Annotated in this window: 40 protein-coding genes, 3 tRNA genes and 1 pseudogene (1 of these 44 only partly in view); 29 read left to right on the forward strand and 15 right to left on the reverse strand. The window is 42.8% G+C overall.

Annotated features, from left to right (window positions below; all coding sequences use genetic code 11):
• The 12 genes from D0T50_RS10115 to D0T50_RS10170 all read left to right on the forward strand — a co-directional run.
• Positions 1-474, forward strand: a 474-nt coding sequence (locus D0T50_RS10115) for a fibrobacter succinogenes major paralogous domain-containing protein (RefSeq protein WP_203558222.1), incomplete at its 5' end; no start/stop codon positions are given.
• Positions 475-1076: 602 nt separating this feature from the next.
• Complete coding sequence (locus D0T50_RS10120; protein WP_163223416.1) at positions 1077-1661, forward strand: FKBP-type peptidyl-prolyl cis-trans isomerase; 585 nt, start codon at positions 1077-1079, stop codon at positions 1659-1661.
• Between the two features lie 22 nt (positions 1662-1683).
• Positions 1684-2559, forward strand: a complete 876-nt coding sequence (locus D0T50_RS10125) for an FKBP-type peptidyl-prolyl cis-trans isomerase (RefSeq protein WP_163223417.1) — start codon at positions 1684-1686, stop codon at positions 2557-2559.
• A gap of 153 nt (positions 2560-2712) precedes the next feature.
• Positions 2713-3171 carry an Lrp/AsnC family transcriptional regulator gene (locus D0T50_RS10130; RefSeq protein WP_163223418.1) on the forward strand — a complete coding sequence of 153 codons (459 nt, stop codon included), beginning with the start codon at positions 2713-2715 and terminating at the stop codon, positions 3169-3171.
• A gap of 12 nt (positions 3172-3183) precedes the next feature.
• Entirely contained in the window at positions 3184-3495 is a 312-nt protein-coding gene (locus D0T50_RS10135; protein ID WP_163223419.1) for a DUF4491 family protein, read from the forward strand.
• Positions 3496-3554: 59 nt separating this feature from the next.
• Positions 3555-3628 (forward strand) — tRNA-Ile (locus D0T50_RS10140).
• Positions 3629-3693: 65 nt separating this feature from the next.
• Complete coding sequence (locus tag D0T50_RS10145; RefSeq protein ID WP_163223420.1) at positions 3694-4863, forward strand: class I SAM-dependent methyltransferase; 1170 nt, start codon at positions 3694-3696, stop codon at positions 4861-4863.
• Positions 4864-4885: 22 nt separating this feature from the next.
• Entirely contained in the window at positions 4886-5839 is a 954-nt protein-coding gene (locus tag D0T50_RS10150) for a calcium/sodium antiporter (protein ID WP_163223421.1), read from the forward strand.
• A gap of 94 nt (positions 5840-5933) precedes the next feature.
• Positions 5934-7070, forward strand: a complete 1137-nt coding sequence (locus D0T50_RS10155) for an N-acetyltransferase (RefSeq protein WP_163223422.1) — start codon at positions 5934-5936, stop codon at positions 7068-7070.
• An 11-nt stretch (positions 7071-7081) separates the two neighbouring features.
• Complete coding sequence (locus D0T50_RS10160; protein ID WP_163223423.1) at positions 7082-8944, forward strand: DNA topoisomerase IV subunit B; 1863 nt, start codon at positions 7082-7084, stop codon at positions 8942-8944.
• A complete protein-coding gene (coaD, locus tag D0T50_RS10165) occupies positions 8941-9393 on the forward strand; it encodes a pantetheine-phosphate adenylyltransferase (protein ID WP_163223424.1) in 453 nt (150 codons plus the stop codon). Before D0T50_RS10160 ends, coaD begins: the two co-directional genes overlap by 4 nt.
• 76 nt (positions 9394-9469) lie before the next feature.
• Complete coding sequence (locus D0T50_RS10170) at positions 9470-11035, forward strand: S41 family peptidase (RefSeq protein ID WP_239058250.1); 1566 nt, start codon at positions 9470-9472, stop codon at positions 11033-11035.
• Positions 11036-11039: 4 nt separating this feature from the next.
• Here D0T50_RS10170 and D0T50_RS10175 read toward each other — a convergent pair whose 3' ends face one another.
• Positions 11040-11672: a phosphatase PAP2 family protein gene (locus tag D0T50_RS10175; protein WP_163223426.1), complete on the reverse strand. Its 633-nt coding sequence runs from the start codon at positions 11670-11672 to the stop codon at positions 11040-11042.
• A 102-nt stretch (positions 11673-11774) separates the two neighbouring features.
• Between D0T50_RS10175 and D0T50_RS10180 the strand changes: the two genes are divergently transcribed.
• From D0T50_RS10180 to D0T50_RS10240, 13 genes and pseudogenes are all read left to right on the forward strand, one after another.
• On the forward strand, positions 11775-12635 hold the full coding sequence (locus D0T50_RS10180) for a helix-turn-helix transcriptional regulator (protein ID WP_163223427.1): 861 nt from the start codon (positions 11775-11777) through the stop codon (positions 12633-12635).
• 525 nt (positions 12636-13160) lie between these two features.
• Complete coding sequence (locus tag D0T50_RS10185) at positions 13161-15338, forward strand: glycoside hydrolase family 97 protein (protein ID WP_163223428.1); 2178 nt, start codon at positions 13161-13163, stop codon at positions 15336-15338.
• A 116-nt stretch (positions 15339-15454) separates the two neighbouring features.
• Positions 15455-18443: pseudogene (locus D0T50_RS10190) on the forward strand (SusC/RagA family TonB-linked outer membrane protein).
• A gap of 26 nt (positions 18444-18469) precedes the next feature.
• Positions 18470-20035, forward strand: coding sequence for a RagB/SusD family nutrient uptake outer membrane protein (locus D0T50_RS10195; protein WP_163223429.1), 1566 nt, complete (start codon positions 18470-18472; stop codon positions 20033-20035).
• 35 nt (positions 20036-20070) lie between these two features.
• Positions 20071-21234 (forward strand): SusF/SusE family outer membrane protein, encoded by a 1164-nt coding sequence (locus tag D0T50_RS10200; RefSeq protein ID WP_163223430.1) that lies wholly within the window; start codon positions 20071-20073, stop codon positions 21232-21234.
• Positions 21235-21264: 30 nt separating this feature from the next.
• Positions 21265-23040: a DUF5115 domain-containing protein gene (locus D0T50_RS10205; RefSeq protein ID WP_163223431.1), complete on the forward strand. Its 1776-nt coding sequence runs from the start codon at positions 21265-21267 to the stop codon at positions 23038-23040.
• 75 nt (positions 23041-23115) lie between these two features.
• On the forward strand, positions 23116-25860 hold the full coding sequence (locus tag D0T50_RS10210; RefSeq protein ID WP_163223432.1) for an alpha-amylase family glycosyl hydrolase: 2745 nt from the start codon (positions 23116-23118) through the stop codon (positions 25858-25860).
• Between the two features lie 119 nt (positions 25861-25979).
• Positions 25980-26555 carry a helix-turn-helix domain-containing protein gene (locus tag D0T50_RS10215; protein ID WP_163223433.1) on the forward strand — a complete coding sequence of 192 codons (576 nt, stop codon included), beginning with the start codon at positions 25980-25982 and terminating at the stop codon, positions 26553-26555.
• A gap of 44 nt (positions 26556-26599) precedes the next feature.
• Entirely contained in the window at positions 26600-28249 is a 1650-nt protein-coding gene (locus tag D0T50_RS10220; RefSeq protein WP_163223434.1) for an AMP-binding protein, read from the forward strand.
• Positions 28250-28716: 467 nt separating this feature from the next.
• Positions 28717-28944 (forward strand): hypothetical protein, encoded by a 228-nt coding sequence (locus D0T50_RS10225; protein WP_163223435.1) that lies wholly within the window; start codon positions 28717-28719, stop codon positions 28942-28944.
• Between the two features lie 635 nt (positions 28945-29579).
• Entirely contained in the window at positions 29580-30179 is a 600-nt protein-coding gene (locus tag D0T50_RS10230) for a porin family protein (protein WP_163223436.1), read from the forward strand.
• Positions 30180-30244: 65 nt separating this feature from the next.
• Positions 30245-32707: a primosomal protein N' gene (gene priA / locus D0T50_RS10235; RefSeq protein WP_163223475.1), complete on the forward strand. Its 2463-nt coding sequence runs from the start codon at positions 30245-30247 to the stop codon at positions 32705-32707.
• Between the two features lies 1 nt (position 32708).
• Positions 32709-33176: a low molecular weight protein-tyrosine-phosphatase gene (locus D0T50_RS10240; protein ID WP_163223437.1), complete on the forward strand. Its 468-nt coding sequence runs from the start codon at positions 32709-32711 to the stop codon at positions 33174-33176.
• Here the strand turns inward: D0T50_RS10240 and D0T50_RS10245 are convergent.
• Positions 33156-35213, reverse strand: coding sequence for an HD family phosphohydrolase (locus D0T50_RS10245; protein WP_163223438.1), 2058 nt, complete (start codon positions 35211-35213; stop codon positions 33156-33158). The two genes, D0T50_RS10240 and D0T50_RS10245, sit on opposite strands and share 21 nt — an antisense overlap.
• A gap of 97 nt (positions 35214-35310) precedes the next feature.
• Between D0T50_RS10245 and gltX the strand changes: the two genes are divergently transcribed.
• Positions 35311-36825 carry a glutamate--tRNA ligase gene (gene gltX, locus D0T50_RS10250; RefSeq protein WP_163223439.1) on the forward strand — a complete coding sequence of 505 codons (1515 nt, stop codon included), beginning with the start codon at positions 35311-35313 and terminating at the stop codon, positions 36823-36825.
• Between the two features lie 59 nt (positions 36826-36884).
• Here gltX and topA read toward each other — a convergent pair whose 3' ends face one another.
• The 4 genes from topA to D0T50_RS10270 all read right to left on the reverse strand — a co-directional run bounded on the left by topA (position 36885) and on the right by D0T50_RS10270 (position 44703).
• The gene (gene topA / locus D0T50_RS10255; RefSeq protein WP_163223440.1) at positions 36885-39236 is read right to left on the reverse strand and encodes a type I DNA topoisomerase; all 2352 of its coding nucleotides are present in this window, start codon (positions 39234-39236) and stop codon (positions 36885-36887) included.
• A gap of 163 nt (positions 39237-39399) precedes the next feature.
• The gene (locus D0T50_RS10260; RefSeq protein ID WP_239058249.1) at positions 39400-41049 is read right to left on the reverse strand and encodes a TonB-dependent receptor; all 1650 of its coding nucleotides are present in this window, start codon (positions 41047-41049) and stop codon (positions 39400-39402) included.
• Positions 41046-44063, reverse strand: coding sequence for a tetratricopeptide repeat protein (locus D0T50_RS10265; RefSeq protein ID WP_163223441.1), 3018 nt, complete (start codon positions 44061-44063; stop codon positions 41046-41048). Before D0T50_RS10265 ends, D0T50_RS10260 begins: the two co-directional genes overlap by 4 nt.
• A 103-nt stretch (positions 44064-44166) precedes the next feature.
• Positions 44167-44703, reverse strand: coding sequence for an NUDIX domain-containing protein (locus D0T50_RS10270; protein WP_163223442.1), 537 nt, complete (start codon positions 44701-44703; stop codon positions 44167-44169).
• 59 nt (positions 44704-44762) lie between these two features.
• Between D0T50_RS10270 and D0T50_RS10275 the strand changes: the two genes are divergently transcribed.
• On the forward strand, positions 44763-45455 hold the full coding sequence (locus tag D0T50_RS10275; RefSeq protein ID WP_163223443.1) for a ComF family protein: 693 nt from the start codon (positions 44763-44765) through the stop codon (positions 45453-45455).
• Positions 45456-45464: 9 nt separating this feature from the next.
• Here the strand turns inward: D0T50_RS10275 and D0T50_RS10280 are convergent, their stop codons facing one another.
• The 5 genes from D0T50_RS10280 to D0T50_RS10300 form a co-directional block, all read right to left on the reverse strand.
• Positions 45465-46967 carry a hypothetical protein gene (locus tag D0T50_RS10280; protein WP_163223444.1) on the reverse strand — a complete coding sequence of 501 codons (1503 nt, stop codon included), beginning with the start codon at positions 46965-46967 and terminating at the stop codon, positions 45465-45467.
• A gap of 700 nt (positions 46968-47667) precedes the next feature.
• Complete coding sequence (locus D0T50_RS10285) at positions 47668-49914, reverse strand: glycoside hydrolase family 3 C-terminal domain-containing protein (RefSeq protein WP_163223445.1); 2247 nt, start codon at positions 49912-49914, stop codon at positions 47668-47670.
• 5 nt (positions 49915-49919) lie between these two features.
• Positions 49920-51167, reverse strand: a complete 1248-nt coding sequence (locus D0T50_RS10290) for a glycoside hydrolase family 5 protein (RefSeq protein ID WP_163223446.1) — start codon at positions 51165-51167, stop codon at positions 49920-49922.
• A 352-nt stretch (positions 51168-51519) separates the two neighbouring features.
• Positions 51520-51593 (reverse strand) — tRNA-Asn (locus D0T50_RS10295).
• Positions 51594-51612: 19 nt separating this feature from the next.
• Positions 51613-51686, reverse strand: a tRNA-Asn gene (locus tag D0T50_RS10300).
• Positions 51687-51760: 74 nt separating this feature from the next.
• Between D0T50_RS10300 and D0T50_RS10305 the strand changes: the two genes are divergently transcribed.
• Both D0T50_RS10305 and D0T50_RS10310 read left to right on the forward strand, forming a co-directional pair.
• Complete coding sequence (locus D0T50_RS10305; RefSeq protein WP_163223447.1) at positions 51761-52750, forward strand: adenosine kinase; 990 nt, start codon at positions 51761-51763, stop codon at positions 52748-52750.
• A gap of 46 nt (positions 52751-52796) precedes the next feature.
• Complete coding sequence (locus D0T50_RS10310) at positions 52797-54473, forward strand: S41 family peptidase (RefSeq protein ID WP_163223448.1); 1677 nt, start codon at positions 52797-52799, stop codon at positions 54471-54473.
• Positions 54474-54543: 70 nt separating this feature from the next.
• Here the strand turns inward: D0T50_RS10310 and D0T50_RS10315 are convergent, their stop codons facing one another.
• The 4 genes in view from D0T50_RS10315 to D0T50_RS10330 are tightly spaced (at most 30 nt apart) and all read right to left on the reverse strand, a layout consistent with a single transcriptional unit that may run on beyond the window.
• Positions 54544-56379: a 4-hydroxy-3-methylbut-2-en-1-yl diphosphate synthase gene (locus tag D0T50_RS10315; RefSeq protein ID WP_163223449.1), complete on the reverse strand. Its 1836-nt coding sequence runs from the start codon at positions 56377-56379 to the stop codon at positions 54544-54546.
• Positions 56379-56885, reverse strand: coding sequence for a 5-(carboxyamino)imidazole ribonucleotide mutase (gene purE / locus D0T50_RS10320; RefSeq protein WP_163223450.1), 507 nt, complete (start codon positions 56883-56885; stop codon positions 56379-56381). The genes D0T50_RS10315 and purE overlap by 1 nt, the downstream gene beginning before the upstream one ends.
• Positions 56886-56888: 3 nt before the next feature.
• Complete coding sequence (gcvH, locus tag D0T50_RS10325; protein WP_163223451.1) at positions 56889-57269, reverse strand: glycine cleavage system protein GcvH; 381 nt, start codon at positions 57267-57269, stop codon at positions 56889-56891.
• Positions 57270-57299: 30 nt separating this feature from the next.
• Positions 57300-57671: the 3' portion of a hypothetical protein gene (locus D0T50_RS10330; RefSeq protein ID WP_163223452.1), read on the reverse strand. The gene runs 288 nt beyond the window's last position; only the last 372 of its 660 coding nucleotides appear in the window; the start codon falls outside the window, past its right edge — the gene reads right to left on this strand; the stop codon is at positions 57300-57302.

Genomic DNA, 57671 nt, shown 5'->3' on the forward strand with positions numbered 1-57671 from the left:
TACAACTGGTATGCCGTAACAGACAAGCGTGGGCTTGCTCCTAATGGGTGGAGAGTTCCAACAGCAAAGGATATTATTATACTGCTAGATTCCATTGGAGCCGATTGGCGTGGAATAAGTAAACTAGCAAGCAAAGGCTGGGTTGCAATGGGTGGAAAGGATGTATATGGGTTTAAAGCAGAACCAACAGGTATGCGATATGCTAATGGTAGCACAATAATAACCAATGACAGCTTGATTTATAACCCCCGAACTCACTTCTTGGGGTTTGGTAGTGGCGTAGGTTATTGGACAACAAGCCTGTTTAAGTGGGACCTAAATACAGTATGTGGTTTTCTTTTATCGTATTCTTATATGGTCGGACTTAACAAAGAAGATGGTTTGTATGTGAGATGCATTTTAGAAGATTTCAATGAATCAAAAACTGCGTCTCACGATGATAAAGAATACAAGAGTAGGTTTATAGATCCTTGAACAGGTTCGCACAAATTTATCCAAAAGGGCGCAGATTTATCCAAATACTAAGCAAATTCTCACCATGTTGAGAATTTATTCTCAACATGATTTTGACTTGTGAAGACACACTTAAATTAGTCGTGTTTTTGATTGGGCAACAAAGCCATAGCGAAATTAATTCTGCCATAGTCTGACCGACCACGAGCCATAGTCTGACGCACCATCTGCCTATGGCTGACGGGTCATGAGCCTATGGTTGACGGGTCATGAGCCATAGGCTGACAATCAATGAAACTATGGCTGACAACACACACTTTTAAGCAATCTCCTTTTTCGACTGGTTTTCACCTCGTTTCTGACTGTTTTCTTGGTACAAAAACAGTCGGAAAATTGCCTGTGAAGACGCTGTGAAGGATAAAACAAGGGGTCTTCACACGTAACTTACTCACTAGCATTTACTTACAGCGATATGTGAATGTGAAGACCTATTTTGTAAAACATCCTTAGCCTATCTGCGTCGAAACTCTCCCGAACCCATTTGTTATTAAAAAGAAAACCTCTATTTTTGCAGCTTATATAGTATAAACGACTAAAGCAATTTAGTATAGAAACAAAAAACAATGGATAAATTCAGTTATGCAATTGGTCTTGGGATTGGTCAAAATTTGTTAGGAATGGGTGCCAGAGGTATTGTGGTAGAAGATTTTGCGCAAGCAATCAGTGACGTTATCAACGGTAGCAAAACAGCTATTTCTCACCATGAGGCGCGCGAGATAGTAAATGAGTTTTTTGCTGATCTTGAGCAAAAGATGAGCGCAGGAAATATTCAGGAAGGAAAAGAGTTTCTGGAAGAAAATGGTAAGCGTCCCGAAGTAAAAACATTGGCAAGCGGGCTACAATACGAAGTTATCCGCGAAGGAAGTGGCAAAAAACCCAAAGCAACCGATCAGGTAAGATGCCACTATGAAGGAACATTGATAAATGGAACTATTTTTGATAGCTCTGTGCAACGCGGACAGCCAGCTGTGTTTGGTGTGAATCAAGTTATTCAAGGTTGGGTAGAAGCATTGCAACTGATGACAGAAGGCTCTAAATGGAGATTATTCATCCCGTCGGATTTGGCTTATGGAGCACAAGGTGCCGGCGAAACAATAGCACCACACACTACATTGATTTTTGAAGTAGAACTTTTAGAAGTATTATAATTAATCATTCTTTTTATTAAAAATGAAAAAGGTAAGTTTATTTGTAGCAGTGGTTGCAATGGCCTGCCTTGTGTCGTGTACTGCAAGAGGACCAAGGACCAAATTTGAAACCACGATTGACACACTCTCTTATTTTAAAGGAGTGGCACAGAGTGAAGGGTTTATAGGTTATCTGATTGGTGACCTTCAGGTAGACACGGCATATATGAGCGAATTCATTAAAGGATTCAAAGATGGTGCCGCCAGCAGTAGCGATAAAGAATATGCGTATATTATGGGGCAACAAATAGGTCAGAATGCCGCTAGAAACTGGCTCAACGCAATGAACAGACAGACGTTTGAGGGAGATACTGCTTTGACGCTCAATAAAAACAATCTGCTCGCAGGTTTCCTTGCCTCACTCGAAGGAAAGGCAAATATGGAGATGTTCAAAGTGCAGATGCAGGTAGCTATTCTGACTGGTCGTGCCCTTAAACAAGCTGCCGAAGAAAGATATGGCGGTAATAGAAAAGCCGGCGAAGAATTTCTGGAAGCAAATAAAACCAAAGCAGGTGTTGTGACTACCGAAAGCGGGTTACAATATCAGATACTTGAAGAGGGTAAGGGAGAATTACCAACGGACGACACTAAAAAAGTGAAGCTACACTACAAAGGTACATTAATAGATGGTACTGAGTTTGATAGCTCTTTCAAGAATGGTAAAACCGAACCGGGTTCGTTTTATATTCGTAACGTTATTCCGGGTTGGAAAGAAGCCCTGAAGCTAATGCCTGTAGGTTCTAAATGGAAGTTGTTTGTACCACAAGAACTTGCTTATAAAGAGCAAATGCGTTCAGACGTTATCAAGCCTTTCTCTACACTCATCTTTGAAATGGAAATTGTAGGTTACGAAAATTGATAAGCCAACAAATAGTTAATTGACCGTAGCATTGACACTTTGAACTCAATGTTACGGTCAATTTCTTTTTTAACGTTTTTTCTTCGTGCAAAACAAGAAAAATTAAAATAAAGATATATATTTGCTTACTATTTGATAAAAAGAATTATTATCATGGAAAAAATTGACAACCTCGACAGACAGATTTTAGAGATTATTACCCAAAATGCTCGTATTCCTTTTAAGGATGTAGCCTCGGACTGTGGCGTTTCACGCGCGGCAATTCACCAACGTGTTCAACGTTTGATGGATATGGGCGTAATTGTGGGTTCGGGATATGATGTAAATCCAAAGTCATTGGGCTACAAAACCTGTACATACGTAGGTATCAAATTAGAGAAAGGCTCTATGTATAAAAACGTAGTGGCAGAGCTTGAGAAGATTCCGGAAATCGTAGAGTGTCATTTCACAACAGGTCCATACACAATGCTTACAAAGGTTTACGCCCGCGACAACGAGCATTTAATGGAGCTTTTGAACAATAAAATGCAAGAAATTTCGGGTGTAACAGCAACGGAAACGCTCATATCGCTGGAGCAAAGCATTAAAAAAGAAATTCCAATAAGACTTTAGCGCTAATAGCGGATGGAATTCTTGAATGAATATCACCTGTCTGGACTTGTAATAGGTATTTGTACATTCATTATCATTGGTTTTTTTCACCCGGTTGTGGTTAAAGCCGAGTATTATTGGGGTACAAAATGCTGGTGGATTTTCTTAATCTTAGGCATTGCTGGTGTAGCAGGGTCATTGTACGTGGCAGATATTTTGATTTCCTCTTTGCTCGGTGTTTTTGCTTTCTCCTCTTTTTGGACTATAAAGGAGGTTTTTGAGCAAGAAGAACGCGTAAAAAAAGGGTGGTTTCCAAAAAATCCTAAACGCCATTATAAGTTTTGAAATAAACTTCTTGCATAATTCGGGTTGAAGTATTATCTTTGTACCCACAAAAGAATAATGGGCTTTTAGCTCAGTTGGTTAGAGCAACAGACTCATAATCTGGAGGTCCTAGGTTCAAGCCCTAGATGGCCCACCTCAATAAAAGCCGCTATGTAGAAGTACGTAGCGGCTTTTAATTTATTTTCTCATTTATTGTAAATGGAACTTTCCGACGAAACCAAAGCATTTATCATTGCGCATCAACATGATGACGTACGGAAACTTGCGCTTAAAGCGCGGAATTTCCCGTTGGTAAATATGTCGCAGGCTATTACACAAATAGCCGGAAAGCAAGTCATTGCCAAGAAGATTCCTTCCTGGAGCAAGGTTGATGAGTTGTTGTTTCCACCACATCTTCCGTTGGAACAGTGCTCGTCGGAAGCAACGGCAAGGTATAAAGCCTCTTTGATTGAAGGAAATACATTGGTAGATTTAACAGGTGGCTTTGGTGTTGATTGTGCGTTTCTGTCAGCCAATTTCGCACAAATATATTATGTAGAAAGGCAGAAAGAGTTAGCGGAACTGGTACAACAAAATTTCCGTACGCTGGGGTTGAATCATATAACAATAGTAAATCAAGACAGCGTAGCTTTTCTGGATCAGATGCTACCTGCTGATTGTATATATATAGATCCGGCTCGTCGCGATACTCACGGAGGAAAAATAGTCGGCGTTGCCGATTGTGAACCCGATGTCGGTGCATTAGAGCATGCACTGTTAGCCAAAGCAAAGAGAGTACTTATTAAGCTTTCGCCAATGCTCGATATCGCGGCAGCATTGCAAACGCTGTCGCATACAGTTGCTGTGCATGTTGTGTCGGTTCAAAATGAATGTAAGGAGTTATTGTTGTTATTGGAACAAGAGCCATGCGAAAACGAATCGGTAACCTGTGTCAACATAACCAAAGAGGGTAGGCAGACGTTTGCTTTTACCTACAAAGAAGAGCGGGAGGCTACCTGCGCCTATGCTTCCGATGTAAAAGAATATCTTTATGAACCCACTGCCTCTATTTTGAAAGCAGGAGCCTTCAAAACTGTAGCTTGTCGTTTTAATCTTGAAAAACTCCATCCAAGTAGTCACTTATATACATCAAACAAATTGATAAAAGATTTTCCGGGGAGGGTGTTTCTTGTTATTTCCGTGTCGTCGGTAAAAGAGAAGTCGTTATCCGAACTAAAGAAAGCCAATATAGCTACGCGCAATTTCCCACTTACCACCAACGAGTTGCGTAAAAAGTTGAAGCTAACGGAGGGTGGAGATCATTATATTTTCGGAACAACACTGAACAGTCAAAAGAGAGTGATTGTTGTATGCGAGAAAGTAAATTGAACAACTAAAGAAAAGGATAATAATGAATATCATTTTATTAATAGGCGGTTTGTTGTTGATTCTATTAGGAGCCAACGGGCTAACCGATGGTGGATCGGCAATTGCCAAAAAGTTTGACATTCCCGATATTGTTATCGGACTTACGATTGTTGCCTTTGGAACGTCCGCGCCCGAGCTTGCGGTAAGTGTTTCTTCTGCTTTGAAAGGAAGTTCGGACATCGCCATCGGTAATGTAGTAGGGAGCAACATCTTCAATACGTTGATGATTGTAGGGGTTACTGCTATTGTAGCGCCTATTGTCATTACTAAGAATACACTCAAAAAAGAAATTCCACTTGCGATACTATCTTCCATTGTGTTGCTTATTTGTGCCAACGATATAATCCTCAACAAAGGAGCAGAGAACACTATATCAAGAGGAGATGGATTAATCTTGCTCTGTTTCTTCGCTATATTCATTGGTTATACCTTTGCCATAGCCTCGGGTGGCAACCAAAACGGTGAAGGAGAAATAAAGCAAATGCCCTTATGGAAGTCTGTTTCGTATATTATTGGCGGCTTGGCAGGGTTAATTCTTGGCGGACAATGGTTTGTTGATGGTGCTTGCGGTATTGCCCGGAATTTTGGTGTGAGCGAATCTATTATTGGACTTACGTTGGTGGCAGGAGGAACTTCCTTACCTGAGTTGGCAACATCCATTACTGCAGCACTGAAGAAGAATCCCGAGATGGCCATTGGTAATGCTATTGGCAGTAACCTGTTTAACGTGTTTTTTGTGTTGGGGGCAAGTGCCACCATTACGCCAATGAGCGTTGGAAACATTACTAACTTCGATTTAATCATGTTGATTGCTTCGGGTGTATTGCTCTGGTTCTTTGGACTTTTCTTCAAGAAACGCACCATTACACGCATCGAAGGTATTGTGCTTGTTCTGTTTTACATCGCTTATACACTTATGTTGATATATATGATTTAATCCAGCCTTTTTAATCTTTACCTTTTTCCGAAAGGTGAGAAAGGAAATTCAAGATAAACATTTATATTTGCAGTTAATATATACATTATCAGATATGTCCATTACAATCGAAAGGGTTTCGACAAAGAAACAACTAAAGAGCTTTATCCGATTTAATTACGAGTTATACAAAGAAAACGCATACTCTGTGCCCGATTTATATGCAGATATGCTCAATACATACTCCAAAGATAAGAATCCTGCATTTGATTTCTGCGAAGCCGAATATTTCTTAGCCTATAAAGACGGGAAATTGGTGGGGCGTGTTGCGGCTATTATCAACAAGCGTGCCAATGAAATCTGGGAGAAAAAGAATGTGCGTTTTGGTTGGATTGACTTTGTTGACGACATTGAGGTATCTGCCGCACTATTGAATGCGGTTGAAGAATGGGGCAAATCAAAAGGGATGGAAGAAGTTCAAGGCCCGATGGGATTCACCGATCTTGATGCCGAAGGGATGCTGATAGACGGTTTTGACCAATTGAGCACCATGTCTACAACCTATAATTTCCCTTACTATCCGCAGCATTTGGAGAAGCTTGGTTTTGAAAAGGATGCTGATTGGGTGGAATATAAAATTTATATTCCCGATGCTATTCCTGACAAGCACCAGCGTATCTCTAAACTTATCCAACAAAAATATAATCTACAAATAAAGAAATATACCTCGGGCAAGAAGATTGCACAAGAGTACGGACAGGCTATTTTCGATTTGATGAATGAAGCTTATCAGGTACTTTATGGGTTTTCGCCCCTGACGCAGAAACAGATAGAGCTGTATATCAAAACTTATCTTCCTGTGTTAGACCTCCGAATGGTAACACTCGTTACCGATGCCGAAGGAAAACTGGTTGCCGTGGGTGTATCCATGCCCTCTATGGCAGAAGCATTACAAAAAGCGAAAGGAAAATTATTGCCGTTTGGTTGGTATTACCTACTTAAGGCACTCTATATGAAAAAGCGCTCGAAAGTATTAGATTTGCTAATTGTGGCAGTGAAGCCCGAGTATCAGAACAAAGGTGTGAACGCGCTGCTCTTCTCCGATTTGATTCCTGTATATCAACAGTTGGGATTTGAATATGCTGAAAGCAACCCCGAACTGGAAATAAACGAGAAGGTACAAGCCCAATGGGAATACTTCAAAACAGAGCAGCACAAACGCCGTCGCGCCTTCACAAAAAGAATAGATTAACCCCCTTGAATATGGAAGAAAAAACACAGGAAGTAATTTACAACGAGGACAACATCAAAACCCTCGACTGGAAAGAACATATCCGTCGCCGTCCCGGTATGTACATTGGTAAATTGGGCGATGGCACGTATGCCGATGATGGTATCTATGTGCTACTCAAAGAGGTAATGGATAACTCTATTGATGAGTACATGATGGGATTCGGGAAAATAATAGAGGTTACTGTGTTGGATGGAAAAGTAACTGTAAGAGACCACGGACGTGGCGTTCCTTTAGGAAAGCTTGTCGATGTAGCTTCAAAGATGAATACGGGTGGTAAGTACGATTCGAAAGCTTTCAAAAAATCGGTAGGACTGAACGGAGTAGGTATCAAAGCGGTTAACGCGCTCTCTTCTTATTTTCATATTGCCAGCTTTCGCGATGGCGAAATGAAAAGTGCCACATTTGAATGTGGCGAGTTGGTTAATGAAACCGATATTGTCCCTGCCGATGCCGAAGGAACAAGCGGAACCTACATCGAGTTTATACCCGATGATACAATCTTTAAAGACTATAAATACCTCACCGAACATATCGAACCATTGTTGAAGAATTATGTATTCCTCAACTCCGGACTGGTGATTGTACTCAACGGAAAACGTTTTCATTCGCGCAACGGATTAGTGGATTTGCTCAACGAAAACATGACTACCGACGCACTTTATCCTATTATTCATCTGAAAGGCGAAGACATTGAAATGGTGCTGACCCATACTCACCAATATGGCGAGGAGTACTACTCGTTTGTTAACGGGCAACACACTACACAGGGAGGTACACACCTCACAGCATTTCGCGAAGCGGTAAGCCGTACTATTAAGGAGTACTATGCCAAGAATTTTGAATATGCTGATATCCGTAGTGGTATGGTTGGTGCTATTAGTATTAAGGTAGAGGAGCCTGTCTTTGAATCGCAAACCAAAACCAAGTTAGGATCTAAAGATATGGGGCCGGAAGGGCCTTCGGTAGCTAAGTTTATCGGCGATTTTGTGAAAAAAGAACTGGACAATTTCTTGCACATCAATCACGAAACCTCCGAAATCATGTTGCAGAAGGTGCAAGAGTCTGAGAAAGAACGCAAAGCCATTGCAGGCGTAACCAAGTTAGCGCGCGAACGTGCTAAAAAGGCAAATCTGCATAATCGTAAGCTGCGCGATTGTCGCATACACCTGAATGATGCCAAAGGAGATAAACAAGAAGAGTCCTGTATCTTTATTACTGAGGGCGACTCGGCAAGTGGTTCTATCACTAAAAGTCGTGATGTAACGACACAAGCTGTGTTTAGCTTGCGTGGTAAGCCACTGAATTCGTTTGGACTTACCAAGAAGGTGGTTTATGAAAATGAAGAATTTAACCTGTTGCAAGCTGCGCTGAATATTGAAGATGGCATTGAAGGGCTACGATATAATAAGGTAATTGCTGCAACCGATGCGGATGTGGATGGTATGCACATTCGCCTGTTGTTAATCACGTTCTTTTTGCAATTCTTTCCCGATTTAATAAAGAAGGGACATGTGTATATATTGCAAACACCCTTATTCCGTGTACGCAACAAAAAGAAAACCATCTATTGTTACACCGAAGAAGAGCGGTTGAGCGCGATAAAAGAATTAGGGCCTAACCCGGAGATAACCCGCTTTAAGGGATTGGGAGAGATTTCTCCTGATGAATTCAAGCATTTTATTGGCAAAGATATGCGTTTGGAGCAAGTGAAATTGCGCAAGAATGATTCGGTAAAAGAGATGCTGGAGTTCTATATGGGAAAGAATACGATGGATCGTCAAAACTTTATTATAGATAATTTGGTTATAGAAACAGACCTCGATAAGTTATGAGAAGAGCCTTATTCCCCGGAACATTCGACCCTTTTACGATAGGGCACTACTCGATAGTACGTCGTGCGTTGACTTTTATCGATGAAGTTGTTGTTGCTATCGGCATCAACGAAAATAAGCAATCTTATTTTCCGGTGGCTAAACGGTTAGAGATGATAGAAAATCTGTATGCCAATGAGCCACGTGTTCGAGTGGTGGCATACGATTCTTTGACGGTAGATTTTGCCAAAGAGATAGATGTGCAACTAATTATACGTGGAATTCGTACGGTAAAAGACTTTGAGTACGAAGAAACCATTGCCGATATCAACAGAAGACTCTCTGGAATTGAGACTATCCTATTGTTTACCGAACCCGAACTTAGCTGCATAAGCTCTACTATTGTAAGAGAATTACTTACTTACAACAAAGATATAAGCCAATTTCTTCCTGAGGGAATGAAGTTATAATAGATATAACATGAATAAGAAAATACTTACCTTTTCTCTTTTTTCAAAAATCGTACTGCTTTTTTGCATCTCTTTAATGGGGGGTAGCCTGCAATCACAGAACTTTGGGAGTGTAGCCTCGCGTAAACTTCAGTTGGCAGAGTTTGCCATTACTAATTTATATGTTGATAGCGTAAATCAGAGCAAACTGGTAGAAGAGGCTATTATCAAAATGTTGGCGCAGCTCGACCCGCACTCTACCTATTCCAATCCTGAGGAAGTGAAGAAAATGTCTGAACCGCTTACGGGTAATTTCGAAGGTATTGGTGTGCAATTCAATATGATTGAAGATACACTGCTGGTGGTGCAGCCTGTAACCAATGGTCCTTCCGAGAAAGTAGGTATCTTAACCGGCGACCGTATTGTTGCTGTAAACGATAGTGCCATTGCTGGTGTAAAAATGAGCACTGAAGATATCATGAAGCGTCTGCGAGGCCCCAAAAACACAAAAGTAAATCTTACTATTATACGTAGAGGAATCAATGAACCGTTACTCTTTACTGTTACGCGCGATAAAATTCCTATTTACAGCATGGATGCCAGCTATATGATTCGACCAAAGGTTGGATATATACGCATGAATCGTTTTAGCGCAACTTCTGCCGAGGAGTTTTCAACGGCACTCAAGGAGTTGCAAAAGAAAGGGATGAAAGACTTAATTCTTGACCTGCAAGGTAACGGTGGTGGTTACTTAAATGCATCTATCGACATGGCTAATGAATTCCTTCCACAGAAATCTTTGATTGTATATACCGAAGGTAGACGAGAACAACGTAGCGAATTCTTTGCGAAAGGAACCGGAAGTTTCAGAAAAGGGAAACTCATTGTCCTGGTAGATGAGTATTCTGCCTCGGCAAGTGAAATTGTGAGTGGTGCCGTGCAAGACTGGGATAGAGGAGTGATTGTAGGTCGCCGCACATTTGGCAAAGGATTGGTGCAACGTCCTATTGACTTGCCCGATGGCTCGATGATTCGTCTTACCGTAGCTCGTTACTATACCCCTGCGGGAAGAAGTATACAAAAACCATACGAAACATCGGAAGATGCCGAAGAGAATATAAAGAACTACAATCGCGACCTGATAGAACGCTACAATCATGGTGAAATGACCAGTGCGGATAGTATTCACTTCCCCGATTCATTAAAATATAAAACGAAGAACAAAGAGCGTATCGTTTATGGGGGAGGAGGTATTATGCCCGATTATTTTGTTCCTATTGATACTACCGGATATTCCAACTATCATGTGCAAATGGCAGCTAAAGGCGTAATCATCCAAACAACCATGAAGTATATAGAAGATCATCGCGCAGAGCTTCTGAATAAATATAAAAACTTCAGCTCGTTTAACGACAAGTTTGTGGTGGGCGACGAACTGCTATCGGTCATGATTGCCAAAGCAACCGATACCGGTATTGAGTTCAACGAAGAAGAGTACAACAGATCACTTCCGCTTATTAAAATTCAGTTGAAGGCGTTGGTAGCGCGCAACTTATGGGATATGAATGAGTATTTCCAGATATGGAATGAGCGGAATGAAAGCGTGCAACAGGCTTTAAGACTGTTCAGCAATGGCGAATATGAGAAGCTATTGAAAGAATAAAGAATCAATACCAGGCAACAATATTATTCGTGGCTGTTTTCTTTTGGGGAAACAGCCATGTTTGCATCCAGTGGTTAATGTAGATATTTACTACTGCGCATCCGGCTCCTACAACTGCTCCGGCAATCACATCCGAAGGATAATGTACCCCATCATTCAAACGTGCAATTCCTACCGCACACGCCCAAGTGGCAGAGGGAGCAATGACATACCATTTAGGATATTTAATGCTCAATGAAGTAGCCAGCGAAAACGCCATAGCCGTATGTGCCGAAGGAAAAGAAGAACTTGATGGACGGTGGCGTGGGTCTATCTTATCGGGATATTTTTCGAAAGGACGTTCCCTGTCAATCATATATTTCATGCTATACGTTAGCACAATAGCTTCAAAAACACTACTGCCCACATATAGGGCATTCTTTAACAATGGTTCATTTTTTACAATTCCACCATAAATAGCCATAACCGCAGGAACACCGATGGCGACATAAGGGGTTGTGGATGAAAGAACCTTGCTGGAATTGCGTATAAAGCCGTTATCCCAATTGTTAATCTTCTTCAACGTATTGATATCCCAATTTTGGGAAGAGACGAAAATTGTTGGCAGAAAACAGAGAATGAAGAGTATCTTTTGCATATTTTGACCTAAAATTGTCTTACTTGCACAAAGATATAGGAAAATAGGCAAGTTTTCGCAAAAAACTTATATCTTTGCTATTAAAATTCAACTATCGCATCAATGGCAAAAGATGAACGTTGCAGAAGATTGACAGATTGCTCACAGTGTCCAAAAGCGGCGGAGGGAATGTTGGTTCATTATAAAGAGCTGAAAGGGTTTCATTCCCCACCCGATAAATGTACACAGAACTGCATGCTTTTTATGATAAAAGGCGAGCTCTTGATTAATAGCGAAGAGTATCCCGGTATGATTTTACGTAACGGGCAATTTGTACTTCAGGCTATTGGTTCTAAAGTAGAGCTTTTAGCATTAACACCTGTCGAATACGTTATATATTGGTTTAATGAGTTGCCGCAAATTTGCGACATAAGATACCAAAAGGTTTTGGAAATATCCGAGCCACCACTTACGTATACTCCACTCGTAGCACTTCCATGTATTACGAATTTCTTGAATCAGATGACCGACTATCTCGAAGATCAGATTCCATGTGGTAAATTTATAGAACTAAAGTGCCAGGAGCTGATATACCTGCTTACTTGTTATTATCCGCTTCCGCAGCTTAGTATATTCTTCTATCCTATTAGTAGATATACCGAGAGTTTCCATTATTTCGTCATGCAAAATTATGACAAAGTTAAGACTGTGGAAGATTTTGCGCATTTGGGTGGATATGCCACAACTACATTCCGCAGGTTGTTCCGAAATATGTATGGAGAACCGGTTTACGAATGGATTTTGAATAAGAAACGTGAAGGAATCCTACACGATTTGCAACATACCAAGGACAGAGTAACAGCAATCAGCCAACGTTATGGGTTTGATTCATTGTCGCACTTTGCACATTTCTGCAAATCCTCTTTTGGCGATTCGCCACGCGCGTTGCGCAACCGCGCTGCTAAAGGAGAAATTATCACTTAAAAAAGAGCTACAATTTTCTTATACTTCTTGCCCCGAAAGCCATAAGCATTCGGGGCATTTGCTTATAGCATCCGCACTGATTGCTTATGGTATTCACCTCGGATGCTTATAGTATCCGCACCGATTGCTTATGGAACTCATCACTTAATTCTATTAATGCAATGCTTTATCGCGATAACTTCAGGAGTTATAGTTATAACTTATCCTTATCCGAGTGAATAAGCATTGCATTCACCCTTTCAATGTTAATAATCAATTGTTTAATCAAAAAAATGAAGGGTGAAGGATAACTGCTTTTATTCTATTGTGTGGTGATTGTTTTTTATACATACCCATAAAAGCAAACCTGATTTTACCTCTTTGCAGTCTACTATTTACTCCTGTATAAAATCAATGAACTATTTGTTATTCAATGACTTATCTGTTTTAACAATCTACTTTTCATCTATTTCCATTTGACTTCGCCTCAAAAACAGTCTTAATTTGCCTACATTAATTTAATATCGAAAAACAAATGTAAGGATTATGAAGAAACTAATAACCTTGTTCTTTTTAATGAGTTGTTTCTCCGTAGGGATGAATGCACAGAAGCTTACTTCGCCAAATGAAAATTTCCGGATGAATTTTTATCTGAATGCAGAAGGAGCTCCCACGTACGAACTCTTTTATAAGGAGAAACCTGTGATTAAACCCAGCAAACTTGGACTGGAACTGAAGAAAGAAGATGCTGATGCGGCAGTAGACTTTGAGTTTAACAAACGAACAGACATTGAAAGTCTGGACAGGAAGACAAATCTGTACAACGGTTTCGTGATTGAAACGACCAAAACAAGCACCTTCGATGAAACGTGGGAGCCGGTATGGGGAGAAGAAAGCCACATACGCAACCACTACAACGAACTAAGCGTTACGCTCAACCAGCCGATGAACGAACGAAGCATAACGATTATCTTTCGTTTGTTCGACGATGGTTTAGCATTTCGCTATGACTTTCCACAACAAAAAAATCTTAATTACTTCGTTGTAAAAGAGGAGCGTTCGCAGTTTGCCATGGCAGGCAATCATACCGCACATTGGCTAGCGGGCGATTACGACACGCAAGAGTATGACTATACCACTTCGCGCTTGTCTGAAATTCGTGGATTGATGAAACAAGCTGTAACACCCAATTCCTCGCAGACTCCTTTTTCTATGACAGGTGTGCAAACAGCATTGATGATGAAGTCGGATGACGGACTCTACATCAATTTGCACGAAGCCGCATTGGTAGAATACGCCTGTATGCATCTGAACCTCGATGATAAGAACCTCATCTTTGAATCGTGGCTTACCCCCGATGCACGTGGCGATAAAGGTTATCTGCAGACACCTTGTGTTTCGCCATGGCGTACAGTTATTGTGAGCGATGATGCCCGTGATATTCTGGCTTCGCGCATGACACTCAACTTGAATGAACCTTGCAAGATTGAAGACACCTCGTGGATTAAGCCTGTGAAGTACATTGCTGTGTGGTGGGATATGATTACCAACAAGGGAAGTTGGGCATATACGGACGAAGTTAGCAGCGTGAAACTTGGTATTACCGATTATACCAAGACAAAACCCAACGGCAAACACTCTGCGAATACAGCCAATGTAAAAAGGTATATTGACTTTGCTTCTGCTCATGGATTCGACGCGGTGTTGGTAGAAGGTTGGAATCAGGGTTGGGAAGACTGGTTTGGTCATAGCAAAGATTATGTTTTTGACTTTGTGACTCCTTATCCCGACTTCGATGTGAAAGAGATAAACACTTATGCCAAGAGTAAAGGTGTGAAGATGATGATGCACCACGAAACCTCTGCATCGGTGCGCAATTATGAACGCCACATGGACAAGGCCTATCAATTTATGGTCGACAATGGTTACAACTCTGTGAAGAGTGGTTATGTGGGTGATATTATTCCTCGTGGCGAGCACCACTACGGACAGTGGATGGTAAACCATTACAAATATGCTGTTGAAAAAGCAGCCGAGTATAAAATTATGGTCAATGCACACGAAGCAGTACGTCCCACCGGGCTTTGCCGTACCTACCCTAACCTGATTGGAAATGAATCGGCACGTGGCACAGAATACGAATCGTTTGGTGGCAACAATGTAGATCATACCACCATACTTCCGTTCACTCGCCTTATTGGTGGACCAATGGATTATACCCCCGGTATCTTTGAACCGCATATTAGTAAAATGAACCCTAACAACGGTTCGCAAGCACGTACCACCCTGGCGCGCCAGTTGGCACTGTATGTTACTATGTACAGTCCGCTACAAATGGCAGCAGATATTCCCGAACATTACGAGATGTTTATGGATGCGTTCCAATTTATTAAAGATGTAGCATTGGATTGGGAAAAATCGGTTTACCTCGAATCCGAACCGGGCGACTACCTTACCATTGCCCGCAAAGCAAAAGGTTCTGGCGATTGGTTTGTAGGTTGTAGTGCCGATGAAAACGGACATACTTCCAAACTGGTATTTGACTTTTTGGAACCGGGTAAAAAGTACGAAGCTACAATTTATGCCGATGCCAAAGACGCCCATTGGCAGAACAATCCGCAAGCGTACACCGTTTCTAAAAAAAGGATAACGAGCAAAAGTAAGCTGACAATCAGCGCTGTAAGTGGCGGTGGCTATGCTATTTCCATCAAAGAGATACAATAAAAAATTAGAATAGGATTAGATTAAATTAGTTTTCGAGTAGTAGTTTTTAGGTAAAAAGATTGTAGGATAACACACTGATTAAAAACATAATATTGCTAACTTTAATTTTTAAATGCATGAAGCAAGTTAATCTTAATATCTATCAAACAATCCTGCTATTGATGCTGGGAATGTTCCTATCATTAGATGCCTATGCTCAAAACATCACTATGAGCGGGATTGTAAAAGATTCCTATGGTGATGTTGTTATTGGCGCTAATGTAGTTGTAAAAGGTACCACAAACGGTACTATAACCGACCTTAACGGGAACTTTACGCTGCAAGTTCCTGAAGACGCAACTATTTTAGTAACGTTCATTGGTTACAAACCGGTAGAGTTGAAAGCTGCCCCAAATGTTACCGTGACGTTGCAAGATGATACCATTCTGCTGCAAGAAGCTGTGATTATAGGTTACGGCGTGGTAAAGAAGAGTGACGCTACCGGTTCGGTAACAGCCATGAAACCCGATGAAATGAGTAAAGGTATTACCACAAGCGCCCAGGATATGATGATGGGTAAGCTTGCCGGCGTAAGCGTTATCAGTGGTGGCGGAACACCCGGTGGAGCGGCAACGATTCGTATTCGTGGTGGATCTTCACTGAACGCATCAAACGATCCTTTGATTGTAGTAGATGGGCTGACACTCGACAATGACGGTGTTAAAGGTATGTCAAACGGACTGGCAATGATTAACCCCAACGACATTGAAAGCATGACCGTACTCAAAGATGCTTCGGCAACAGCCATCTACGGTTCGCGCGCTTCCAATGGGGTAATCATTATTACAACGAAAAAAGGCACGGCAGGTGCAAGTGCTAAAGTTGCCTATAACGGACATCTGTCAATAGGAACAATTCGTTCTAAACTCGATGTAATGAACGGTGATGAATACCGCGAATATGTAACCGCACTATACGGAGCCGATAATCTACCTTATCAATTGGGAACAGCGAATACCGATTGGCAAGATGAAATATACCAGACGGCTGTAAGCCACGAACACAATGTTACCGTTTCGGGTGGTTTGAAGAATATGCCTTATCGTCTTTCATTGGGCTATACCAGTCAGGAAGGGGTGGTTAAAACATCCGAGTTCGACCGCTATACGGCTTCGCTAAATCTATCACCTTCGTTCTTTAATGATTATCTCAAGTTCAATATCAGCGCGAAAGGGATGTATGCAAAGAACCGTTATGCCGACAATGGCGCTATTGGTGCTGCGACAACAATGGATCCTACCCGTCCGGTACACGATTATTCGACTCCTGTTTTTGGTGGATACTACCAATGGGGTGTTAGCTCAAGTTATAAAGACAACGCTTGGTTGTTAAGTCCTAATTCACTTGCTCCGCAAAACCCGGTTGCCACGTTGGACTTAAGGAATGACAAAGCAAAATCAAGCAGTTTCATCGGAAATATTGAGGTAGATTATAAACTTCACTTCTTCCCCGACCTGCGCATACATGCCAACTTAGGTGGAGATTACTCCGAAGGAAGACAAACTACTATCGTTTCTCCTTATTCATACGGCAACCATTATTATGGATGGGATGGTGTAACCGAAGAATGGAAATATAACTTGTATGGTAATGCATATCTGCAATACATGAAGAACTTCGATATCCAAACTATCGATGTAATGGCAGGTGCCGAACAACAACACTTTCACCGTACATGGCACAATTGGGGACAGGGAACAAGCCCTGCTACACAAGCAGCACACAACAAGAATGATGTGCGAGGTGGTCGCCACAGTTCGTTGGTTTCTTATTTTGGACGTGTGAATTACAGTTTACTTGATAAGTATCTGCTCACAGCTACTATGCGTTGGGACGGAACATCACGTTTCTCGGATGCCGATGGCAATCGTTGGGGAACATTCCCTTCGGTAGGTGCAGGTTGGAAAATCAAGGAAGAAGCATTCTTGCGCAATGTAGATGTACTATCCGAATTAAAATTACGTGTAGGGTGGGGTATTACCGGTCAGCAAAATATTGGTAGCGACGACTTCCCGTATATGGCACAGTACGTTGACAATGTGATTGGTGGTTACTATCAATTTGGCGACGAATTTGTTTCTACTTCTCGTCCCAACGCTTACAACAGTAACCTGAAGTGGGAAGAAACGACTACCTATAACGTAGGTTTGGACTTTGGATTCTTAAACAACCGCATCAACGGTTCGGTAGATTACTACTTCCGCAAAACAAAAGACTTGTTGAGTACCGTAAGAATTCCTGCCGGAACAAACTTCAACACCATGCTTCTTCAGTCAAGGATTGGAGCTTACAGTAAGTGCTAAACCTATCGTAAAGAAGGATTTTATGTGGCAAGTAGATTACAACATTGCTTACAATAAAAACAAAATTACCAAACTAACGGCTGCCGATAGTGACGACTATTATGTAACCACCGGTGGCATCAATCCGGGTACGGGCTCTACCATACAAGCTCACAAGGTAGGTTATGCAGCCTCTTCGTTCTATGTATACCAACAAGTGTATGACGAGAATGGCAAACCAATAGAGAATTTGTTCGTAGACCGCAATGGCGATGGTCAAATCAATGATTCAGACCGTTATATCTATAAAAAACCGGCAGCGGATGTACTAATGGGATTCACTTCCAAGATGACCTACAAAGAGTGGGACTTCAGTTTTGCACTACGTGCCAGCCTCAACAATTATGTGTATAATGATGTACTTGCCGACCGTGCCGATGTTAGTTCAAATGCCATGTGGTCAACTTCCGGATTCTATACGAATCGTCCGGTAGATGCAATTAAACTGGGTTTCCAAGGAGTTGGCGATTACTATATGTCCGACTATTTTGTGCAGAACGCCTCATTCTTGCGTTGTGACAATATCACACTGGGTTACTCCTTCAAATCGCTTTTGAAGTCGCCTGCTTACAACGGTATTAACGGACGTCTGTATTTCACTGTTCAGAATCCGTTTGTAATTACTAAATATGACGGGCTCGACCCCGAAGTTAGTGGCGGTATTGATAACAACGTCTATCCACGCCCAAGAACATACTTGCTTGGATTAAGTCTTCAATTCTAATTGTTCAACCCCAAACGAATCTATTTATGAATAAGATATATATAAAATCATTTATTCCCGCGGCATTGATGGTGCTGATTGTTGGAATGACATCGTGTGTAAATGAGCTGAACATAAAACCGATTGACCCTACTGTCGATTTGGAATTCTCTCAGAGTGAAGTGTTCGCTAAGATATACGCTACTATGGGGCTTACAGGACAAGAAGGCCCTGCCGGTAATGGCGACGTAGCAGGTATCGACGAAGGAACATCAGCTTTCTATCGTTTGATATTTACTGCTAATGAGTATCCTACCGATGAAGTAATTTGCGGTTGGAATGACCCCGGTATCCCCGAATTGTATCAGATGAACTGGGGTTCTTCGCACGGGCAGTTGGAAGGATTGTACGGTCGCTTGAACTATGACGTGACTTTGTGTAACCACTTCCTCGAAAAAACAGAAGGTATGGAAGATGAAGCTACCACCAGACAACGTGCCGAAGTGCGTTTTATCCGTGCGTTAAATCTCTATTACCTGATGGATTTGTTCGGAAACATTCCTTTCTCGGAAGTTGTATCTACAGATCCTCCACAACAAATAAAACGTGCCGATCTGTTTAATTACCTCGAAACCGAGCTGGGAGCTATTGTCGATGATATGTATGATGCTCGTCAAGCTCCATTCGGAAGAGCGGATAAAGTGGCGGCATGGTTCCTTTTATCGCGTATATACCTTAATGCAGAAGTTTATACCGGAACTGCTCGTTGGACAGATGCAGCCGATTACGCGAAAAAAGTAATTGGCTCAAGCTATGAGCTTTGTCCCGATTACGCTCAGCTCTTCATGGCCGATAACGACAAGAACAGCAAAGCGATGCAGGAAATTATCCTTCCTATCCGTCAGGATGGCGATAAAATTCGTTCGTATGGTGGGTCATTGTTTGTTATTGCTGCTACACACACCGAAGGAATGACTCCTTGGGGTACATCCGAAGGCTGGGGAGGAGTTCGTGCCCGTCGTGCCTTAATCAATAAATTCTTCCCTAACGGAAACGCACCGATGGATGCTACGGAAGCCGAAATGGTAGTTGCTGCCAGTGACGACCGCGCTTTATTCTATGCAGGCGAGGACCGTACACTGGATATTACTAAACCGGGAACTTTCAAAGAAGGTCTTTCTATCGCTAAGTGGACTAATGTTCGTTCGGATGGTGGCGCAACCAGCCATACACAATGGACAGATACCGACGTACCTTTCTTCCGCTTAGGTGAAGCCTATCTGACGTATGCAGAAGCATTATTGCGTAGTGGTGGTTCGGCAACCGAAGCACTTGAGGCTGTTAATACATTGCGCGACCGTGCAAACGCTAACAGACTCGCTATTCTTACATTAGAAAATCTGCTGGACGAACGTTCGCGCGAATTGTATGCCGAAGGAAATAGACGTACAGACCTGGTGCGCTACGGATACTTTACTTCCAGTTCATACTTATGGGATTGGAAAGGCGGAGTAGCCGCTGGCACGGGAGTGAATACAAACTACAACCTTTATCCTATTCCGGTTTCCGACTTAGTAGTGAACAGTAACCTTGTTCAGAATCCGGGCTATTGATAAACGTATTAATAACACTTAGAGAACAGAATAATATGAAAAAGATACATATAATAATGTCAATGGTGCTTTGTCTGGTGTTTATCACGGCTTGTGAGTCAGACAATGACAGCAACCCAACTTTGACGGATCCAACCGAATTTGTCTTGAATGTGCCGGCATATGCTTCTACTGTTTATGATTTGAAACATTCAAAAACAATTGAGTTGACCTGCACACAGCCCAACTATGGATTTCCACTTGCAGTAAATTACTCTGTGCAAATTTCATTAACGGGAGAATTTAACGAAGCCTCGGGCGATGATGTCGCGGCTACCTACAAAACATTGGCAACAATGTACAATTCGGCTCGCATGGATGTACACGCGCTCGAAATAGCCACTGCAATTGTTGAGTTATCAGGTGCCGAAGACGAAGAAGATTTCAATGCAGCGTATGCCGACCCTGTTAAAGTATATGTCCGACTGAATGCAGCTTTGACAAACGGTATGAAGCCAATTTTGTCGAATATTATCGAACTTCCTCATGTACAGGCGTACTATGCGCTTAGTCCGTTGGAAATGCCAACCGATATGTACATAATAGGAAGTATCAATGGTTGGAACTGGAACAACGCTTACGATATGGTTCCGGTTTACGGCACGCAAGGTAAGTTCTGGAGAGTTGTTTATTTGGATGCCGATGCCGAAATTAAGTTCAACAGTGCGCAAGACTGGGACGGCGGAGATTTTGGTTACGCCAATACCATCTTCCCCGATAAGACATACGCGGGAATTGAAGATAAAGATGGCAATATAAAGATAACAAATGGTGGTTGGTACATTGTTGTAGTAACAGTTACCGAGCAAGCTCGTAAATTTGTTTATACGGTAGATTTCTTTGAACCTAATGTGTATCTGTGCGGAACTGCTTCCGGTGGTACTTGGGGTGTAGGAACCACCAACATATTTACCGTACCGGCTACGGGCGATGGCGAGTTTGTTTCACCTGCCTTTACAGGTGCTCCTTCGGGCGATAATGATGATGGTATACGCGCTTGTGTTGTTCTGGAAGGACACGAATGGTGGCACACTGAATTCATGGTGTTTGATGGTGTAATAGAGTATCGTGGAACCGGAGGTGACCAAGATCGCGTAGCGGGTTCTATCGGCGAACATCTTTACTTTAACTTTACCGCAGGCACAGGTAGTATTAAATAGTACATAGGCAATTAGTATTAACTTAGTAATATGAATACAATGAAAAAAATATCATTATATATCCTCTCCCTTCTTGCCGCAGTAGTATTTACAGCGTGTGATGAAGACTTCAAAGATTGGGCTGATCCCCAATCCAATGAGGCAGAGCCTGCCGTAAGCATCTCTTTTCAGGCTACTGCAACGAGTAACACTATTGACTTGGCTACCGCAGCCGAGTCAATAGAGATAGCCACGCAAACATCGTTGGCCATTGAAGAAGGAAATACAGTAGACTACGAGGTGTATCTGGACAAAGATGCCGAATTTGGCAGTAAAACAATTTATACCCTTACAGCAGATGGTAGTACGTTGTTTATGGCACAAGCAGATTTGCAAGAGGCGGTTACCGCTCTCTTTGGAAAACGCCCCGAAGCGCGTGATGTGAATATTCGTATTGATGCGTATGTAAAGACACCTGCCGGACAAGCTTCGTTGGCTCGCTCCAACACCATGGTTATTAAAGCCATACCACAAGCACCGGTCATTGAGTCGGCATACTACCTGATTGGCGATATGAACAAGTGGGCGATTGGCGACTTGGAAGATTACAAATTTACCCATAGCGGAAAGGATGTTTATGACGATCCGGTCTTTACAAGAGTAATCTTCCTGGAAGAGCCTGCTTATTTCAAGATTGTTCCCGAGTCAAGCAAAGTAGCGGCTTCGTGGGACGGTGTATTAGGAAATCCTATTGATGGTAATGATGCCGTAGAGGGTGATTTGATTATTGCCGATGCGCAAGCTATGCAAATTCTGGAATCGGGATTATACCGCATCACACTCAACATGATGGAGTACACGTATAAGATTGATCGTTTGGGCGATAACTTACCCGAATCGGCTTACTACATGATAGGTACAATGTCTGGCTGGGATGGTTCTGATGCTTCTACTTTGCTTCAATTTGAACACAGTGGCAAAGATGTGGTAGAAGATCCATACTTTACCCTCCTGTTTGAATCACCGGGTGACTGTTATTGGAAAGTTGTACCGCAATCTACCGTTACAGCACTCAATAATGGCGAAATCTCCGATATGTGGGGCGGCCTGTTGGCTACTGCAGTAAATGACGATCCTTCATTGAGTGGCACACTTAGCCCAACGGCCGATGGTGCAATGCTAATTAAGGAAAGTGGTTGGGTAAAGGTTACCTTGAACATGATGGAGTACAGCTATACCGTAGAAGTGATTGGCGAAATGGCACTTCAACTCTATGTGCCGGGCGGACATCAAGGATGGAGTCCTGCAACAGCCCCTATACTTTACACACGCAACTTCGACATGAAGTACGAAGGGTATATCTATATGGATGCCGGCAACGGGTTTAAGATTATTACCGAACCAACATGGGATAGCGGAACACACTACGGAGATGCCGGTGATGGTACCCTTTCTTCTTCGGGAGGAGACATTACCGTGACCGATGCAGGTTACTACAAAATAGATGTAAATCTGACGGGTGCTACCCCCACCTATACAATGACAGCAACCACATGGGGACTGATTGGCGATGCCACACCGGGAGCGTGGGACAATTCTACAGAGATGACCTATGCGGATGACAAGTGGACGGTAACTACCACGCTTTTGGCAGGCAAGGAATATAAGTTCCGCGCTAACAATGGCTGGGACATCAACTTGGGTGGCGACCTGAATAATCTTAGTTATGGTGGCGACAATATCAAGGTAAGTGAAGAGGGCGAGTATGTGGTAACATTAGACCTCAGCAACCCGAAAGTATATAAAGCAACTGTTGTGAAAAATTAATTCTATATTTGTGTTGAAGACTGTCTGTTTTGCGGGCAGTCTTCAATCTTTTCATCTTAACACCCGCAGTCTGATATGAAAAAAATAATCTTTCCTTTTCTATTTATCCTATTATCGGCACTCTCTGCTGTAGCACAAATAGTGGTCGTTACCCCCGAGTTTCCAACAGAAAATTCAGCGGTAACGATTATATTCGATGCAGCGCAGGGAACAGCCGGACTGAAAGGATTTAGCGGCGAGGTATATGCACACACAGGTGTTGTTACCAACAAAAGTGCCACTGATGCTAATTGGATGTATGCGCCTGCGTGGGGCACCAATGCAGAAAAATATAAACTGCAATCGCTTGGAAACGACAAGTGGCAACTTAATATCACTCCCGATATCCGTACGTACTATGGTGTCCCCGAGGGCGAGACTATAGAGAAAATGGCATTTGTGTTTCGCAGTGCCGATACCTTCAAAGAGGGAAAGGATACAGGTGGTAAAGATATTTTTGTGGTGGTGTATCAAGAAGGGCTTACGCTACGCATCGACTTGCCTGCCGAAGGAACTGCTATCTCAATTGGCGAGGTAGCTAATCTTAAAGCAACCGCTTCGCAAGCGGCTACGCTCAAACTATTTGTAGATGAGCAGCAGGTAGCCACCACCACGAACGCAACCGAGATAACAAGCACATATACATTTGCACAAGCCGGAACTTACACCATAACAGCCGAAGCAACAGCCGATGGCAAAACAGTAACTGCTACCCGCCAGGTAAATGTATTGGGTACTACGGTAGAGGCACCAATGCCTGCCGGTGTGCGTCCGGGAATTAACTACCAAAGCGACACAGAAGTAACCCTTGTATTGCAAGCTCCCGGGAAGAAAAGTGTGTATGCCGTAGGCGATTTTAATGATTGGCAAGCACTGTCCGACTATCAATTAAAGAAAGATGGCGATTGCTTCTGGATAACACTTACAGCACTTACCCCCGGTGAGGAATATGCTTTTCAATATCTGGTAGATGGAAATATCTATATTGCCGATCCTTACACCGAGAAGATACTCGACCCACAAAATGATGCTGCTATTCCCACTTCGGTTTATCCCAATCTGAAAGCATATCCCACTGGCAAGGCTATTGGCATTGTCTCCGTTCTGCAAACCGCACAACAGCCTTACAACTGGCAGGTTACCGACTTTGCTGCTGTGCATAAAGATCAATTGGTTATCTACGAGATGTTAATTCGCGACTTTACCACTGCGCATTCCTACAAAGCGGCTATCGATAAATTGGATTATCTGCAAGGCATGGGCATAAACGCTATTGAACTAATGCCCGTCAACGAGTTTGAAGCAAATAGTAGTTGGGGCTATAATCCCTCTTTCTACTTTGCCCCCGATAAATATTACGGAACAAAGAACGACTTGAAAGCGTTTATCGACGCATGTCATGCGCGTGGCATGGCGGTTATCCTCGATTTGGTGCTTAACCATAGCTATGGGCAATCTCCTTTCTACTTATTATATAAGGATGCAGCGGGCAATCCGTCGGCAGATAATCCGTGGTATAATGTGCAGTCCAATATTGCCAATACAGGTTTGAGCTGGGGATACGATTTTAACCATGAAAGCGAATATACCCAAGCACTGGTAGATAGTGTGGCTTCTTTCTGGATGGGGCAGTACAATGTAGATGGATTTCGCTATGACTTTACCAAGGGATTCTCCAATACTCCTTATACCAATCCATCCGACTGGGCAAGCAGTTACGACCCTGCTCGTATTGCTATACTTAAACGTATGGCAAGCGAAGTTTGGAAGCGCAATCCTGCTGCGTATGTTATCTTTGAGCACCTCACTGCGGCGCAAGAAGAGAAAGAACTGGGAGAAGAGGGAATCATGTTATGGCGAAATATGAACAGTGCGTATTGTCAAACAGCGATGGGATTTCAAGCCGATAGTGATTTCTCGGGTGTGTATGCAGGAACAAGTATGCCTGCCGGAAGTTTAATTGCCTATATGGAAAGTCACGATGAAGAACGCACCGCTTTCAAAGCGAAAACTTACGGAGACGGCAACCTGCAAACCTATCTCAGCCAACGCGTAAACCTTGCTAAGACAAACGCTGCCTTTTTCTTTACCGTGCCCGGACCTAAAATGATTTGGCAGTTTGGCGAATTAGCATACGATTATTCCATCGATTACAACGGACGAACCGGCGAGAAACCCGTTATGTGGAGCTATTACGATAACTCGTATCGCAAAGATTTGTACGACACTTATAGTAAACTCATTACTTTGCGCGCAGAGCATCCCGAACTATTTGCCTCCGATGCTAACTTTAGTTGGAAGGTAGGAACGACTAACTGGAATGCAGGACGTTTTATCACTTCTACTGCTAGCAACAAAGGGATGGTGGTAGTAGGTAATTTTACTTCTACTGCGGGTTCGTATACAGTAACATTCCCCAATACAGGCGTGTGGTACAACTACATGACCGGTACATCCATAACCGTTGAAACGCTGAATCAAACGATTTCTGTACCGGCAAGGTCGTTTTTGCTCTACCTCAACTTCGATCCGGCAACGGGGATTGAAGGAGATATCCCCCAAGCAGAAGGTGCACTCCTATATTATAATAGGAGCACGGAACGGTTGGAAATAGCAGGCGACGAAACCGCTACGATAGAGATATATTCCATAAATGGTGTACTGCTACAGCATGTGGAGAATGTAAGTTCAGTAGGACTATTTGCACTTCCATCGGGTCACTATTTAGCACGCGGTCATTTTCCTGATGGCCGTGTGCAGGTATGTAAGTTTGTGCTATAAAAAGTAAGAGATTACTACTTTCTGTTGCTTTTACTTATTATTTATCTCATTATATTGCTGTTATTTGAAAATTTATCTAATTTTGCGGCAATTAAATATTAAATCATAAGCAAAAGGATATGGATACAAGCAAAATCGTAGGAGAAAAGATTAAAGGACTCCGCGAGAACAAAGGTATCAGTGTAGCCGAGCTGGCAGAGCGTTCGAGCTTAACTGTAGAACAAATAGAGCGAATTGAAAATAACATAGATCTCCCATCACTGGCACCGCTGATTAAGATAGCGCGTGTATTGGGTGTTCGTTTAGGTACTTTCCTCGACGATAACGACGAAACAGGGCCTGCTATCTGTCGTAAGCATGGTGCGCAAGATGCTATCAGTTTCTCAAACAACGCTACACAGTCGCGCAAGCACATGGTGTATCACTCTTTGGCAAAATCTAAAGCCGACCGCCACATGGAGCCATTCATCATTGATGTGGAAACAACCGAAAACACCGAGTATATCCTCTCTTCTCACGAAGGCGAAGAGTTTATTCTTGTATTGGAAGGTACTATGGAGATAAGCTACGGCAAAAACACCTATCTGCTCGAAGAAGGCGATAGCATCTACTATGACTCTATCGTGCCTCATCATGTACATGCCTATCAGGGAGAAGCTGCTAAGATTTTAGCCGTAGTTTACACACCGGTGTAAGCAAATAAACAAAATAAAACCACCAACAAAAGATTTAAACGCACATGCAATTATCTGATAGAACATTAGGTCAGTGGCTGGAACACTGGGCTGATGTTACCCCGCATAAGGAAGCCATCGTGTATTCCGATCGTAACTTACGCTTTACTTGGGAACAATTCAATCGCCGTGTAGACGATATGGCAAAAGGACTTATCTCTATTGGTGTAGAAAGAGGTACGCACGTAGGAATATGGGCTGCTAATGTACCCGACTGGCTCACACTTCTTTATGCCTGTGCCAAAATAGGTGCAGTTTACATCACTGTTAATACCAATTACAAACAATCCGAACTGGAGTATTTGTGCCAAAACTCGGATATGCACACGCTCTGCATTGTAAATGGGGAGAAAGATAGTGACTTTGTGCAGATGACTTACAATATGCTACCCGAACTTCGCGAATGCGAACGTGGACATCTTAAAAGCGAACGCTTTCCTTACCTGAAAAATGTAATCTATGTAGGACAAGAAAAGCATCGTGGCATGTTCAATACATCAGAGCTATTGGTGCTTGGACACAACATAGAAGACGCGCAACTACTTGAACTGAAATCGAAGGTTACCTGCCACGACATTGTGAATATGCAATATACTTCTGGTACCACCGGATTTCCTAAAGGTGTTATGTTATCGCACCACAACATAGCCAACAATGGTTACCTCACCGGCGAACACATGGAGGTAACAGGCGACGATAAACTTTGCTGCTGCGTGCCACTCTTTCACTGCTTCGGCATTGTGCTGGCTACTATGTGTACACTTACACATGGCGCTACACAGGTTATGGTAGAGCGTTTTGACCCCTTGGTAGTGTTAGCGTCTATTCATAAGGAACGTTGTACCATGCTCTATGGTGTACCTACCATGTTTATAGCCGAGCTAAACCACCCGATGTTCGATATGTTCGATATGTCGAGCCTTCGCACCGGTATCATGGCTGGTTCGCTTTGCCCCATCGAACTGATGAAGCAGGTACAAGAAAAGATGTTTATGCGCATCACCAGTGTATATGGGCTTACCGAAACCTCTCCCGGTATGACACAAACCCGTATTGACGATTCTTTCGAAACGCGTTGCAACACTGTTGGAAGCGACTACGAGTTTACCGACGTAAAAGTGCTCGACCCCGAAACAGGCGAAGAATGTCCCGTTGGTGTACAAGGCGAAATGTGTTGTAAAGGCTACAATGTAATGAGTGGTTACTATAAAAATCCGCAAGCCACTGCCGAAGTAATAGATGCAAATGGTTATCTGCATTCGGGCGACCTTGGTGTGAAAGACGAAAACGGTAATTACCGCATTACGGGTCGTATCAAAGATATGATTATTCGCGGAGGCGAAAACATCTATCCACGCGAGATAGAAGAATTCCTTTATAAGCTCGAAGGTGTGAAAGATGTACAGGTAGCCGGCATCCCTTCGCCCAAATATGGCGAAGCAGTAGGTGCGTTCATTATTCTGAAAGAGGATGCCAAGCTACAGGAGTCGGATGTACAAGACTTCTGTCGCAACCAGATAGCCCGCTACAAAATACCCAGATACGTCTTCTTTATCGATGAATTCCCTATGACGGGAAGCGGCAAGATACAGAAATTCAAACTCAAAGAGCTGGGTGTGAAACTGTGCAAGGAAAAAGGCATTGAGATTGTATAATGCCTTTGTTCTTTCTTAAATAAAATATTACATCTTAAAAGAACCCGGCAAACCGCCACTTACAAATGCAGCATTTGTCGTAATCGAAATGCTGCATTTCGATTAAGTGGTTTGCTGCATTTCGAAGTCATCAAATGCTGCATTTATAAAACCCGCCTCACAGGGTGCTGTGAGGCGGGTTTTATGTAAACAATTCGCACTTTCCGCAAACTTAGTCAGTGGCCTTCGTTAAGATAATGTTTTACATTTACTGTTTCTTCCTATCGTCATTATTGCTTGTTTCTAAATTTGTCGTACTTTTGGTGGGTGAGTACAATTAGAATAAAAATAGCTACTATGTCCCGAAAGATAGGTTCCATTGCTACCCTGGCTTTGCTTTTATTGTGCGCTTGCACACCCTCATCTATCGAAAAACAATTAGAGAGGGCCGAATCTCTTATGTCGCAATACCCGATAGCGCCCTGCAGATGCTTCAGACCATTGCCGCGCCACAGGAACTAACCGGTAAACAGCAAGCTGATTATTGCTTGTTACTTTCGCAGGCAATGGATAGAAACGACTTGCCGCTGAATGATTCCCTGATAACTATCGCACTTACTTATTACAAAGATCAGTCTGGTTTGGGGCAGACACACTTAAATTACTCGTATTTTTGGTTGGGAAACAAAACCATAGCGAAATTAATTCTGCCATAGTCTGACCGACCACGAGCCATAAGCTGACGAACCATCTGCCTATGGCTGACGGGTCATGAGCCATAGGCTGGCAATCAATGAGACTATGGCTGACAACACACACTTTTAAGCAATCTCTTTTTCTGACTGGTTTTTGCTTCACTTCTGACTGGTTTTCGACCTGTTTCCCAGTGTTTTCTTACCACAAAAACAGTCAAAAAATTGGTTGTGAAGACCCTGTGAAGGATAAAAAAGGGTGCCTTCACACGTAACTTTCTCACCACCATTTACTTACAGCGATATGTGAAGGTGAAGACCTATTTCGTAAAACGGCATTTGGAGGGTATATTAGGCCATTGAACCGATAAAATAAGCACTAAATTAATTTCGCCAACCGATAAAAGATTTATCTTTGTGATATACGTGTTCTTAATACAACCTATTATGACAAAAAAGCGCAAAAAGAAGAAATAGATTTGCTTTATAAAGTACGTTATCCAAAGGATAAAAGTCTCATAGTGGAGTAACGGACTGAGGTAGGACAGGGTGCTTTATGAACAATCCCTACCCGCCATTGTTCTATTTTGCAGGGCTTTTACTCCAAAAGTAATAAAAGATTATATATCTTTGCCCCGTAACATTAAAAAACAACAATTATGAAAAAATGTATCAGCGTTTTAGTTATAGCATTGACTGTTGGTATGGCTATACCTGCACAAGCGCAAATTAAGTTGGGTGTAAAAGGAGGTTTGAACCTTGCCGAAGCGTCATTTAGTAAAGATGACCTTAAGACAAATAACTTTACAGGCTTCTTTATAGGTCCTATGGTTGATATTACAATCCCAATCGTTGGTTTAGGAGTAGATGGATCTCTGCTATATTCGCAAAAAGGAGTGAAGTTTGGTAGTAAAGATGGCGCTGTAGATGAAACAGTAAAGCAAAACGGTATTGAAGTGCCAATTAACTTAAAATATACGTTCGGACTGGGTAGCCTTGCCGGTATATATATTGCTGCAGGGCCAAGCTTCTTCTTCAACCTGTCGGGAGATGATAAAATAAGCTCGTTCAGCGAAGTTAAGATGAAGAATGCTCAGCTTGCCATTAATCTGGGAGCAGGTTTGAAGTTACTTAACCACCTGCAGTTGGGTGTAAACTATAACATGCCCTTGAATGACTCGGCTAAGTTTTCTGATGCATTGCATGGTGACTCCTACAAAACTAAAACCTGGCAAGTATCTGTTGCTTATATTTTCTAAGTAACCGTTCAATATAAATGGAAGCCTTCCTTCGGGGAGGCTTTTTTTGTATCTTTGCGCGTAGCATGAAGAAATATGTGGATGTGATATTGCCCTTGCCGCTTCCCGGATGCTTTACGTATGCGCTACCCGATGAAGTGACCAATCTCCCCCTGCCGGGTGTGCGTGTGGTTGTTCCTTTTGGAAAGAAGAAATACTACACGGGCATTGTGCGGAATGTTCACTCCAACGCCCCCGAAGGATACGAGATAAAAGAGGTGTTCTCCATACTCGACGAACAGCCGATACTGCTGCCCCAACAATTTAAGCTCTGGGAGTGGTTATCCGATTACTACCTTTGTACACAAGGAGATGTTTGTAAGGCGGCATTACCTTCGGGACTTAAGCTGGAAAGCGAAACTGTGGTGGTTTATAATCCCGATTTTGAAGCGGACGAAGTACTTCCGGAGAAAGAACAAAAGATTCTCGACCTGTTGAGCCGTGAAGAAGAACTTACTATTACCAAACTGGAAAAGCAAAGCGGCTATAAGCATATACTTCCTTTAGTAAAGAGTTTACTCAATAAAGAAGCGTTGTTTGTAAAAGAGGAACTTCGTAAATCATATAAACCCAAAACAGAAACAAAAGTACGGTTGGCAGAAAAGGCAACATCGCCTATGTTTCTGAAGATATTTATTGATGCCCTAAAGCGTGCGCCTAAACAGCAGGAATTATTACTGAAATACCTTGAGCTTTCTAATTATGCTGAAGCAACCTATCCGAAGGAGGTATTAAAAAAAGAGTTGCTGAAAAGCGCGTCGGCTACTCAGGCAGCACTCAATGTGTTGGTAGAGAAAAACGTTCTCGAAGTATATCAAAGCGAAGTTGGTCGTCTTGAAAAACACTTGGAAAACCACGTGACATCATTAAATCCGCTCAACAGGAATCAACAGTGTGCACATGATGAAATTGTTTGTTCTTTTGAAAAGAAAAACGTCTGCCTGCTGCATGGTGTTACATCGAGTGGAAAAACAGAGATATACATTCATCTCATCGAAGAGGCTATCCGCCAAAAGAAACAAGTACTTTATTTGCTGCCCGAAATAGCACTAACCACACAGATTACCGAACGATTGAAGCGGGTGTTTAGTGCGAAATTGGGTATTTATCATTCTAAGTTCCCCGATGCCGAGCGTGTAGAAATCTGGCAAAAGCAGCTAAGTGATGATTCTTATGCGGTAATATTAGGAGTACGTTCGTCCATCTTCCTCCCGTTCAAAAATCTGGGTTTGGTTATTGTAGACGAAGAGCACGAAAATACCTATAAGCAGCAAGACCCTGCTCCGCGCTATCATGCGCGCAATGCTGCTATTGTGCTTGCCTCTTTTTATGGAGCAAAAACCTTGCTGGGTACTGCCACGCCATCCGTAGAGTCCTACTATAATGCTATACACGGAAAGTACGGGTTGGTAGAATTGAAAGAAAGATATCAAGACATCAAGCTACCGGAAGTTGTTCCTGTGGATATTAAGGAACTTCGGCGTAAGAGAAGGATAGTTGGTGCTTTTTCTCCATACTTGTTGAAACAAATGCGTGAAGCGTTGGAGAGGCAAGAGCAGATTATCCTGTTTCAGAATAGGCGTGGGTTTGCGCCGATGATGGAGTGCAAAACTTGTGGTTGGGTACCCAAGTGTCAACATTGCGATGTAAGTTTGACGTACCACAAAGAACTCAACCAAATGACTTGTCACTACTGTGGGGCAGCCTATCAGCTACCTAAGGCTTGTCCGGCGTGCGAAGGGACAGAGTTAAGAAGCAAAGGCTATGGCACGGAAAAGATAGAAGATGAAGTAAAAGAGTTGTTTCCCGGGGTGACTGTTGCCCGTATGGATTTAGATACTACTCGCTCGCGTGTGGCATACGAAAAGATTATCGCCGATTTTGAATCGGGTAAGACAAAGATACTAATTGGCACACAGATGATTTCTAAAGGTCTCGACTTTGACAATGTGAGTGTAGTGGGTATTCTTGACTCGGATACAATGCTGAATTATCCTGATTTTCGTTCGCATGAGCGGGCATATCAACTGATGGCACAAGTTTCGGGACGAGCGGGACGGAAGAATAAACAAGGACTTGTAGTGTTGCAAACAAGAAGCATGGAACACGCCATTATTCATCAGGTAATGACCAATGACTATGAACAGATGGCAGAACACGAACTTGCCGAAAGACAGCTATTCAAATATCCACCTTTCTACCGCCTGATTTATGTTTACCTGAAAAGTAGAAACGCCGAGTTAGTAAATCAAATGGCTTACGAAATGGCAGCAAGACTACAAGCCATCTTCAACAACCGTATATTAGGACCCGACAAGCCACCCGTTGCCCGTGTGCAAACCCTGCATATCCGCAAGATAATGGTAAAGATAGAAAGCGAAGCTTCTGTTGCCAACGCGAAAGAACTGCTCAGACGTGTACAACAAGAGATGCTTTGTCAGGAACAGTATAAATCAATGATTGTCTATTACGATGTAGACCCTATGTAGTATGAAGAAAAAGATATTATTTGTTTGTTTAGGAAATATTTGCCGTTCGCCAATGGCAGAAGGAGTAATGCTCCGTTTAATTAAGGAATCCGGACTGGAACAGGATTTTGTCATAGACTCTGCCGGTATTCTTGATTATCATGAAGGTGAGTTACCCGATTCGCGCATGCGACAACATGCTTCACGTCGCGGATATACCTTAACCTCGCGTTCGCGACCGGTGCGTACAGAAGATTTCTATCATTTTGATCTTATCATTGGCATGGACGACCGCAATATCACTGACCTAAAGCAGCGTGCGCCATCTCCTGAGGAGTGGAAAAAGATTCATCGGATGACAGAATATTGCACTACATACAGTGATGCTGATCATGTACCCGACCCTTATTATGGTGGTTCTTCGGGCTTTGAGTATGTGATTGACCTACTCGAAGATGCGTGTGAAGGATTACTTCGTCGTTTGATTTAACTCCGGATAGCTGATACGGGTGTGATACGTGGTCATTAGTTTATTCTTAAAGACTTCTTTCACTTTCTCAATGTCCTGAAACGTGATAGGACATGTCCTGAAGTAGCCTTCGTTAACCTGACCGTCGATAATCTTTTCGACCAACTGCTCTATAGACTCTTCCGTGTATTCGGGTAAACTTCGTGAAGCGGCTTCCACAGCATCCGCCATCATCAGAATAGCCGTCTCCTTGGAAAATGGATTAGGACCGGGATAGGTAAACATTGCTTCATCCGGTTCTTCGCCAGAGTGTTCGTTCTTCCACGAGATATAAAAGTATTTCGTTTTACCCTTGCCATGATGTGTTGAGATAAAATTCTTTATGGCACGGGGAAGGTTATTCTTCTCTGCCAGTTTAAGCCCATCTTTCACGTGGTTAATAACAATCTGGGCACTTTGCTCGTACGACAACTTACTGTGTGGATTGAGACCTCCTTGTTGGTTTTCAGTAAAAAACGCCGGATTTTCCAGTTTCCCTATATCATGATACAGTGCTCCTGTACGTACCAACTGGCTCTTCGCACCAATTTGTATGGCAGCCTCAGCAGCCAGATTAGCCACCTGCATAGAGTGTTGAAAAGTTCCGGGAGCTGTTTCGGACAGACGTCTTAGTAATGGTGTATTAATATTGGAGAGTTCCACAAGTGTTACATTGGAGGTAAACCCAAATACTTTCTCGAACAAATACAAAAAGGGATAAGCAAAAAGCAAGAATATACCATTTACTATAAAGTAAATATACATCCTTCGGTTAAGATCGGCAAGGTCGTTCTCCACAACCAACTCGTAAGAGAAATAAATAACACAATAGGTTAGTACTATCAGGAAAGCTGTGTTGAAAAGTTGTGAACGTTGCGACAGTTCACGCAAGCTATAGATAGCAACCAACCCCGCAGGAAGTTGCAATAACAGGAATTCATAAGGAGATCCTAAGGTAATAGAGCAAATAAGTATGGTAATAACGTGTGAAATGAATGCGGTGCGCGAATCTAAGAAGACCCGGACAATGATAGGAAGTATTGCATAGGGCACAATGTAGACATTAAAAAAATTGCGCGACATCATAAATGAAGTAACCAAACAGAGGAAAATAATTAATATGAACATCAACATTAAGCTCCTTGGCTTTTGGTAGTAATCCTTCCTGAACATCTGAATAAAGAGCATCAAACAAATTACCATAGAAGCAACAAAGCCAATGTGCCCAAATAGAACAAAGTGTTTTTGTGTCCCTATAGCACTTCGTTTGGATGATTCTTTGCGTAGTGACTCGAGTATTTGGTATTGTTCCTTGCTAACAATCTCTCCACGGTCAATGATTTTTTGACCGCTTTGCACCATGCCTTTTGCCCAAGAGAAATTGTGAAATAGTTCATCTTTAACAGCTTCACTACGCTCTTTATCGAAGACTAGGTTGGCATAGATATACTCATTAATAGCAGCTTGTCGCAAAATGTCCTGATCATATTTAGGATTTGCGCTTAAGATATATTCGTAGGCTTCCTTTATGGTAAACAAGCCGTCTGTATACCGGTTGGTGGTTTCTTTCTTCTCGATAACACGGATGGAAAGTGTGCTATCCCGATGTAGCATAGCTACATCTTCGTTGGTAATAACCCCCGCCTGATAAATTTCTTTCAACATCTTCTCAATATATCGCACATAGTCGGTAGAGGGGAGAATATGTCTTAGTGAGCTATTGTAGTTATCTTTGAGGTTGTTTAGTACTTCTTTTTCAATCTCTTTGTTAAACTCAAAATAAGGTTGGAAGTGTCTAAGTAAACTATCTTGCTCTTTCTGTGCGGTATGTTCATCCTTATAAATAGGAAAGTCGAAGGTAGCAATCAGCTGCCCATACTTCCACGGTTTGTTTAATTCAAATTGATAATTGAACTTGCTGTTGCGTGGTAAGAAGTACACAATAACCGACACTGTAACAACAAATATAACTACCTTTGTAAGTATATCTTTGTTGAATGTATTTTTTATCTGCTTCATGATGCTTCAGTAATTTTGTCGAAAAGTACTAAAAAAAATAATAGTATTGGAAGAAAAGCCGTAATTTTGCCCATATTCATTTATATATTAAGTAATTATGTCAGAAAGAAGAGTAAGAGTTCGTTTTGCCCCAAGTCCTACCGGGCCACTACATATAGGTGGAGTACGTACTGCTTTGTATAATTTCCTTTTTGCCCGTCAGCATGGAGGAGATTTTATTTTACGTATAGAAGATACCGATTCTCAACGTTTTGTTCCGGGTGCCGAGGAGTACATACAGGAAGCCTTTAGGTGGTTAAACCTGAATTTTGATGAAGGTGTAGGTGTTGGAGGAAAATATGGTCCTTACCGTCAAAGCGAACGTCGGGATATTTACAAAAAATATGTGCAACAGTTAATAGATAACGATAAGGCATATCTAGCTTTTGATACCCCACAGGAGCTTGAAGCCAAGCGCAACGAAATAGCTAACTTCCAGTATGACGCTTCTACAAGAGGACAAATGCGTAACTCCTTAACCCTTCCCAAAGAGGAAGTGGAACGCTTAATTAGTGAAGGAGAGCAATATGTGGTTCGTATAAAGATAACGCCTAACGAAGATGTACATGTATACGACCTGATACGTGGGGATGTTACCTACAATTCTTCGGTACTTGATGATAAGGTTTTGTACAAGTCGGCCGATGAGCTACCTACTTACCACTTGGCAAACATTGTCGACGATCATTTAATGGAGATAAGTCATGTGATACGTGGTGAAGAATGGCTACCCTCTGCTCCGCTACATGTGTTGCTGTATCGTGCTTTTGGCTGGGAAGAAAGTATGCCTGCTTTTGCGCATCTTCCGTTGCTATTGAAACCCGAAGGAAATGGTAAGCTAAGCAAACGTGATGGTGATAAGTTGGGTTTCCCTGTATTTCCACTACAATGGATAGATAAGGATGGCAATATTTCCAGTGGATATCGTGAATCGGGCTACCTGCCGGATGCGGTGAACAATTTCCTTGCTCTGTTGGGGTGGAATCCGGGTAATGATCAGGAATTCATGTCGATGGATGAAATGATTCGTCTTTTTGATTTGAGCCGTTGTAGCAAATCGGGAGCTAAGTTTGACTATAAAAAAGGAATCTGGTTCAACCACCAGTATATTCAAGCAAAACCTAATGAAGAAATCGCGGAGATGTTCCTATCTACCTTAAAGGAACATGGTATTGAAGCACCTTTCGAAAAAGTAGTTACCATAGTGGGGCTGGTAAAGGAAAGAACCAACTTCGTGAAAGAATTGTGGGATGCGAGTAGCTTCTTCTTCATGGCACCTGATGCATACGATGAAAAAACGGTAAAGAAACGCTGGAAGGAAGACTCGGCAGCTTGCATGAGCGAACTAGCCGATGTGTTGGCTAACATAGATGATTTTTCTGCAGCAACGCAAGAGGCCATTGTTATGGACTGGATTGCTGCAAAAGAATACCATACCGGCAATATAATGAATGCTTTCCGTCTGGCATTAGTGGGCGAAGGGAAAGGACCTCATATGTTTGATATTTCTGCGATTTTGGGCAAGAAAGAAACATTGGCCCGCTTACGCAAGGCAGTAGAAATGCTGAAATAATTTTTGTACTTATATAAACAGTGATGGCGTTTCAAATTGAAACGCCATTACTGTTTATACTATTTCTTTTTTGCTGTAGCCCGCCCGCGTTTTGCTTTGGGTTTACCAGCTTTATCAGCTTGCGACTGAATAATCTCCATACAAGCTTCGAGTGTAAGCTCGGCAGGAATAGTTTTAGCCGGTATTTTGTAGTTTGTTCCTTTATATGCAATGTAAGGGCCATAACGACCGTTTAACACTTGAAGCTCTGGGTCTTCATCAAACGATTTAATCGTTTTCTGCGATGCTGCTTCGCGCTTAACTTTAACTAACTCAATAGCCTCTTCGAGTGTAATAGTCATTGGATCCGAACCTTTAGGAAGCGATGTGTATTTTGAATCACACAACACATAAGGTCCAAAACGGCCTACACCAATTACAACGCTCTTTCCCTCAAATTCGCCCAACGTGCGTGGGAGCTTAAACAGTTCAAGTGCCTCTTCGAGTGTTACCGTTTCAATAGAAAGTCCCTTTACCAATTGTGCAAAACGAGGCTTGTCTTCATCATCGGCAGATCCAATCTGAGCAATAGGTCCAAAACGGCCAATCTTTACCGATACTTGTTTACCTGTAATAGGATCTACACCCAGTACACGTTCGCCTACCTTATGCTCGTTTTTCATGGAAAGTGTGTTCTCTACCGAAGGATGAAACTCTTTGTAGAAGTTCGTCATCAGATTTGTCCAATCCTTTTCTCCCTCGGCTACTTCGTCAAATTCTTTTTCTACGTTTGCTGTGAAATTATAATCAAGAACACTGGGGAAATACTCAGTTAAGAAATCGCTTACCACAATGCCGGTATCCGTAGGGAAAAGTTTGGCTTTTTCTGTACCAACAACTTCGGTTTGGCTTTTATCTGTAATTTGATTATTCTTTAATGTCAGCACGTTATATGAACGTTTCTCTCCTTCTTTTTCTCCTTTCTCTACATATTCGCGTTGTTGAATAGTAGAAATAGTGGGGGCGTATGTTGACGGGCGACCAATGCCAAGCTCTTCCAGTTTGCGAACCAGACTAGCTTCGGTATATCGGGCAGGACGTTGTGTGAAGCGTTCGGTAGCTACAATCTCTTGTTGACTCAGTTGTTGAGCCTTCTTCATTGGAGGCAATAAACGGCTTTCGTCTTCTTGTTCTACATCATCATCATACGATTCTCTATACACGCGCAAGAAACCATCGAATTTAATAACTTCACCGGTAGCAACAAACTTCTCTGTTGAGTTAGTTATCTTAATGGTAGCTGTTGTCTTTTCCAATTCGGCATCTGCCATTTGCGAAGCAATGGTGCGTTTCCAGATTAAGTCATATAGTCGGCCTTCCTGGCTGGTAGAGCTGATGCTGCTTTTATCCATAGCGGTAGGGCGAATGGCTTCGTGTGCCTCTTGTGCTCCTTTGGTTTTGGTAGCATAGTGACGAATTTTCACATAGTTCTCGCCCATCATATTAGTTATGGCATCTTTACTACCAAAAACAGCAAAATCAGATAAGTTTACCGAGTCGGTACGCATATATGTAATCTTTCCTGATTCGTATAGCTTCTGTGCAACCATCATTGTTTGTGCAACCGTGAAACCCAACTTACGTGCAGCTTCTTGTTGCAACGTAGATGTTGTGAATGGTGCCGCCGGGCTTTTTTTCAACGGGCGGGTTGCAATATCTTCTATTTCGAAAGCTGCATTTTTGCAGCCTTCTAAGAAAGCGGCTGTTTCTTTTTTTGATTTGAATCGGCGTCCAAGTTCTGCTTTCATTTCCACCAATACACCATTGGCATCGGGAACCATAAACACTGCGGTAACCCGATAAGCAGCTTCACTCTTGAAGTTGATAATCTCTCTTTCACGTTCTACAATTAAACGAACAGCAACCGATTGAACACGTCCGGCAGAGAGTGCAGGTTTTACTTTCTTCCATAGTACGGGAGAAAGCTCAAAACCCACAATGCGGTCGAGTACACGACGTGCTTGCTGAGCATTTACCAGATTTAAATCAATGTTTCGGGGAGTTTCAATCGATTTTAATATTGCCGATTTGGTAATTTCATGAAACACAATACGCTTTGTTTTCTCAGGAGTAAGTCCCAATACTTCGTACAAATGCCAAGCGATAGCTTCTCCTTCGCGGTCTTCATCGGAAGCTAGCCAAACCATATCCGCTTTCTTTGCTTCAGCTTTCAATTCTGTTACCAGTTTCTTCTTTTCTGAAGGTATTTCATACACGGGTTTAAAATGATCGTTTACATCAATACTAAAGTCTTTTTTCTTTAGGTCGCGAATGTGCCCAAAACTCGAAAGAACTTTGAAGTCCTTCCCCAAAAACTTTTCAATTGTCTTTGCTTTCGCAGGAGACTCAACTATTACAAGATTTTTCTGCATACTACTCTCGATGTTCTATCTTTCCGGGTTCTGCCTATACCTTATTATATATAGGCTTTGGAAGTTTGGCGCAAAAGTAGAAAAAAACCTTTTGCGCACCTTATTCTCTAACGAGTTTCTCTTCTTTTTTTAATAAAATTGCAGTTTTTGACAAAAACAAGGGTTAAAAACGAAAAGCCAGTCCACCAACGAAGTTAATTCCTTGCACAACGTAATTAACGCTATAAGAGTATTTCTTGTTCAACAGATTGCTTCCTTTGGCATAAATAGAAATTCCTTTATGGAACTCGTATGTTAAACTTACGCCCAGATTATTGACAGCATTTTCTGGGTTGTACTCTGCGTCGACTCTGCTTATGTATTGATAATTTAGCCCTAAGTTCAGCTCGGGAAGAAATTTAGTATCTACTCTGAAATCGAATTGAAACTCTGGTTTAAGAAGCAAATTAATATTCTCGTCCGCATCCCAATTATAGTAAGTACCTTCTGCAGAAACAGCGAAACGGTCTTTGTAGTTATACAACAGCTTACCTCCTACATTAAGGTTACTGGTCTTTTCCTGATAAAAAACATTGTGGTCACGGGCAGGACCTCCTATGTAAAAATCGGTTCTTGGAATGAGGTCGTCTTTCAGTAATTGGTAGCCACCAAAGATGTTGAACCAAAGTCCGCTAACCGGGCTTGCTTTGAAACCAATTTGTGCATTTAGTTGTTCGTACGTATCATCCAACCAACTGGCAGAAACCGCATAAGGACTGACTTCCTCCAACCGGCGGAAATCATTTACAAAACGTTCGCCGGTAGCCTGTGCATACAACACGTATGAATCGGAGAAAAGATAGGATGCTTTCACATCCGGTGATGCTCTGAACGACTTACCACTGCCGGAAGCAAAATCTACATTAGCACCTAAATGCAGTTTAGTGTTTTCGCCATTCCATTCATAATAGGGGGTTGCACGTAAAGCTGTGCGGTTATCATATTTCTTTTCTCCATCGTAAAAGATATTGTCCATCTTTAAAGATACTCCAACAAGTTGTTCATCAGATATATCACCTGCTACATTAGCATGAGTACGTACAATGGTCTCACTATCCGAATTACCATATCTCTTTTTGAACAACAGTAATCCTGTACCTATATCGAAGTGAAGTGCATAAGCATTATCTTTGGATTTTAATCCAACACGTACATCGCCCGATGTGTGGTTTTGATTAGCATACAACGATGCCGGAAGATAGTTGAAGTTGCTTACCCCAAAGTTGCCTTCAAGGTTAAGGTCTATCTTGCCAAACTGATGTAAGTAGTATGCACCTGCCTTTGTGCGATAGAAGCGACTTCTCCATTTGCCATCTTCATCTATCAGGTCAAGCTTTCCGTTCATCCCGTCTACACTAAATGACACGTTCAACCGGTCTTGTGGTGTGGAAAGGAGTAAGTAATTAGCTCTCACATCTAAGTTTCCTCTATTGCCATATCCTAAACGGGCATACCCCTTTGTCGGTTCTTTTTGTACTTCCTTTCCTGTGAAAGCCTCCATAGGTGAACCCGGAATAGAAGTTGCCGGAAAGATTGTTCCGTCATATTCTACCGACTTTGGCGTTACGGTTATCTCATCAACTTTAGGAAGTACATTAATCTTCCGTGCATCCATAATGTTGGGGTTGTACTCTTGCTCTACCACTACTGTACGGTTGAGGGTCGTATCTTTAGGCTGTGTTTGTGCGCTCAATGAAAGAGTGTTTCCACCTATTAGCAGTGCAGCAAACAAAATGGCGCTGCTTTTTTCTATCTTGGCTCTATTAATTTTCATAACTCGTTGTTCTTTAGTTTCTGTAATCTGCTTTCTATCATTTCCTGAATATCGTCTTGTGTTTTGTAGTTTTGCTGCAAACTCAAGAGATATTGGCGGGCATCAAGCTCTTTGCCCGTGGACATGTATACATCAGACAATAATACAAAGCCTCTTGCCAACCAATACATGTGTGGGGTGCTTTGGTCAATGAAATTCAGTAATTCCTTTTCTGCACCGATGTAGTTGCCTGCATCGTACATATATTGAGCTACTAAATATTTTGCTTCGGCTCCTTGTGCAGTACGGGTGTCTTTGGCGAGCACGCGTAGGTCAACAGTTGCTTTCTCGGTTGCTTTTTCTGCGATATAAGCCTTGGCGCGATAATATAAGGCTTCATTGTAAAGTTCCGGCGACAGTTTTGCTTCGGCAAGTAAGTCGGTTGCGCCGTGAATTGTTTCTATATGGTTTCGGGTGAGGTATGCACAACGCAATATACCGGTCTTTGCCAGTAGACGGCGATCGGGTGTTGAGGCTTTCTCTTTCAGCTGTTTGTATGCTACAAGCGCCTCTGAATAACGATATAGGTTGAACAGGACTTCGCTACGCATAATGAGTGCATCTTCGGCAAAAGGGCTGTCGGGGTACTCTAATAATTTCTCCGTGTGCACCAGTACAAGGTCAGATTTGTTTTGTTCCTTAGATATCAGTGTGAGATAGTAGTGAGCATTCAGACTAAAACCTCCTTGTGGAAAGCTTTGCAGGTATTTATTGAAACTTTCTTTTGCCTCTTCTACTCGTCCGCGCATATATACTTTTTCGGCAGCGATGTAGGTTAGTGAATCTTGTTCACTGGCATCGAAACGAATATCACCGGGTAAGGTAGCAGTAAGCTCAACAAAATCATTCACTCGGTTCATATCTATAAAAATAGATTTCAAATCGCGAAGTGCCAGGCGTGCCTCTTCGCTACCCGGATAGTCGGTTACTACTTTCTTATAAGCAGCGATTGCCTTATCGTAATTTCCGTTCTGGTAGTAAAGCAAACCAATCTCGGCAGCAGCTTTTTTACTCAATGGGCTGTTAGGATACTTGTCCAGCAGCTCGCTAAACGATGCAATGGCTTGTTGGTTGTTCTCCATAAGCACATACGAGCGACCTTTTTCGTACATAGCATTCAGTGCGTATGTTGAGGAAGGATATTTACCAAGCAGGCGGTTCAGTAAGGTAATCTTCCCGGCATAATCTTTCTGCAGACCCGAAACCAATGCTAATTGATAGAAGGAATAATCGCCCGCAGTAGTTCCCATTCCTTCTGCCAGCGCATAATATTGCTTGGCATTATCGAATTGACGGGTATGGAAATAGCTATCGGCAATTCGATTATAAGCATCTGCCAACGTTTCTTTATTTGTCTGGGCGGCAAATTTCACATAGCGATCAAACCAAGTACGTGCGCGTTCGTACTCTTTTTGTTGGAAAGCAGTGTAACCCAAATTGTAATGTGCTAAGGCATACATCTCTGTTTCTTTCTGGCTGGTGAGACGTAGATAATCGGTAAAGTTGCGTGTTGCATCTTGCAGCCTATTCAAACGATAATAAGACTCGCCACGCCAGTAACAGGCGTTTGCTTGTGTTTGTACATTATGTCTTCCCAGCACGATGGACTGATCAAAATAAGTTATCGCCTTATCAAAAGAGGCATTAGTGAACGCTTCGGTGCCTAGTTGGAATAGTATTTTCTGCTTGGCTTCCAGTATCTTGTTACTTGGGCGCGCAATACGTTCGATGGAAGTAAGTGCTGCCTCGTAGCTGCGGGTGTTGAGGTAGATTTCCACTAAGTAATTACTTATCTGACTGGTGTATTGCGAATTGGGGAATTCATTAAGGAAGTTTTCAAACACGGTTACCGATTCACCAAAAGCAGAGTAGGAAGTTTCATGAATACAGAGCGCATAGTTGTATGCTGCTTGTTCTTTGATTTGCCGGTTGACATCCGAAGCTGCCGCTTGTTGAAATGCCATGCGTGCTTGATTCTTTTCGGCAAGTTCAAGATACGAAAGTCCCATATGCAGGTAGGCATTCTGACTAAGTGCATCGTTTTCGGTAGTTACTCGCCCAAGTGTTTGAGCGGCTTTGGAGAAGACTCCTGTTTTATAATAAGCAATACCAAGCATATATAAAGCATTACGTTTAGGCGTGGTTTCACTCTTCAAATAAGTTTCGAAGGAAGGAACCGCTTTATGGTATTGCGCCCAATAGTAATAGGCTTCGCCGAGGATGCGATACATTTCGCTGGTATGTTCGTTATTGGAATAGGCCGAAAGGTAGTTTTGTGCTACGATTTCAGCTTTGTCGTATTGCCCCTTCAATAGATAAATTTCCGCTATATAATAAGGAACGAGCGCTTTGTACTTGGGGTGGTTTTGTAAAGGCAGGAAGTCTTTTAAGGCTTCATCATAACTTCCTTGCATATACTGGATGTAGGCAAGGTAATATTGTGCGTCTTCCTGATACGCTCCGCTGGTTGCCTGTAGTGTTCTGAACCAGATGGCAGCTTCTTTTATATTTCCTATCGCCATGTAAGAAACCGCTTTGTTATAGGTCATTTCATCACGTTCATCATTGGCAAGCAAAGAGAGATCCGAAGAATTGAACATTGCCACTGCTTCATCATATTTCTCTTGGAAAAAATAAGTAGAAGCCATTAAAGCATACAATCGATTACTATAAGGCGTATCGGGATACTTCTCCATATAGGTCTCAAGTAGTGTGATACTTTCTTTATCTTTCAACTCATAAGCAGTACAAACCAGCATATATTCCACCTCCATTCGGTAGTTGCTCTCGGGCGTGGTGTTGAGATAGGTTTGTAATAGCGGCATAGCAGCAGCGTAATGTTTTTGCAAAAACAGATCTCTTCCTTCGGTAAACAGTTTCTGTGGCGAAGTTATGCTTTCATTTGCTTGTGCGTGAATCATACAAGGCACACAGCACAGAAGGACAAAGATGAGGTGGGAAAATCTACTCTTCATAGGTGTTCTTTTTTTATTAAGAGGTTGCTCCTTACGGGGCAGATGCGCAAATGTACTTTCTTTTAGGCGATTATTGAGTAAAACAGATTGAGTTTCACAGGTTTTAACGTGGCAGAAGGTTCTTTTCAATAATCATTCGGATGCCTTTTCGGATGGAGGTCAAACCAAAATCATCGGGGTTAATATCCGAAAGTGGTAAGAAGAAAGAATCAGATACATCGTCGTTGGCATCAAGATGATTCGTGTTCTCAACTTCGCACACGAAGAACATATCCACTGTATGTACGTTGAATCCGGAATATGGATAGATATTGGGTAGTGAAAAGAGATAGGTGGTGCGGAGTACTTCCAGCCCGGTTTCTTCGCGCACTTCGCGGATTACACCCTCTTCGGCGGTTTCGTACATATCAATAAAGCCTCCGGGAAGGTCGAGGGTTCCTTTAGCAGGATCTTTAGCCCTGCGGCAAACCAACAGCTCTCCCTGCGCATTCACTATTAACGCTACGGTAGCCGAACAGGAATTGAAGTAATAAACAAAACCACACTTCTCGCATTTCTTAGACTTGTCATTGTGAATGTAGAATTCGGCAGAGCCGCACTTGGGGCAGTACCGAAAGAGGGATAAAGGATGTTCTTCCATAGGTTTTTATTTACAAAAGTAATAAAAAGAATCACTACCTTTGCCAAAAAGCTGAATAGATGTTACACTGGATTCGTTCCCTTTTTACGTTGCTCTTTCCTCGCTACTGTACTGTATGCGATAATATTCTTCGCGGAGATGAGAAACGCCTTTGTCTGAAGTGCGATATAAACCTGCCTCGTACCTATTACCACTTACAAAAAGAGAATAACCTGGAGAAACTTTTCTGGGGGAGAATACCTATTGAACGCGGTACCGCGCTTTTCTTCTATAATCGCGGGAGCGACTACAGAGCCATTTTACATCATTTGAAGTATAAAAACGACCCCGTCATTGGGAGCATTATAGGCGAACAAATGAGCATGGAGTTTGCCGAGTCTGACTTCTTTACAGGTGTCGATGTAATTATTCCTGTTCCCCTACACAGCAAAAAACTGCGTAAGCGCGGTTACAACCAAAGTGAAGAGATAGCAAAAGGTGTGGCACGGGCAACGGGTATTCCGCTGGACACTACTTCTGTGAAACGCGAAAAGGATACCGAAACGCAAACCAAGAAATCTGCGTTTGAGCGTTGGGAGAATGTAAGCGGAATATTTGTGCTTTCGCAACCCGAACAGTTTGTGGGCAAACACATACTGCTTGTAGATGATGTGCTCACTACAGGTGCTACCATTTGTGCGGTTGCCGATGCTTTCAAAGAGGTGGAAGGTCTGAGGTTTAGCGTTTTGACATTGGCGGTGGCACAGCAATAGCAATTTGAATTAGCTGTTATTATAGGCATCGCGTACAATCTCTTCGGGATAATCGAAAAGCTCCAGAATCTTTATCGCGTTCTTTTCGCTTGCAACGCCTTTCTTTATTTTATAATCAAAAGATAAGACATCGCTAGCTACCGACTCATTGAAATAGTATAATTCGTAAGTATCTTGCAGCAAAGCAGCCAGCTCAAGGTCGTGTGTTGAAATGAATACGATATTATTATTCTTTACCAATGCGGCTAGTACTGCTTTGCCTATGGCTATGCGCTCTTTGGTATTTGTTCCTTTGAATGGCTCATCGAGTAAAAACAGATAATTCCCTTGTTGGCTATCTTCAATTAGTTGTTTTACTTGCTCTACTTCGCGCAAGAAGTAGCTTTTGCCTTCCATCAGGTTATCGACTGTATGAATAGCAGAGGCTATCTTCATATCTGTAGGGGTACAAAAGTTTTTAGCAAAACAAGTGTTCAATACATTACCTGTAATCAAGTTTATGCCGATGGTACGGATAAAGCTTGTTTTGCCCGACATGTTGGAGCCCGTTATCAGTACCGATTTCGTTGATACCCTTAGATCATTGCCAATGGCATCGTATATCATTGGGTGATAAACTCCTTCGGCAATTAATTCTTGAGGGTTCTCCGAATAGGTAGGTAAACAGTAGTAGGGAAATGCTTCGCGTAATAGAGAAATGCATCTAAGTAGGTCTAAGCGGGCAACGAACGTAAAAACATCTTTCAACTGTTGTTGCTTGTCTTTCAATAAAACGAATGTACGATTGATGGAGTATGCTTCGGTTAGGAAGAACACATTAAAAAGTTCCGTAAAGAAATAAGCAAGGAGTGCAAGGTCGCTTTCTAAACGGATACTCCACTTAAAGGATTTCAGATGTTTTTGTAGTTCTTTCAAACTACGCAAAGTGGTTTCAATGCTTGGGTTTAGTTGCAGAAATTCTTTTTCGGTAACAAGCTTTTCAGTCACTTCGATTAGCTTCACCAATTGCGGAATAGAAAAGCAATACTCCTGCACTTTTGCTTTGTCTCTGTAATGCAATAGCGCGTTAAGCACCAAAGAAGCGATAAAAAGCAACAACAGAGCTTTAATGTGAAATATGAACATGAGCCCGCACAAAATAAAAGGCACAAAGCGGCAAATAGATAAGAGGCGGAGTCTCTTCTTTGATGGTTGCGGCAATGGCTTAGAAAACAACGTAGGGATATAGTAAGCATCGGAATGATCTAACTTTCCTAATTGTTTATCGAGTAATAATTGCAATGCTTTATCTTCGGATAGCTTGCAGATAAGGCTTTCTTGTTCGCCAACCCAAGAGCGCTTGCTATAATGTAATGTGTGGTATAGATATTGTCGTCCCGGACAAGATTGGGTGTAGTCTGTTCCCCAAAAGAACTCTTCTAGGTCTAAATCTTCTACTGTAGCATCGCTTAACAATGCATTATCAGATTCCTTCTCGGTGTTGTGAAAGAGGGAGATGAGGTGTAAATCCATAATGGTTCTATGTTGACACAAATGTAGTAATATTTGCGAGAAGGAAGCAATACTGTTATCTCTTTTTGTGCCTATAATCAAAAATTACCATTGCTACATGCTCTAGATAAAACTCATTGTGTCTTTTTGACGGCAAAATTACCCTAATGCAACTCTGTTACTTTGTATTTGCTGTCTTTTTGTATTTTATCTGGTTTTGTTTTTTTGTTGCACTTACGACACGATGTGCTCTACAAGCCTCCTGAGAGGGGTACTTTTCAATAGAAAAAGATGTTGTTTTAACCCCCATATCCATGCTCTGTGATGAACTTTTGTACTGCACGTGTGTACCCCTGCCACAACGCTTGTGGCGGGGGTGTGATGTGTTGAGAATAATATGCCTATGGTTCATCTCTTGTTTGCTTATGGCATTTGAGTTGTTTGCTTATGGCTCTTGCTCCGTTTGCTTATACCTCATGGTCGAAGAGCCATAGGCAGAAACCCAAATTCCCTGCTGTTTTTGGGAGCACGCGCAGTTGTCGAAGGTTTTAAGGCAATCTCTGAGGGTTTGACAAAATGATAGTTTGGTAGGAGGGTGGTTTTAGGGGAATGTCCGAAATAGTGGATTGCTTGGGGTGGCAAAGAGTAGCGGCCACAGCTAATTTAAGTTGCGGCCGCTAATAAAAAGAGTGGATATGCGGAATGAACAGAAAGATTGCTGTTACTTCAATTCGAAGGGAACCGTTCCGCGAATGTCTGTAGCCGAGGCGGCAATCACTGCTTCGAACTTACCGGGTTCGGTCACCCACTCGCCTTTAGTATCGTCGTAGAAACTTAATGCTTCTTTGTCGATGGTGAAAGAAACTTCTTTCTTTTCGCCCGGAGCGAGTTTTATTTTCCTGAAACCTTTAAGCTCTTTTACAGGACGAGGCAAGAACGATTTTTTGTCGCTAATATACAACTGTACGATTTCTTGTCCTTCGCGGTCTCCGGTATTTTGGATAGTGACGCTAAAAGTGACGGTTTCATCGATTGACATCGCCTTTTTATCAGCATTAGGTTTGCCGTATTCGAAGGTGGTGTAGCTAAGTCCGTGTCCGAATGGGAACAGTGGCTTAATCTTATTCTTATCCGTCCAGCGATATCCCACAAAGATGCTTTCCTTGTATGTTGCATTAATCGTGTCGTTCCGGCTTGTAGATTTGGCCATCTCTTCTTTGTTGCCCGGGAATTCGCCCAGTTTATGGGCACCCAGATCGTCGAGCTTGGCAGGGAAAGTAAACGGTAGTTTTCCCGATGGATTTGCCTCGCCAACCAATATAGCAGCCAGTGCATTGCCTGCTTCGGAGCCCAAATACCATCCCTGAACAATAGCAGGAACTTCGCCGGCCCATGGCATGGCCACGGCATTGCCCGATATGTTCACAACAATAAGGTTCTTGTTTGCCTTTGCCAATTCGCTGATTACGCGGTCTTGATTGTAGGGAAGTCCAAGCTCGTGGCGGTCCGAATCCTCGCAATCCTGATGCGCGCTTTTATTCAATCCACCCACAAAGATTACATAGTCTGCACTCTTCGCTACTTCTACAGCCTCGGCCAGAAGCTCGTCGAACGTGCGGTTGTCGTTCAAATCCTGTCCGGTTACTACGCCGTTGTAGTCTCCGCTGGGATCGCCCACATATCCGCGGGCATACACAACTTCGGCCTTCGTGCCTACTTTTTCCCTGATTCCATCGAGTGGAGATGTCTCGTGTCTCACTTTTAGTGACGAGCTTCCGCCTCCTACGGTCATCATCTTAATGGCATTCTCGCCGATTACGGCAATTTTCTGTGTGCGGTCGAGGTCGATGGGAAGCACTCCGCCTTTGTTTTGCAATAATACAATACCTTCTTCTGCAATCTTCCGGCCGGCCAGATTATGCTCGGGCGAATTGAGAGAGCCCATTGGTTTCTCTTTATTCATCGCAGTGCGGAAGCCCAGACGAAGTACCCGGCGCACTTTATCGTCCAGTTCTTTGGTCGAGAACTCGCCGGATTCGATTAGTTTGAGGTATGGCATTGCCAGATAGTAATAATCGTACGCGTTGCTTGCACCGCGGGCCAGGCCATCGGTCCACGATCCGAACTCCAGATCAAGACCGTTTGTAATTGCCTGGCGAGTGTCGTGTGTACCGCCCCAGTCGGAAACCACCGCCCCGTCGAACTTCCACTCACCTTTCAGAATATCATTCAATAGATATTGGTTGTGGCATGCGTGCTCGTTTTTATAAAGGTTGTACGAGCCCATGATGCTCCATGTTTTACCTTCGCAGACAGCCGCTTTGAAAGCCGGCAAATAGATCTCGTACAGTGCGCGATCGTCCAGAATTACGTTGGTTGTGTGGCGATTTGTCTCGTGGTTATTCAGTGCGTAGTGTTTCACGCATGTGGCCACTCCGTTTTGCTGTACACCCTTGATGTATGGAACTACCATACGTGCCGCCAGAAACGGATCTTCGCCCATGTACTCGAAGTTGCGTCCATTCAGCGGGCTGCGGTAGATGTTGACTCCCGGCCCCAGCAGAATGTCTTTTTCGCGATAGCGTGCTTCTTCGCCGATGGATTTTCCATATAATAACGACATGTCTTCGCTCCAGGTAGCCGCTAAACAGGTTAGCGCCGGAAAGGCCATACACGAGTCGTTTGTCCATCCTGCCTGATCCCATTCGTCCCATAATACTTCGGGACGGATGCCGTGTGGGCCGTCGGTAGTCCATAATTCGGGTATTCCCAGGCGTGGTACTCCTGCCGAGCTGAATTTAGACTGTGCGTGAATGATTTGCACCTTTTCTTTAGTAGTCATGCGTTTCAACGCATCTTCTACTCTCTCTTCGATAGGCTTTTTGTCGTTCAAATAGACCGGAACCTCTTGTGCAAAGGCGGTGGTGGCTATAAACGACAGTCCTAATACAATTTGTTTAATCTTCATGGTTCTTAGTTTGTCTTTAGTCCTAAAGCTTCAATATAGTCTTTTTGTATTACGCAATTCTTGAACTTGCTGGCTTCTACGAAGTCCATCATGGCCTTGCGTGCTATTTGCTGATTGGGGCGTGCGTCGCGTATTTCTTTGTATGTTCCGCGGGGCGCCTCGGCAAATTGCATGATGATATTCCAGTTCTCGGGTGGTGTAATTCCAAGGAAGCTCGATCCATCGGCCTTTTTGTAGGGCCAGAAAGTCCATCCTATGTTGTTTTCCTCCATGGTTTGGCAGAATTTAGCCATCCATTCGTTGCTGTTGTGCCCTATCTCGCCCATATACATGGGGAGGTTCACGCTGTCGCGGAAGGCGATAAAGCTTGTGATTGCTTCCTTTGTGGGTTCTCCACCGTACCGGTGACAAGTGTACATGATCTTATCGTCGAATGTAGAGTCCTTGAAAGGTTTGAAGTTGCTGTTCCACTGCGATCCTCCGAGTAGGATGATGTGGTTTTGGTCTACTTCGCGTATGGCTGCTACTCCTATCTTGTACACAGCTTCCAGTTTCCCGTTCAGTTCTTCCATGTTCTCGAAATAGGGAGCGATAGGTTCGTTGAAGAGTTCGTAGCCCAGAATAACGGGTTCGTTTTTGTAATAGTCGGCTATGCGTTTCCAGATATCAGCGTATAATGCCTGACTGGTTTCGCTTTCGAAGAGCCAGGGGTATCCGTAGCTGTCGTCGATGTTATCGCCGGTTTGTCCGCCGGGAGCATCGTGCATATCGAGTATGAGATAGAGCCCTTCTTCGCGGCACCATTTTACTACCGAATCAACACGTGCAAATCCGTCTTGGTTTACGGTAAGTCCCATGTAATCTTCATCTGTGAACGACTTGTAGTGGAACGGCAAACGGATGGTGTTGCTACCCGTCCGGCGGATAAACGCCACATCCTCGCGAGTGATATAGTTGTCTTTAAAGGCACGCCAGAAGTCGGCTGTGAAATCGGGCCCCACCATTTCGCAGAACATATCATTGATGAACCGCGCCGAGTTGGCTTTGCCGAATTTGAACATATACCCTTCGGGATTGAGCCAGTTGCCCAGGTTTGTTCCCTTGATAAATAGTTTACTTCCATCGGGTGCAATCAAATCATGCCCGTTGATAGTTACAAATTGGGCGGAGGAGGTTTGTTCCGCCTGTGGATTTGTGTTGCAGCTCCCCAACAATATCACGATGAGTGCTGCCAGAATAAATTTGTGTTTCATTGTTACGTTATTAATAATTTGAACCCTGCAAATCTCTCAAATAATCTTTGAGTAACGGGCAGGGTTCACTACTTCATGAATACGTCAAGTGCCTATAAATTGTATGTTTGTTGTCTTTTTGCCAGTGAATTGGCAAAATTGTGCCAACGCACTGGCACTACTGTGCATAAACACTGGCACGACAGTGCCAACGCGTTGGCATAACTTACCGAATGTATGTAGCAGCAGAATTCAACACGAAGGTCAAAGCATTTAGAGCACAGTTCGAGTTGATCCGATATTCCACACCTCGCGGAGAGCGTTTTATGGGGGGTAAACAAAAAGAGGCTCGCTGTGTGCGAACCTCTTTTTGCTCTTCCTCTTGGACTTGAACCAAGGACCCTCTGATTAACAGTCAGATGCTCTAACCGACTGAGCTAAGGAAGAATATACATTCTTGATTTTGCTCTTCCTCTTGGACTTGAACCAAGGACCCTCTGATTAACAGTCAGATGCTCTAACCGACTGAGCTAAGGAAGAATCTTTCTCAAATGCGATGCAAAAGTAATAGGATATTTTGAAATATGCAATATCTTTGCAGAAAAAAATAGAAGATGGACAAAATACTGGGAATGGGGAACGCCCTTGTTGATGTGCTTGTGAAGCTGGATAACGATAGACTCCTCCAAGAAATGGACCTTCCAAAAGGAAGTATGCAGCTTATTGACGAAGAAAAGTTCCTACAAATAAAGCGGCAATTCAACCAGATGGAGACCTTCCTCGCAACCGGAGGTTCGGCAGGTAACACCATTCTTGGATTGGCAGAACTGAATGCTTCCACCGGTTTTATCGGTAAAGTGGGTAACGATGAATACGGACAATTCTATCGCGACAATCTTGCTAAACACGATATTGAAGACAAACTGTTGCTTGCTCCTTCGCTACCCTCGGGCATTGCCTCCACATTTATATCGCCCGATGGCGAACGTACTTTTGGAACTTTTCTTGGTGCAGCTTCTGCGCTTAAAGCCGAAGACTTGTCGTTAGAAATGTTCAAAGATTACTCCTATTTTTATATAGAGGGTTATTTGGTGCAAGATCATGACATGATACTACACGCTATTGAACTGGCAAAAGAAGCAGGTTTACAAGTTTGTTTAGACATGTCAAGCTACAACATTGTAGCGAGCGAACTCGAATTCTTTACACTCCTTATTAATAAATACGTGGACATTCTCTTTGCTAACGAAGAAGAAGCACGCGCTTATACCGGTGAAGAACCGGAACAAGCATTGGAGTTGCTGTCGAAAATGTGTAGTATCGTTATTCTGAAACTGGGAAGTAAAGGTTCGTGCATACGTAAAGGAACAGAAACGGTCCACGTTATGCCATATCAACGGAATAATGTAACAGATACTACCGGTGCAGGCGACTACTATGCGTCGGGGTTCCTCTATGGGCTTACCTCGGGCTCTTCGTTAGAGAAGTGCGCAAAGATAGGTTCATTACTTTCGGGACACGTCATTCAATACATCGGTGCAAAGATTCCTGATGATTGCTGGAATGAAATAAAGTTAAATATTAACGAAATACTCTCCGAGTAACCAAGTATAGGCTACTTTTACAAGAACAATCAAAATAGCGTAGGTTATGAAAAAGGTATTCAACACACAAAAAGCAACCATTCTCTGTGTGTTACTTGCAGGGGTATTATTCTTTAGCTTTCTGAAGAGCGACCGTCGAAGCTTTCAGCTGGCAAAAAATATTGAGGTATTCAATGCTATCGTGAAGGAGCTGGATATGTTCTACGTAGATACACTTGACCCGAACAAGACTGTGCAAGCAGGAATTGATGCGATGTTGATGTCGCTCGACCCCTATACCAATTATTTCCCCGAAGAGAATCAAAGCGAACTGGAGCAAATGCTTAGAGGCTCGTATGGTGGTATTGGCTCATTGATTAGTTACAATCGTAAACTAAAACATACCGTTATTGCCGAACCCTACGAAGGTATGCCTGCGCAACTCATAGGACTTAAAGCAGGAGATGTCATCCTAGAAATAGACGGTAAGGATATGACCGGACAAACAACTACTGTAGTAAGCGAAAATCTTCGTGGAGAAGTAAATACCAGTTTTAACCTAAAGGTAGAAAGACCGGGTGTAGAAAAGCCGATTGATTTTACCATTGTACGTAAGTCTATTCAGTTGCCTACTGTTCCATATTACGGAAGCATGGAGGGTAATGTTGGCTATATTAACCTGAATAGTTTCTCGGGTAATCCCTCAAAGGAGTTCAAAGAAGCCTTTTTGGATTTGAAAAAGAATAAACAGATTCAATCTCTAGTCATAGACCTGCGTGGAAATGGTGGTGGATTATTGGACGAAGCCATTGAAATCGTCAACTTCTTTGTACCTCGCGGGAAGACAATCGTAACCACTAAAGGAAAATTGAAACAAGCCAGCAATACGTATAAAACACGTCGTGAACCTATTGACACAGAGATTCCTATTGCTATACTGGTAGATGGTGGCACGGCATCCTCTTCGGAAATCCTTGCCGGAGCATTGCAAGATTTAGATCGTGCGGTAATTGTAGGTACGCGTACTTTTGGTAAAGGGTTGGTACAGGTGCCACGCGCGTTACCCTACGGAGGAACATTAAAGGTAACCACCTCTAAGTATTACATTCCAAGTGGTCGTTGTGTACAAGCCATCGATTATGCTCAGCGCGACGAAGAAGGAAACCTCAGTCGCATACCCGATAGCTTGACCACTGTATTTCATACGGAAGCCGGTCGGCTTGTACGTGATGGTGGAGGCATAACCCCCGATATTACGGTTAATAAAACAAAGTTCCCCAATATCCTTTATTATTTGCTTAATGACAACTTAATCTTTGATTACGCCACAAAGTATGCAATGAACCATCCTACGATAGCTCCTGCCGAATCATTTGAACTAACGGAAGCTAACTACAATGATTTCAAGACCTTGGTGAAGAACTCTGATTTCAAGTACGACCAACAAAGTGAAAAGCTATTCAAAGCATTGAAGGAAGCAGCCGAATTTGAAGGTTATCTGACTGATGGGCAGGAAGAATTTGCCGCTTTGGAAAAAAAGCTATCGCACAATCTTGATAAAGACCTCGATTACTTTGCTAAAGATATCAAGATGCTGCTTTGCAATGAAATTGTGAAGCGTTACTATTATCAACGCGGCGCAATCATTCAACAATTAAAGGATGACAACGACTTGAAGGAAGCATTGAACATACTCAATGCGCTCGAAGAGTATAAGAAAGTATTAAGTGTAGCAAAAAACTAAGAAACTGTTTTGCTAAAGAAAAAACAAAGGCATCCTATAATAATTATTCTGTGGAAATTCAAAACAGTTTCTAAATACTGGGGTTGTTGCTGTTGATTAACTCAATCAACTTGTCGACCGCCTCTGCTTCAGGGATATTTTTCTCTACACAAACTTTTCCTTTATACAGGCTAACCTTGCCTCGTCCTGCGCCAACATAGCCATAGTCGGCATCTGCCATCTCGCCAGGACCATTTACGATACAACCCATGATAGCAATCTTTAAGTTCTTCAGGTGGGCGGTAGCGGCTTTCACGCGAGCAATAGATTCTTGAAGATTAAAGAGCGTTCTTCCGCAGCCGGGGCAGGAGATATACTCTGTTTTGCTGGTGCGGATTCGTCCGGCTTGCAAAATACCAAATGCTGTAGCATCTACCAGCGAGGGGGGGAGTACACCTTTATTATATACGAATAAACCATCGCAGAAACCGTCGAAGATAAGTGCTCCCACATCTGCTGCCGATTTTATCTGGAGGTTTTCCGCATTGTCTTCGTTGTAGTATTGGAAAAACACAACCGGATTCGTAATGTTTTCTTTAAGGAAGTAATGTAGTAACGCGCGATGTTCGCCTAAGTGGTTGGGCTGTATGGTTTGTGCGATAACTACAATCTCGGGGTGTTTCTTTAAACAAGCAAGGATAGCATGATTTAGCTTCATGCAGGGAAGAAACAAGAACTTCAGCTCGGCAGGGTAGGCATCGATGGCATCTATCTGGGTGTAGTTAAAGGCAGGCCAGGTGTTGGGAGTTTCGTCCCATACTTCCATATCGACAATGTATTGTTGGTCTGGAAGACGTTCAATGCCGTAGTTGCGGGCAACATAAATATAATCGGGGGTAAATTGCGCATTGATTTCCATGTTGCCATCCATGCGACCGGAAATAACAATAGGCAAGTGACTGCCACCAACGTTTGCAACGGGAGTGGTAACACGCCGTTGTGGAGAGATATAATCAAACTCCTCTGCCACTGTACCGGGGATGAATGGATGTCCTTCACGCTCCAGTACATAATCAACTAACTTGCGAGCTACAGGGATTTCCGCTTCGGGTTCTTCGCTAAGAGATACACGGATGGTATCACCCAATCCATCGGCCAGTAAAGCGCCAATACCAAGTGCTGATTTAATCCTGCCATCTTCGCCATCGCCGGCTTCGGTTACTCCAAGATGAAGCGGAAAGTACATGCCTTCTTGCTCCATGACCTGTACCAATAAGCGAACTGTTTTCACCATTACAACAGTATTGGAGGCTTTGATAGAAAGCACCACATCAGTAAACTCTTCGGCTACGCAAATGCGAAGAAACTCCATGCACGACTCCACCATACCTTCAGGGGTATCACCATAGCGAGACATGATTCGATCGGACAATGATCCGTGGTTTACTCCAATGCGGATAGCGGTGTGGTTCGCTTTGCAGATAGTAAGAAAAGGAATAAAACGTTCGCGGATTTTCTGTAGCTCGGCTGCATATTCGGCATCAGTATAATCCAGGTTCTTGAAGGTTCGTGCCGCGTCTACGTAGTTGCCCGGATTGATGCGAACCTTCTCGGCATAGAGAGCGGCAACGTCGGCTACCTTAGGATTAAAGTGTACATCGGCAACCAACGGAACAGTATAACCACTGCTCCGTAAGCCAATGTTGATATTCTTTAGGTTTTCTGCCTCTTTTATTCCTTGCGTAGTGAGTCTAACATATTCGCCGCCGGCATCGACAATTCGTTTTGCCTGTGCCACACTGGCATCGGTATCTTGTGTGGAAGTATTGGTCATAGATTGAATCCTGATAGGATTATCTCCCCCAAGCGCTGCTCCTCCAATGTGAACAACGGATGCTTTTCGGCGCGAATAGTTAAACAAATCCATCAATTTACTTTATAAGTGTACTTAACGTCTTTCAAATCTTCGTTGGCTTTCACTATCTTCTTTTTCAACCCCTCTTTGTAAGCTATGAACTTGGCTTTGAGTGTTGCGTCACTTAACGAAAGCATTTGTACAGCCAGAATACCGGCATTGAGTGCTCCGTTGATACCTACTGTAGCAACAGGAATACCCGGAGGCATTTGCACAATAGCCAACAACGCGTCTATCCCATCGAGTGATGCCTTGATAGGCACACCAATTACAGGAAGCGGTGTGGAAGCAGCAATTACACCCGGCAAATGCGCAGCCATACCAGCAGCGGCAATAATTACTTTGATGCCACGTGTATGGGCGTTTTTGGCAAACTCTTCAACGGCTTCGGGCGTGCGATGCGCCGACAAAGCGTTCATTTCAAAAGGAACTTGTAGTTCGTCTAGAAACTGAGCAGCCTTTTCCATAACCGGAAGGTCGGAAGTACTGCCCATGATAATGCTAACAACTGGTTCCATTATTTATCCGTTGATGATTTCTTTGTAAGCTTCGGCAGTCAACAGTTCTGCTACGTCGGCAGAGTTAGCCGGACGAACCTTAATAATCCAACCTTCTCCGTAAGGATCGTTGTTTACTAGTTCGGGGTTATCTTCGATAGCTTCGTTGAATTCGATGATTTCGCCGGAGATAGGCAAAAAGAGGTCGGAAACAGTTTTAACTACTTCGATTGTTCCGAATACTTCGCCGGCATCTAAGGTTTCGCCCACTGTAGGTACGTCAACAAACACAATGTCGCCAAGTTGCTCTTGTGCATAATCTGTAATGCCGATATAGGCTACATCACCTTCCAAGCGAAGCCATTCGTGTTCGCTGGTGTACTTCAAATTTTCTACAATTTTCATGATCTACTGTTTTAGAGTTACTATATTAGATTAAAAGAATAACCTGAGGAATGGGCTGTGAATTGGGTCTAATATTATTGTAGAACAACCAAATCCGATGAGAAATCCAAAAAACACTTCTCCGAAACTGTGTCTGCCCGAGATGATACGTGCAGAACCCAGCATGCCGGTTATCAGGATTAAAATACAAAGCCACCATACAGGATTGTATCCAAACTGCATACTAAACGAAATCAATCCCCCTACAACCATGCCCGCACCGCCCATGTGCTCGCTTAACCGCCATTTAAGGTTGGCAAGAAAGAAAATAACCATAACAAGCAGCCCCGTAAAGATAATGCTAACCATATACCAGGGGATGCGTAGCTTCAACATCATTACCAAACAAAATAAATAAGAAAC

The organism is Bacteroides sp. 214, assembly GCF_010501015.1.
Taxonomy (GTDB): Bacteria; Bacteroidota; Bacteroidia; order Bacteroidales; family Bacteroidaceae; genus Bacteroides.

Bases quoted from the DNA above. Each gene is read 5' to 3' on its own strand.
- D0T50_RS10135 (WP_163223419.1), top strand. From the start codon at position 3,184: ATGGAATTCTTGAATGAATATCACCTGTCTGGACTTGTAATAGGTATT.
- D0T50_RS10220 (WP_163223434.1), top strand. From the start codon at position 26,600: ATGCAATTATCTGATAGAACATTAGGTCAGTGGCTGGAACACTGGGCT.
- D0T50_RS10280 (WP_163223444.1), bottom strand. From the start codon at position 46,967: ATGGATTTACACCTCATCTCCCTCTTTCACAACACCGAGAAGGAATCT.
- D0T50_RS10230 (WP_163223436.1), top strand. From the start codon at position 29,580: ATGAAAAAATGTATCAGCGTTTTAGTTATAGCATTGACTGTTGGTATG.
- D0T50_RS10265 (WP_163223441.1), bottom strand. From the start codon at position 44,063: ATGAAGAGTAGATTTTCCCACCTCATCTTTGTCCTTCTGTGCTGTGTG.
- D0T50_RS10195 (WP_163223429.1), top strand. From the start codon at position 18,470: ATGAATAAGATATATATAAAATCATTTATTCCCGCGGCATTGATGGTG.
- D0T50_RS10170 (WP_239058250.1), top strand. From the start codon at position 9,470: ATGGGGGGTAGCCTGCAATCACAGAACTTTGGGAGTGTAGCCTCGCGT.
- D0T50_RS10315 (WP_163223449.1), bottom strand. From the start codon at position 56,379: ATGGATTTGTTTAACTATTCGCGCCGAAAAGCATCCGTTGTTCACATT.
- D0T50_RS10160 (WP_163223423.1), top strand. From the start codon at position 7,082: ATGGAAGAAAAAACACAGGAAGTAATTTACAACGAGGACAACATCAAA.
- D0T50_RS10155 (WP_163223422.1), top strand. From the start codon at position 5,934: ATGTCCATTACAATCGAAAGGGTTTCGACAAAGAAACAACTAAAGAGC.
- D0T50_RS10285 (WP_163223445.1), bottom strand. From the start codon at position 49,914: ATGAAGATTAAACAAATTGTATTAGGACTGTCGTTTATAGCCACCACC.
- D0T50_RS10245 (WP_163223438.1), bottom strand. From the start codon at position 35,213: ATGAAGCAGATAAAAAATACATTCAACAAAGATATACTTACAAAGGTA.
- D0T50_RS10145 (WP_163223420.1), top strand. From the start codon at position 3,694: ATGGAACTTTCCGACGAAACCAAAGCATTTATCATTGCGCATCAACAT.
- priA (WP_163223475.1), top strand. From the start codon at position 30,245: ATGAAGAAATATGTGGATGTGATATTGCCCTTGCCGCTTCCCGGATGC.
- coaD (WP_163223424.1), top strand. From the start codon at position 8,941: ATGAGAAGAGCCTTATTCCCCGGAACATTCGACCCTTTTACGATAGGG.
- D0T50_RS10240 (WP_163223437.1), top strand. From the start codon at position 32,709: ATGAAGAAAAAGATATTATTTGTTTGTTTAGGAAATATTTGCCGTTCG.
- D0T50_RS10290 (WP_163223446.1), bottom strand. From the start codon at position 51,167: ATGAAACACAAATTTATTCTGGCAGCACTCATCGTGATATTGTTGGGG.
- D0T50_RS10130 (WP_163223418.1), top strand. From the start codon at position 2,713: ATGGAAAAAATTGACAACCTCGACAGACAGATTTTAGAGATTATTACC.
- D0T50_RS10120 (WP_163223416.1), top strand. From the start codon at position 1,077: ATGGATAAATTCAGTTATGCAATTGGTCTTGGGATTGGTCAAAATTTG.
- D0T50_RS10200 (WP_163223430.1), top strand. From the start codon at position 20,071: ATGAAAAAGATACATATAATAATGTCAATGGTGCTTTGTCTGGTGTTT.
- D0T50_RS10180 (WP_163223427.1), top strand. From the start codon at position 11,775: ATGGCAAAAGATGAACGTTGCAGAAGATTGACAGATTGCTCACAGTGT.
- D0T50_RS10215 (WP_163223433.1), top strand. From the start codon at position 25,980: ATGGATACAAGCAAAATCGTAGGAGAAAAGATTAAAGGACTCCGCGAG.
- D0T50_RS10185 (WP_163223428.1), top strand. From the start codon at position 13,161: ATGAAGAAACTAATAACCTTGTTCTTTTTAATGAGTTGTTTCTCCGTA.
- D0T50_RS10225 (WP_163223435.1), top strand. From the start codon at position 28,717: ATGCTTCAGACCATTGCCGCGCCACAGGAACTAACCGGTAAACAGCAA.
- D0T50_RS10210 (WP_163223432.1), top strand. From the start codon at position 23,116: ATGAAAAAAATAATCTTTCCTTTTCTATTTATCCTATTATCGGCACTC.
- D0T50_RS10305 (WP_163223447.1), top strand. From the start codon at position 51,761: ATGGACAAAATACTGGGAATGGGGAACGCCCTTGTTGATGTGCTTGTG.
- topA (WP_163223440.1), bottom strand. From the start codon at position 39,236: ATGCAGAAAAATCTTGTAATAGTTGAGTCTCCTGCGAAAGCAAAGACA.
- D0T50_RS10260 (WP_239058249.1), bottom strand. From the start codon at position 41,049: ATGAAAATTAATAGAGCCAAGATAGAAAAAAGCAGCGCCATTTTGTTT.
- D0T50_RS10270 (WP_163223442.1), bottom strand. From the start codon at position 44,703: ATGGAAGAACATCCTTTATCCCTCTTTCGGTACTGCCCCAAGTGCGGC.
- gltX (WP_163223439.1), top strand. From the start codon at position 35,311: ATGTCAGAAAGAAGAGTAAGAGTTCGTTTTGCCCCAAGTCCTACCGGG.
- D0T50_RS10205 (WP_163223431.1), top strand. From the start codon at position 21,265: ATGAATACAATGAAAAAAATATCATTATATATCCTCTCCCTTCTTGCC.
- gcvH (WP_163223451.1), bottom strand. From the start codon at position 57,269: ATGAAAATTGTAGAAAATTTGAAGTACACCAGCGAACACGAATGGCTT.
- D0T50_RS10175 (WP_163223426.1), bottom strand. From the start codon at position 11,672: ATGCAAAAGATACTCTTCATTCTCTGTTTTCTGCCAACAATTTTCGTC.
- D0T50_RS10150 (WP_163223421.1), top strand. From the start codon at position 4,886: ATGAATATCATTTTATTAATAGGCGGTTTGTTGTTGATTCTATTAGGA.
- D0T50_RS10310 (WP_163223448.1), top strand. From the start codon at position 52,797: ATGAAAAAGGTATTCAACACACAAAAAGCAACCATTCTCTGTGTGTTA.
- D0T50_RS10125 (WP_163223417.1), top strand. From the start codon at position 1,684: ATGAAAAAGGTAAGTTTATTTGTAGCAGTGGTTGCAATGGCCTGCCTT.
- purE (WP_163223450.1), bottom strand. From the start codon at position 56,885: ATGGAACCAGTTGTTAGCATTATCATGGGCAGTACTTCCGACCTTCCG.
- D0T50_RS10275 (WP_163223443.1), top strand. From the start codon at position 44,763: ATGTTACACTGGATTCGTTCCCTTTTTACGTTGCTCTTTCCTCGCTAC.